40 protein-coding genes (2 of these 40 running past the window's edge) are annotated in these 57,671 nt (G+C 46.8%); 26 read left to right on the top strand and 14 right to left on the bottom strand.

What is annotated here, in order from left to right; genetic code table 11:
- Positions 1-651 carry the 5' portion of a molybdopterin-synthase adenylyltransferase MoeB gene (gene moeB / locus GO755_RS16580; RefSeq protein WP_157586278.1) on the bottom strand. The gene continues 489 nt to the left of window position 1, outside the view, so 651 of the gene's 1,140 nt are visible here — the first part of the coding sequence; it begins with the start codon at positions 649-651; its stop codon lies beyond the left edge, outside the window.
- Between the two features lie 165 nt (positions 652-816).
- Between moeB and GO755_RS16575 the strand changes: the two genes are divergently transcribed.
- Complete coding sequence (locus tag GO755_RS16575; RefSeq protein WP_157586277.1) at positions 817-1,581, top strand: 3-keto-disaccharide hydrolase; 765 nt, start codon at positions 817-819, stop codon at positions 1,579-1,581.
- 86 nt (positions 1,582-1,667) lie between these two features.
- The gene (locus GO755_RS16570) at positions 1,668-2,549 is read left to right on the top strand and encodes a hydroxypyruvate isomerase family protein (RefSeq protein ID WP_157586276.1); all 882 of its coding nucleotides are present in this window, start codon (positions 1,668-1,670) and stop codon (positions 2,547-2,549) included.
- Between the two features lie 103 nt (positions 2,550-2,652).
- Here GO755_RS16570 and GO755_RS16565 read toward each other — a convergent pair whose 3' ends face one another.
- The gene (locus GO755_RS16565) at positions 2,653-3,525 is read right to left on the bottom strand and encodes a glycosyltransferase family protein (protein WP_157586396.1); all 873 of its coding nucleotides are present in this window, start codon (positions 3,523-3,525) and stop codon (positions 2,653-2,655) included.
- 284 nt (positions 3,526-3,809) lie between these two features.
- On the opposite strand from GO755_RS16565, the gene GO755_RS16560 reads away from it, so the two are divergent.
- Complete coding sequence (locus GO755_RS16560) at positions 3,810-4,379, top strand: RNA polymerase sigma factor (protein WP_157586275.1); 570 nt, start codon at positions 3,810-3,812, stop codon at positions 4,377-4,379.
- Between the two features lie 61 nt (positions 4,380-4,440).
- Here GO755_RS16560 and GO755_RS16555 read toward each other — a convergent pair whose 3' ends face one another.
- From GO755_RS16555 to GO755_RS16525, 7 genes are all read right to left on the bottom strand, one after another.
- Positions 4,441-5,757 carry a TldD/PmbA family protein gene (locus GO755_RS16555; protein WP_157586274.1) on the bottom strand — a complete coding sequence of 439 codons (1,317 nt, stop codon included), beginning with the start codon at positions 5,755-5,757 and terminating at the stop codon, positions 4,441-4,443.
- Between the two features lie 62 nt (positions 5,758-5,819).
- Positions 5,820-7,451, bottom strand: coding sequence for a TldD/PmbA family protein (locus GO755_RS16550; RefSeq protein WP_157586273.1), 1,632 nt, complete (start codon positions 7,449-7,451; stop codon positions 5,820-5,822).
- Between the two features lie 81 nt (positions 7,452-7,532).
- The gene (locus GO755_RS16545) at positions 7,533-9,740 is read right to left on the bottom strand and encodes a penicillin acylase family protein (RefSeq protein ID WP_227686977.1); all 2,208 of its coding nucleotides are present in this window, start codon (positions 9,738-9,740) and stop codon (positions 7,533-7,535) included.
- A gap of 98 nt (positions 9,741-9,838) precedes the next feature.
- Complete coding sequence (locus GO755_RS16540; RefSeq protein ID WP_157586272.1) at positions 9,839-11,470, bottom strand: CotH kinase family protein; 1,632 nt, start codon at positions 11,468-11,470, stop codon at positions 9,839-9,841.
- Between the two features lie 159 nt (positions 11,471-11,629).
- On the bottom strand, positions 11,630-15,061 hold the full coding sequence (locus GO755_RS16535) for a ThuA domain-containing protein (RefSeq protein ID WP_157586271.1): 3,432 nt from the start codon (positions 15,059-15,061) through the stop codon (positions 11,630-11,632).
- Positions 15,062-15,218: 157 nt separating this feature from the next.
- Positions 15,219-15,998 (bottom strand): META domain-containing protein, encoded by a 780-nt coding sequence (locus tag GO755_RS16530; protein ID WP_157586270.1) that lies wholly within the window; start codon positions 15,996-15,998, stop codon positions 15,219-15,221.
- A gap of 207 nt (positions 15,999-16,205) precedes the next feature.
- On the bottom strand, positions 16,206-17,456 hold the full coding sequence (locus GO755_RS16525; protein ID WP_157586269.1) for an MFS transporter: 1,251 nt from the start codon (positions 17,454-17,456) through the stop codon (positions 16,206-16,208).
- A gap of 334 nt (positions 17,457-17,790) precedes the next feature.
- On the opposite strand from GO755_RS16525, the gene GO755_RS16520 reads away from it, so the two are divergent.
- The 11 genes from GO755_RS16520 (at position 17,791) to GO755_RS16470 (ending at position 27,834) form a co-directional block, all read left to right on the top strand.
- Positions 17,791-18,924: a Gfo/Idh/MocA family protein gene (locus GO755_RS16520; protein WP_157586394.1), complete on the top strand. Its 1,134-nt coding sequence runs from the start codon at positions 17,791-17,793 to the stop codon at positions 18,922-18,924.
- Between the two features lie 16 nt (positions 18,925-18,940).
- Positions 18,941-19,384 (top strand): four helix bundle protein, encoded by a 444-nt coding sequence (locus tag GO755_RS16515; protein WP_157586268.1) that lies wholly within the window; start codon positions 18,941-18,943, stop codon positions 19,382-19,384.
- Positions 19,385-19,493: 109 nt separating this feature from the next.
- Entirely contained in the window at positions 19,494-20,639 is a 1,146-nt protein-coding gene (locus GO755_RS16510) for a Gfo/Idh/MocA family protein (protein ID WP_157586267.1), read from the top strand.
- A 120-nt stretch (positions 20,640-20,759) separates the two neighbouring features.
- Positions 20,760-21,812, top strand: a complete 1,053-nt coding sequence (locus GO755_RS16505) for a sugar phosphate isomerase/epimerase family protein (RefSeq protein ID WP_157586266.1) — start codon at positions 20,760-20,762, stop codon at positions 21,810-21,812.
- A 92-nt stretch (positions 21,813-21,904) separates the two neighbouring features.
- A complete protein-coding gene (locus GO755_RS16500) occupies positions 21,905-22,108 on the top strand; it encodes a hypothetical protein (protein WP_157586265.1) in 204 nt (67 codons plus the stop codon).
- A gap of 62 nt (positions 22,109-22,170) precedes the next feature.
- On the top strand, positions 22,171-23,160 hold the full coding sequence (locus tag GO755_RS16495) for a phosphotransferase (RefSeq protein ID WP_157586264.1): 990 nt from the start codon (positions 22,171-22,173) through the stop codon (positions 23,158-23,160).
- Between the two features lie 23 nt (positions 23,161-23,183).
- Entirely contained in the window at positions 23,184-23,738 is a 555-nt protein-coding gene (locus GO755_RS16490) for a YdeI/OmpD-associated family protein (RefSeq protein ID WP_157586263.1), read from the top strand.
- Between the two features lie 116 nt (positions 23,739-23,854).
- Positions 23,855-25,381: a gliding motility-associated C-terminal domain-containing protein gene (locus GO755_RS16485; protein WP_157586262.1), complete on the top strand. Its 1,527-nt coding sequence runs from the start codon at positions 23,855-23,857 to the stop codon at positions 25,379-25,381.
- 36 nt (positions 25,382-25,417) lie between these two features.
- Positions 25,418-26,221, top strand: coding sequence for a ThuA domain-containing protein (locus tag GO755_RS16480; protein ID WP_157586261.1), 804 nt, complete (start codon positions 25,418-25,420; stop codon positions 26,219-26,221).
- Between the two features lie 7 nt (positions 26,222-26,228).
- Positions 26,229-26,789: a Crp/Fnr family transcriptional regulator gene (locus GO755_RS16475; protein WP_157586260.1), complete on the top strand. Its 561-nt coding sequence runs from the start codon at positions 26,229-26,231 to the stop codon at positions 26,787-26,789.
- Between the two features lie 73 nt (positions 26,790-26,862).
- A complete protein-coding gene (locus GO755_RS16470) occupies positions 26,863-27,834 on the top strand; it encodes a quinone oxidoreductase family protein (RefSeq protein WP_157586259.1) in 972 nt (323 codons plus the stop codon).
- Positions 27,835-27,921: 87 nt separating this feature from the next.
- Here the strand turns inward: GO755_RS16470 and GO755_RS16465 are convergent, their stop codons facing one another.
- Together GO755_RS16465 and GO755_RS16460 are read right to left on the bottom strand one after the other, a co-directional pair.
- Entirely contained in the window at positions 27,922-30,000 is a 2,079-nt protein-coding gene (locus tag GO755_RS16465) for an ATP-binding protein (protein ID WP_157586258.1), read from the bottom strand.
- 119 nt (positions 30,001-30,119) lie between these two features.
- A complete protein-coding gene (locus GO755_RS16460; protein WP_157586257.1) occupies positions 30,120-30,836 on the bottom strand; it encodes a LytR/AlgR family response regulator transcription factor in 717 nt (238 codons plus the stop codon).
- A gap of 375 nt (positions 30,837-31,211) precedes the next feature.
- On the opposite strand from GO755_RS16460, the gene GO755_RS16455 reads away from it, so the two are divergent.
- The 10 genes from GO755_RS16455 (at position 31,212) to GO755_RS16410 (ending at position 49,767) form a co-directional block, all read left to right on the top strand.
- Entirely contained in the window at positions 31,212-32,039 is an 828-nt protein-coding gene (locus GO755_RS16455) for a response regulator transcription factor (protein WP_157586256.1), read from the top strand.
- A 573-nt stretch (positions 32,040-32,612) separates the two neighbouring features.
- Positions 32,613-34,430, top strand: coding sequence for an RCC1 domain-containing protein (locus GO755_RS16450; RefSeq protein ID WP_157586255.1), 1,818 nt, complete (start codon positions 32,613-32,615; stop codon positions 34,428-34,430).
- A gap of 8 nt (positions 34,431-34,438) precedes the next feature.
- The gene (locus tag GO755_RS16445) at positions 34,439-35,752 is read left to right on the top strand and encodes a hypothetical protein (RefSeq protein WP_157586254.1); all 1,314 of its coding nucleotides are present in this window, start codon (positions 34,439-34,441) and stop codon (positions 35,750-35,752) included.
- A gap of 96 nt (positions 35,753-35,848) precedes the next feature.
- The gene (locus GO755_RS16440) at positions 35,849-36,073 is read left to right on the top strand and encodes a hypothetical protein (protein WP_157586253.1); all 225 of its coding nucleotides are present in this window, start codon (positions 35,849-35,851) and stop codon (positions 36,071-36,073) included.
- Positions 36,074-36,162: 89 nt separating this feature from the next.
- A complete protein-coding gene (locus GO755_RS16435; RefSeq protein WP_157586252.1) occupies positions 36,163-36,366 on the top strand; it encodes a hypothetical protein in 204 nt (67 codons plus the stop codon).
- Between the two features lie 153 nt (positions 36,367-36,519).
- Positions 36,520-42,507 (top strand): Ig-like domain-containing protein, encoded by a 5,988-nt coding sequence (locus GO755_RS16430; RefSeq protein WP_157586251.1) that lies wholly within the window; start codon positions 36,520-36,522, stop codon positions 42,505-42,507.
- Between the two features lie 91 nt (positions 42,508-42,598).
- Positions 42,599-46,810 carry an Ig-like domain-containing protein gene (locus GO755_RS16425; RefSeq protein ID WP_157586250.1) on the top strand — a complete coding sequence of 1,404 codons (4,212 nt, stop codon included), beginning with the start codon at positions 42,599-42,601 and terminating at the stop codon, positions 46,808-46,810.
- Between the two features lie 71 nt (positions 46,811-46,881).
- On the top strand, positions 46,882-47,445 hold the full coding sequence (locus tag GO755_RS16420; protein WP_198174847.1) for a hypothetical protein: 564 nt from the start codon (positions 46,882-46,884) through the stop codon (positions 47,443-47,445).
- Between the two features lie 10 nt (positions 47,446-47,455).
- Positions 47,456-48,919: a hypothetical protein gene (locus GO755_RS16415; RefSeq protein WP_157586249.1), complete on the top strand. Its 1,464-nt coding sequence runs from the start codon at positions 47,456-47,458 to the stop codon at positions 48,917-48,919.
- Positions 48,920-48,942: 23 nt separating this feature from the next.
- The gene (locus tag GO755_RS16410) at positions 48,943-49,767 is read left to right on the top strand and encodes a hypothetical protein (protein ID WP_157586248.1); all 825 of its coding nucleotides are present in this window, start codon (positions 48,943-48,945) and stop codon (positions 49,765-49,767) included.
- 835 nt (positions 49,768-50,602) lie between these two features.
- On the opposite strand, the gene GO755_RS16405 is transcribed toward GO755_RS16410, so the two are convergent.
- The 3 genes from GO755_RS16405 to GO755_RS16395 form a co-directional block, all read right to left on the bottom strand.
- On the bottom strand, positions 50,603-51,157 hold the full coding sequence (locus GO755_RS16405; RefSeq protein ID WP_157586247.1) for an RNA polymerase sigma factor: 555 nt from the start codon (positions 51,155-51,157) through the stop codon (positions 50,603-50,605).
- Between the two features lie 64 nt (positions 51,158-51,221).
- Complete coding sequence (locus GO755_RS16400; protein ID WP_157586246.1) at positions 51,222-51,491, bottom strand: hypothetical protein; 270 nt, start codon at positions 51,489-51,491, stop codon at positions 51,222-51,224.
- A gap of 114 nt (positions 51,492-51,605) precedes the next feature.
- Positions 51,606-52,385 (bottom strand): hypothetical protein, encoded by a 780-nt coding sequence (locus tag GO755_RS16395; RefSeq protein WP_157586245.1) that lies wholly within the window; start codon positions 52,383-52,385, stop codon positions 51,606-51,608.
- Between the two features lie 378 nt (positions 52,386-52,763).
- Between GO755_RS16395 and GO755_RS16390 the strand changes: the two genes are divergently transcribed.
- Together GO755_RS16390 and GO755_RS16385 are read left to right on the top strand one after the other, a co-directional pair.
- Complete coding sequence (locus tag GO755_RS16390) at positions 52,764-55,538, top strand: alpha-L-rhamnosidase (RefSeq protein WP_227686976.1); 2,775 nt, start codon at positions 52,764-52,766, stop codon at positions 55,536-55,538.
- Between the two features lie 24 nt (positions 55,539-55,562).
- A protein-coding gene (locus GO755_RS16385; protein WP_198174846.1) for a ligand-binding sensor domain-containing protein crosses the window boundary here: on the top strand, positions 55,563-57,671 show its 5' portion. 879 nt of this gene lie beyond the right edge of the window; the window shows 2,109 of its 2,988 coding nt (coding positions 1-2,109); the start codon lies at positions 55,563-55,565; the stop codon falls past the right edge of the window.

Genomic DNA, 57,671 nt, shown 5'->3' with positions numbered 1-57,671 from the left:
GATGACTTCGTTGGCTTGATAAGTACCAATCACACCTGGCAGTACGCCCAATACACCCGTATCATTGCAGTTCGGAATTTCAACTTCGTTGGGATATTCAGGGAACATACATCGATACGTTGGACCACGACGACCATCGCCCAGATCGGCATTCAAGACAGCTACCTGGCCTTCAAAGCGATGAATAGCACCGTATACGAAGGGTTTCCCCATCGTAACACAAATATCATTTACTAAGTACCGTACTTTGAAATTATCGGTACAGTCGACCACTATATCGTAGGCATTGATAATGGCGCGGGCATTACTAATGTCCAGCGACATGGTGTAGGTGTCGAAAGTAATATCGGGATTGAGCCGATTAAGGTGATTAACGGCAATTTTGGCTTTGGGCTTGCCAATCTCATCGGTCGTATAAAGTACCTGACGTTGCAGATTGCTCAGGTCGACTCTGTCAGGGTCAATGACGCCAATTGTACCAACGCCAGCGGCCGTCAGATAGAGCAGCACCGGGCATCCTAAACCACCTGCACCAACGACCAGTACACGGGAGTTCTTGAGCCTTAATTGACCTGCTGAGCCAATTTCGGGGAGGTTTAGATGCTTCTGATAGCGTTGCTTTTCGGAAGGTACCAGCGTTGTTGCTTCCATAGAATTTTATGATTGAGTTAGGTGAGGTTATAGCGCTATAAAAAAACAGATTTTATCCCACTAAAATTGCGTTAAATTAACATCCGTTGTAAATATTTCGTAAACGTTCTATATGTACTTTTTTTTAGTACTATTGCCCCGGCAAAATCCAAACGTTTCTTAAGTATGAACTATGCGCATTTTACAGTCAGCAAGCCTCTGACTATTGGTCTACTCGCTTTGGCTATGACCTTTATTGACAATCCTACTCAGGCATTTGGTACACCTAATCCTGGTATTACCCGAGGGCATGAGGTTATGCCGAAGAAAGGGAAATGGGAAACCCTGTTCGATGGTAAAACTTTGACAGGTTGGCATATCTATTTAAAAGCAGGGCAACCGATTCCAGAAAAATGGACTGTCGATGATGGCGCCATTCATCTGACTGCGGGCGGTGTTGGCGATCTGGTCACTGATAAAGAATACGGTGATTTTGAGTTAGAGTTGGAGTGGAAAATTGCCGAGGGAGGTAATAGCGGTATTATCTACCACGTCCACGAAGATCCCAAATACAAGGCTACCTATCAGACTGGACCAGAGATGCAGGTTCTTGACAATGAGCGGCATCCCGATGCTAAACAAGGTCGCGATAATAACCGAACAGCTGGTTCACTGTACGATTTGCAAAAGCCTGTTAACCTGGGTGCTGCCAAACCCGCTGGTGAATGGAACAAAGCTCGTTTAGTTATCAAAGATGGTAAAGCAGAGCAATTCCTGAACGGCAAGAAAACGGCTGAATACCCGACCAGTGGTCCTGAATGGGACAAAATGGTGTCAGAGAGTAAATTTAAGGGATGGGAAGGCTTTGGTAAATATTCGACTGGGCACATTGCCCTGCAAGACCACGGCAACAAAGTCTGGTATCGCAACATTCGAATTCGCGAACTCTAAATTTTGACTGGTGGAATGACTGAATGATAGACTGGTTCTGCCAACTAGCTATTCAGTCATTCTATCATTCTATCATTCAAAATTGTATGAAATCATCTTCCCGCCGAACGGCCCTCAAAACATTAACGGGCACTGCGCTAGCGCTGCCTGCCCTGACTAATTCCTTTGCTCGTTCTATGACTCAACCTGAACAGGCTGCCCCTATGCTTAAAGGGCGCATCAATCACGCGGTTTGCCGGTGGTGTTACAGTAAAATTTCGCTCGATGACCTCTGCAAATCAGCCAAGGAAATGGGCATCACAGGAATTGACCTGACCGGCCCTGCCGAGTGGCCTACCCTCAAAAAATATGGTCTGACCTGCTCGATGGCTCAGGGGGCAGGAAAAGGGATTCCTGATGGGTTTAACGACCCTAAGTTTCACGATGAACTGGTTGCCAGTTATGAAGCTATCTTTCCGAAAATGAAAGAAATAGGTCTGACACAAGTTATTTGTTTTTCGGGTAACCGGCGGGGAATGAGTAATGAGCAAGGTTTAGAAAACTGTGCTGTGGGCCTGAAACGCCTGATGCCAAGTGCCGAAAAACATGGTATTACGATGATTATGGAGCTACTCAACAGCAAAGTCGATCATAAAGATTACATGTGCGATCACTCGGCCTGGGGTGTTGAGCTTTGCAAAAAGGTAGGTTCTGAAAACTTCAAACTGCTGTACGATATCTATCACATGCAAATTATGGAAGGTGATATTATCCGTACGATCCGTGAGAATAATAAATACTTTGGCCACTACCACACGGGCGGTAATCCCGGTCGAAACGAAATCGACGAAACGCAGGAACTCTATTATCCAGCTATTATGAAAGCCATTGTCGACACAGGGTTTAAAGGCTTTGTTGCGCAGGAGTTCATTCCTAAACGTGACCCGCTGACTAGCTTGAAAGAAGCCGTGCTGGTGTGTGATGTGTAGGGAAAAGTGGTAAGTAGTAAGTTCTAAAGTAGTAAGTGGCTGGCGCATGAATACTGTTTTCGCGTTAGCCACTTATTACTATAGAACTTACTACTTACTACTTTTATATCTTTTTATAATTCTTATATTCTCCAATTCGCCAGCTGGTTAATTTTTCGATGAACGCTAGAAAACGCACTCGCGCCGAATAGCGCTTTTGACTGGTATCGAAGGTAAATGGCCAGTTCAGACGGTCAACGCGGGCTTGCATAACAGCGGGGTGTGTACCCGTGAAGTGCGCCAGTGAATCAATCTGGCCATAATCGAACGCATCGACACTCGCATCGGCTTTGGCAATGGTTTCGCTGGTGTTCCAGAAGTGATTGGCGTTGCGGAGCCGTTTTTTCTGCGTTTCGGGAGGCTTCACCCAACCGTAGTGATAGATGTACGCATCAATCAGTTTGACTTTCAGTTTTTGGTTATCGCGCGTCCGAAAGCCCTGCGCATCTTTATACGACACCACATTTCCCGTATTTCGAATTACCCGTATTTCGCGCCGATACCATCGCCGGGAATCGCCCACGTAGCTGTATGAGCCGTAGAAGTGGAGGTACTTAAATAAAAACCCTTCCACATGGTTGTCATTCAGATAACGTTGCATGGCTTCCTTCACAACTGGAATGGACTGTTCATGCAATACTTCGTCGCCCTGAATGTAAAATGCCCAGTCGGCATCTGGCGAAATAGCGGCTAATGCTTTATCGGTTTCCAGGGCAAGTACACGTCCACCTGCTTTGGCGCTGTCATCCCAGGTCGTTCGAATGATGCGGATTTTATCCGATGGAATGGCTTCAATCAATCCCAGCGTATCATCATCTGAATCGCCAACGGCGACGATAAACTCATCGCACAAGGGTAGGACAGAAGTGATAGCCTCAACAATAGGATAATCGAATTGAACGGCATTACGGATAAAACTGAATCCGGCTACTTTCATGAAAAACGGATTGGGTTGACTACGAGTCGGTAAAGATAAGGCCGTTTTCGTTAGCTGCCAGACAGACATATGCCGTCTATCCGTGTGATTCGACGTATCGAATTAACCTTGGGCTACTCAGCTAATACTAAAGGGTGAATGTAGGATTTGTTTCTTCTTAAAGATGGTATTTGGAATTATATTTTTATATTTAATTGTAAAACAAAATAAAATTTTAAATTAATGTGATTTTTTAGGCTTTCGGTAAGATTTGCTGTGATCTGACAACTAACTCACTTCAGTCAATGACTTTTTTAAATGAAAGGATTTTGCTTACCCAAATATCAACGGGAAACGAAAAAGCATTCAGCAAGCTATACGACTTTTATCGACCTGGTCTTTATCGCTTAGTCTATAAATTTATAAAATCCCCCGAACTCTCAGATGATATTTGCCAGGAAGTATTTATGAAAATATGGGAGGACCGGTTCACAATCCGAGAAATTAATTCCTTTAAATCCTATTTGTTTGCAATAACCAAAAATCACACGTTTAATTTCCTGAAACGCGCTGCTGTAGAAGATCGGATAAAGACCGATGTTTTAAGCAGGTATTGTATGTCAAAAAATTATACAGAAGAAGCGATTTTAGTGAACGAATACCAGCATTTTCTTCAGGCTATTCTTGATACATTACCTCCTCAAAGCCGTGCCGTATTTAAACTATGCAGGCAACAGGAAAAAAGTTATGCAGAAGCTGCTCAAATTTTGGGTGTATCCAATCATGCAATCAAGAAACACATGGTCAAATCGATGAAAGTGATCAAATATGCTGTTGAAAAAGACATGGGAATTACTCCTTTAGCCTATCTGTAGGAATAGTTGAATAGGTAGAGATTTCCTGATGGTTAGTTATGTAGCTCCGTGACGATTTTGGCTAGACCGCATCGGAAAGACTACTGAACGTGAAATCACGAATGCGCATTGGTGGAACTAAATTTCCACGGGTACGTACTGGAATACCCAGGGCTTCCAGATTGTTAAGCATAATGACCGGACTTTCGTTAAACCGGAAGTTTTTCACTGGGTATTTGATCTGGCCTTTGTCGATGTAAAACGTTCCATCGCGGGTTAATCCGGTATAGAGAAGTGTTTGAGGATCGAGCCAGCGAGTATACCAGAAGCGCGTGACCAGAATACCTTTTTCTGTGCCCTTAATCAATTCGGCTAAGGATTGCGTACCACCCTCCATAACAAAACCCGACGGTTGCAGCAGTGGTTTTACCCCTTTTTGCTGAGCCCAATAGGGAGAATAGGTCATATTTTTTACCACGCCTTTATCAAACCACGTCACCTTTTCATGGGCGTAGCCCTCGCTAGAAAACGGGGAACCAGGGATTTGAACGTTGGCAGGATCTGAGTAAATACTAACTCGTTCATCCAGTATTTTTTCACCTAATCGAGTACCTCCTCCTTTTTTGCTCAGAAAGCTTCGACCCTCGTCGGCCGTACGAGCATCCATTGCCCGTACCATGAATTGCACCAACTCGCCAGCAGCCAATGGTTCTAGGATGACGGTATACTTCCCCGGCTCCAGGGCGATGGCCTTTTGAGAAGCCTTTGCTTTTTGGATGGCTACGTCCGTTAAGGCACCTGTATTTAATTTGCTGACATCGTTAAAATCGCCTGCGGCATAACCAGAACCTGTGCCATCAGGCGTACGTATGGTTAGTGAAAAATCGACGCTTGTGCTTTTGTGATAGCCAACCAACCCTTTGTTGTTGCCAATGGCGTTGAAGTTGGCGGAGTCTTCCAGGAAACCGGCCCCGCTCAATTGACTTGCCATGATGGATTTAATACTGGCCCCTGCAAGTTTGGCTCGATCTGGCGCGCTCATGTTCGCAGTCGTGTCAACGAAAGCCTGAGACTGGGCATACGTTTGCGGCCCTGGCATTGGAACATATTCGGGATTTTCGGGGGCCAGACGTGCCATTTCCTCGGCCCGGCGAACGGCTTTTTCCAGCGAAGCATCATCAAATTCGTTGATGTCAGACGTACCCGTTTTTTTACCCAACACCGATGTTACAGATAATGAAAGCGTATTGGAGGCACCGGCAGTAGACACCGAGTTCCGGGCGAAGCGAATATTGCCGGCTCGCCCTCCGGTTAATTCGACCTTTATTTCGTCGGCTTTGGAATAACTCAAAACCTTATCTATAAGCTTTTTGGCGTCTTCCTGAGATAAAATGGCCATGGTTAGTTTGTAGTTAGGGAGTATGTTCCAGATTCTATCGATAAACACTATGGAACAGTAAACTATATTTTCCGACCCGTATTGATCACATTTACGCCATTGAATCGCGTGGTGGGGCAACCATGTGAGACCGCACTTACCTGCGCTGGCTGGCCTTTTCCGTCGAAGAAGGTACCGAATAAACGGTAGTCATCTTTGTCGCAAATTCGAGCGCAGGAATTCCAGAACTCCTGCGTATTGGATTGGTAGGCGACGTCATCAAGCATACCAACGATAGCTCCGTTTTTGATTTCGTAAAAGAGCTGACCGCTGAACTGAAAGTTATACCGTTGTTGATCAATGGACGACGAGCCTCGCCCCAGAATGTATATGCCTTTCTCGGTATCCTTGATCATATCGTGAATGCTGTACTTGTCGGGGCCTGGTTGCAGCGAAACGTTTGGCATCCGTTGAAACTGGACGCTATCCCAACTTTCGGCAAAGCTGCATCCCTGCGATTCTTTTTCACCCAGCAAATGAACTTGATCGCGGGTAGCCTGAAAGTTGACCAGGATTCCGTCTTTTACGAGATTCCACTGTTTAGCGGGAACTCCTTCGTCGTCGTAGCCGACTAAACCCATTGTATTCGGTTGAATTTTATCGGCTTTTAGGTTGACGATTTTACTACCATATTGAAAGTTTTTCGATTGCAACTTTTCCATCGTTGCAAAGCTGGTACCTGCCAGATTGGCTTCATAACCAAGTACGCGGTCGAGTTCCAGCGGGTGGCCGACAGATTCGTGAATTGTCAATCCTAGATTGGATGGGTCCAGAATCATGTCGTATTTTCCTGCCGGTACCGATTTTGCCGTGAGTTTTTCCTTGGCTTGCAAGGCCGCCAGGGTCGCATCTTCGATCATATTGTAAGAATACCGATAGATTGTAGGACCGTTAGGAACCACAATCTTCTCGGAATCCCTGCCATCCAGATATTCATAACCCATGCCGATAGGTGCACTCAGGGCATCGCGGGATTTGAAGCGCCCCGTCTGTTTATTGACAGCAGAAACCGTAAACGTTGGCCACATCCGGTGAAAATCCTGATCAATATACGACCCATCTGTAGAGGCAAAATATTTCTGCTCGTTGACAAAAAAGAGATTGGAGGTAACAAATGAAGCGCCGTTTTTCATTGCAGCTCCGTTTACTTCCATCAGCAGGTCTATCTTTTCTTTGACTGGAATCTCAAACGCATTTTTCAGAATAGGTGTTTTCCAGGTCTTTTCGCCGACGCCTTTTTGTGGAGCCAAAACGACGGGCTCCAACTGAATTTCTGCATTGGCTTTAGCCATCTCAACTGCCGATCCAGCACACTCGGCAATGCTTTCTGGCGACATTTCGTTTGTTGACATAAACCCCCAGGTGCCATTGGCAATGACTCGAATACCAATGCCATACGATTCCGAATTAACAATATTCTGAACCTTGTTTTCGCGGGTAAATAAGTACTGCCGCAGATACCGGCCAATGCGTACATCGGCATAGGTAGCCCCTTTGCTCTTAGCGGCATTTAACGCTACATCGGCCAGCCGTTTTTTTAAAGACACGTCTAACCACGGGTTAAGTAGATCCTCCGCCGAAACCCGACGGCCAGCAGAGAATAGAGCCACGCTCATTCCAAGGCCGGATAATTTCGCAAACTCACGTCTTTTCATAAGGGTGATGGGTATTAGGAATGGTATTTCAGGTTTCAAGTTCCAGCTATGAGCATGGAGCCTGTAACCCGGAACGTTTAATTACTTATCGCCAGGATGATAGATTTTTTCGGCATGCTTGTACACGTCGTCTTTGTAGAAATAAATTTCTTTGTATTGGCCGTTAATATAGCCCTTTACCTGATCAGTATAGTGCGGAGACGTTGGATCTGAACTGGCCCCACCCGTCAGAATCGTCTTGGCTCGAAGCTTATCGCCGAATTCAACCGCTGCGACGAAGGTATTGCCGGTAATACCGTAGCGTTTATGTGTTTTGGATGTCTTCCGGCTTACATAAGCATTGAGCGAACCCATAAAACCAGGGGTTGCCGGTACACCCCAGCTGAGTTTATCATCGCTGGGTTCGCTTTCTATTATCCGTTGAAAGCGATTATCCACTCCCCAGGCGACCTGCCAGGTTCCAAATTCCTTCTCGAGATCGGCTACTACCTGCGCCAGCGCTGTGACTTGCTCTATGGGCGAGAGAAATTCGGTGCTAACCGCTGCGCCATTTGTCAGCGAGTATTGTTCCTCTGTGGTAGCAGGTTTAGGTAGTCGGGCCATATCCAGGGCAATGACTTTTTCCAGCCAATGTACAGCTAGCGTAGTCGCTACAGAATTTGTATCCGTCTTAAAATCCCATTTTTGTAAAACGTCGATGGGTTGGCCCAGTTTAGCTCGCAGAGAATCATTGGTTACCGCATTATAAGCAGCAATCAGACTAGGAATAAACCGTTCGCCACTAGGGAGATATGTATCATAGGAAGCGGCAATGACATCGTCCATCGTCGCATTTTTCAAGGGTGTCAGTACGCGAACGGCATGAACAGCCCGAGGTGTGTGGCCATCAGGTAGCATATAGGCTGGTAGTTTCAGCATTTCGGTCGATAATTCACCCGCTCCGTACAAAGGTGTTGAATTACAGTTCTGTAGCCAGCCATTTGTCGGATTAATGTAGTGAGGAATTTCGGTCAATTCGTGCGTACCCTGCCATTCGGTAGCCGACGTGGTTCCATCCACAGGTCGTCTCCAATCGAGCAATGGATTTTTCTTTGGAACGAAATTGCCATGCCAATAGGCGATATTTCCAGCCTTATCGGCATACACAATATTACTCCCCACCATGGCACGGGCATTAATGGCTGTGGTGAATTCCTTCAGGTTACGGGCCTTCATTTTGAGCCAGTGCATACCCAGCAGCTCGATGTTGGGCTCGAAGGTTTTCAGAGTAATCCAGCGTGTAGCGGTGGCGTATACAACCGGGCCATGATGGGTGCGATAGGTGACGAATTTCTTGCTTGCCCAACTCGTTCCTTTCTTGTAGCGAAGCTCGATCAGGGTACTATCGACCGGTTTCCAGAGACCATCATAGCGATACATCCACGTTCCTTTTTTCTTCTCGACGTCTTCAGCGTATAAGTCTTTGGCATCCGACAGGGAAACGGGGTGCATCCAGCCACAGAATTCGTTGAAACCCTGGAAAATGTTGAACTGGCCCAGAAAAGGAGCACCATACGAATTTAACCCTTCGTTGCTAACCAGCTGAATTTCAATTCGCCCGTAGTATTCAGCGTGCGGATTAATGAAGAGCATCGCCTTTTTACTTTTCGTTCGGGATGGAGCCAGCGCCCAACCATTGGAGCCATCGTTTTTGGGCGGTTCGGCTGTAAAACTCCGGCTGCCCGTGGGGTTTTGAGCCACTTCTTTCAAGTAAAAAGCCTTGAAATCTGCTTCGCTGACGTTGCTACCAGCCATAGCGGGCACATTATTCATTAGAATCATCCAGGGCTCTATTCGGGTAAGCAGCTTGGGTTTCACCGCTGGGTGAGTAATTAGGTAATAATTGATTCCCGCAGCGTGAGCGTCACAGAGTTTTTTCAGCCAGTCCGGCGTTGTCTTATATAACTTAACAGCTTGAGCAGAGTCAATAAACATACGCGACCAGAGGTCTCTGTAAATAGCAGATTCGCCTTCAATTTCAGAAGTCCGACCCAGGCGACTGATCATTGAGGTTTCTACTTTGTCGAAAAACTCTTCGCACTGCACGTACATAAGGCCAAAAACGGCGTCGGCATCGGTTTTGGCGTATACATGAGGAACCCCATAGGTATCTTTAACAATTTCAATGCCTTTAGCCTGCTTTTCCAGCGCGCTGATTTCCTGGGTAGAAAATGGTGTCTGGGCAAACGTAAAATTGACCCACAAACCAAAGAAGAAGACGAGAAAGAAATAGGTTTTTATAGGCATCATCAATCAGGTGTTAAACTCATCCAGTTTACTGTTACCTGGAAGACAATCGAACAGAGAGAGAAGGTACCCCTATCGCGTTTATTTATCAAATGATTACCTTAAAGCCGAAGCAGCTTCCGACTAACCGGTTGTCCGTCGGCATCCAGTTGTAGGAAATAGGTGCCTTGCGAAGCGGGTAATGAACGAGCTGGTATCATTTCCTGATGCTCGCCCGCCGATTGATTAGGCCAGGTAATGGTATGTGTGACTCGCCCGGTGGCGTCGGTAATGGTTACGCGTACGTTGGCGCGTTGTTTCAGCTGATACTGAACCGTAACATCACCTGCCGATGGATTTGGACTCACCGTTAGTTTAAAGGAATCGGTTGATTCGGTGGCTAGTAAATCGGTACCAAAAGGCAGAATGGCACTATCTATCCATTCTAACCGGTTTTTTACCCAGGTTTTCAGATAATCAATTTCCTGCTGATAGGTTTGCCCAACATAGCCATTCGGCCAGACGTATACGCCAATAACTGGCCACCGCTGGAAATTCCGGGTGCGTGCTTCAGTGAGTTCTGTGGCTACCGAGTCGATGTAGGTTTGAATCCGTTCGGTTTTGAGTACATTCTTGCGAAGTGCCTGATACTTGATGCGTACCTTATTGGCAAACGCCTTGTCGGTTAGCAGGCGATCCCACCAGAATGGCATCTGAAAATCATCCGTTTGGCAGGTGCGGGTAAAATCATACGACCAACCCTGGTATGGGTTACCATTGCAGTAGTTGGCATTCCCATAGGTTAGGTTGTAATCCCAGATTGGTCCCATAACCAATTTCCCCCCTTTACTGTCGCGATCTTTGTAAAAAAATGAACTGAGCCGATAGCCATCTACATTTTTACAGACTTCCGTCAAGAGCAGATAATCGACGAACGAGTCGTCGTTAATGTACTTTCGATAGCCCACCAGTGAGTCCTGATAGTTCGCCCCTTTCAGTGTATTCTCGAAGTCGGTTATGAATTGTTTAGCATATTGAAATTGCTCTTCGGCGAGGTCTTCCGGCTTTGGGCGATCAATCTGAAGCAGGATATTTTTCCCGTTGGTTTTGTAGGCTGAATTCCATTCACGTGATGCCGATCCTGCGGTTTTATCGACCTTGAAAATATACCCCCCCGTCAATGCGTCGCCCGACACATCGGTTTTCTTAATACTGGTAACATTGACCCGGTTTTTGTCGCGCTTGATTTTCTCGAAAAGAATGTAAATTCCATTGTAACTCCCATTCAGAATTACCTCGCAGTATCGGTAGCGTGGCGTGTAATATTTGCTCAACTGCCGGTTAAGATCATAGGTAAGCGTTTCCCTAATCAGGGTTTTGTCGTTGTAGGTAGCGTTGAGTACCCAGTCCGATTCGGAGGGCATACCCAGCACAGAGGCATTTACTGAATTTAGGCCTGTAGTGTCACGCAATTCAAATCCATATGGCTTTTTGGGGAAATCCTGTGAAGTGGCTCCTCGTAATTCAATGCCAATCTTGCTGGTAAATGAAGGCTTGTCGGTTACGTTATTGCGCTTACCAGTGCCATTGTCGATAATCTGTAAATTGGCTACAATTTTTGGATCATCAATAATGGTCTGTCCGTTCGTATTGATGATCAGAATAGGGAGATTAGACGACGTAAGCGTTTGCGAAAAAGCCGAGAGATGAAGTAAACAGACGCTGAGAAGTAAAGCCAAACAGAAAATTCGCATAGGATTGGGATAGCAATTAGCGTATAAAAATACAGTTATTTTTTTGGATGAAAGAAGTTTTGAATTGTTGAATAATCATCCCCGTACTCAAGAACCTATACTAAAAGCGCCCCGGCCAATGATGACCGGGGCGCTTTGGTTGTCAAAAATGATACTAGGCTACATGCCCTGCGTGCTGAATTGTACTTTATCGATCGCGAACAATGCTTTTGGCCCAGCATTAGGATTTACGAAAACCAGATACAGTTTATGTACGCCCTGAACCGGCTGACGGAAGGGCAAACTGACAGGCCCCGTAGCGCCCTGTTTTACATCTGCTTCACCAAGCAATGTGCCGGTAGGCGAGTCGAGTCTGGCTTCGAGTTTGCCGCCAGCTACCTGATCATTTGACGCAAATACGGATGGCATAAGGGCATGAATACCGGTCAGGTCGATGTCGTTGAATTCCAGGAAACTACCGGATTTTGTACCGATAGCGGAAGGGCCTAATTTCGGTACATCGTACTCAAAAATATCCTGTTTTCCATCTGCAGAAACTGCTTTTACCGATGGCGAACGAAGTGCCAATGAGGTTGAACCAGTTAAGGGCCCGATAACGCCATTACCCCGATCGGTGTAGCTGGCGGTCAGAATGTACGAGCCATCTTTTTTCTGCTGTACCGGCACGTAATCGCCCGCAATCGGTTTGCGATTGGCAGGTTTCTCATCAGCCAGTGACAGAATGTAACGAACCATGTCTGTGACCTCACTTTCTTTCAACTGTGGGTGAGCACTCATGGCTTGTTCTCCCCAGACACCACCACCGCCTGAAATAATTTTCCGAACTAGTTTACTTTCAACCTGAGAACCTTTGTATTTCTTCGCTACTTCGATGTAGGCTGGTCCAATTGACTTTTGATCGATAGAATGGCAGGCTTTGCAGTCACTTAATTCCATCAACCGTTTGCCGGTCGAGTTACCCGTATTGGCCTGGTGACCCTGTGCCAACATCGTTTTGTCGAAGCCTTCAAGATAGTCAATCGTCATCGTTACGTCGTCGGGACTGATTCCTTTTTGCAAGGTACCATCTTCTTTATCAACGACTTTTACCGCGTATTTAACTGGCTTATCAGGGAAGTAAAACGTTTTATTGCCCGCTACAGCTACTTCAACTTTGGGTTCGTCGTTACCAACTTTAATCTCCATTGCCTTCGTTGCTACGTTTCCAGCGGCATCGGTCACTTTCAACGTTGCTGGATAAGTACCTGGTTTGCTAAAAGTAACGGTTGGGTTTGCCGTTGTTTGCGAAGGCGCTCCTTTCCCGAACGACCATTCATATTTCAGCGCATCACCATCATAATCCATCGAGCCTTTCGAATCGAACTTCACGACTAGTGGGGCTGCCCCAACCGTTTTGTTGGCATTGGCAACAGCAACCGGCTTTCGGTTACCTGCATTATACGTAATGTGCGACAGGCGAGCATCGGCATTAGCACCAAACCACTTCTGGCCGTATTCAATTGTATAAAGCGAACCATCATTGGCAAACTGCATGTCGATGATGTGCGAGAATTTCGTGCTTGGCATGAATGTCTCCATCTTCACGAAATCACCATTTTCTTTCATCGTAACCGGATGAATCCAGTCACGAATCCAGTCGTACGCAAAGAACTTGCCGTTATAATGACGGGGGAATTTTACAGACGTTTCTGGATAATCGTCGTAGTAATAAACCGGGCCACCCATAGCGTTCCGGCCACCCTTGCCTACGATTTCACCAAACTCGGGCGAGTCGGCGTATGGGTAATAGATGAACGCTTTTTGTGCTGGAGGCAATTCGGTTAGCCCGGTGTTATTCGGCGAATTGTTGATAGGCTTCATCGGGTCGAACAAAGGCCCTGTTGTGCTGTCGGCAAAGGTGCGCTGGTGGTAGGGGCGGTTGTCAGCAACGAACAACGGCCAGCCGAAATAACCGGCCTTCCGGGCCTGATTCATTTCATCATGACCACGTGGACCATATTTGTCGCTGTTGTTACCAGCATCAGGACCTACTTCGCCCCAATACAGAAATCCTGTGCGCTGGTCGACCGAAATGCGGTATGGGTTGCGGTTACCCATTACGTAAATTTCGGGCCGGGCTTTGGGGTTTCCTTTTGGAAATAGATTGCCTTCAGGAATGGTATAGGTACCATCGGCTTCGGGGTGAATCCGCATAATTTTGCCGCGCAAATCATTGGTGTTGCTCGACGTTAAGCGAGCGTCCCAGCCACTCCGGCCCGGACGCTCGTCAATCGGTGCATAGCCATCTGAGTTGAACGGATTTGTATCATCGCCAGCCGATAGATACAGGTTCCCTTTCCGGTCCCAGGCAATTGAACCGCCGGTATGGCAGCAACCATCACGTTTAACCGGAATTGTCAGAAGTACTTTTTCGGTATTGAGTAATACGGTATCCCGAACGTCGTCGTACACAAAACGCGACAGATGCTGAGCCGTGTCAACAGCAGTTGCGCCAGTTAAAGGCGAGTAATACACATAAATCCACTTGTTCTGCTTGAAGTTCGGGTCAATGTTCAGCCCCATCAGGCCATACTCGAACTTGGTGAAGACCGGGAAATTAGCGACTATTTTTGCCTTTTTTTTTTGCGGGTCATACACCGTCAATTCGCCTTTGCGTTGAGCGTATAACACCTTACCATTGTCCAGTACAGCCAATTCGGTCGGTTCATCCATTCCCTGAATCAATACCTGCTGGTCAAAGCGGTTTTCTTCTGGAAACGGTTGCGTTTTAACCTGGCCAAACTTCAGGCTGGTTGCCATAACTGATTTTATGCCGCCCAGAATATGCTGCAAAAAGAGCGGATCAGCGTAGGATTCGTCCGTATGACCACCACCTGTGTAAAACGCCTTACCACCATCGAAATCGTGATGCCAGATAAAGGGGTGATTATCGCCATTCTTACCACCTTCGTAGGTCTTTTCATCCAGTTTGCCCAGTACTTTCAGATCGGGCTGAATGCTCTTGTAACTATACCATTCATCCCAGCGTTTCCAAACGTCGGGCAGCATTTTCGTAGACGGATGACTTTTGTCTATGATATCAATTTCGGCGTTTTGCTGCTTCGGGTGGTTCAAGAAATAAGCACCCACCAGTTGGTTATACCACGGCCAGTCATATTCGGTATCGGCAGCTGCGTGAATACCAACAAAACCACCTCCTGCCTGAATGTATCGCTCAAAAGCGGCTTGCTGGCCTTCGTCGAGTATATTACCGGTGGTGCTCAGAAAGATGACAGCACTGTACCGTTTGAGGTTTGCCTCATTAATTTTTGTGGCATCTTCGGTTGTATCGACGGCGAAACCGTTTTCCTTGCCGAGTTTCATGATGGCTAGTTTTCCAACAGGAATAGAAGCATGCCGGAACCCTTTCGTTCTTGAAAAGACCAATACCCGGTTCAGCGCCACGGGCGTTTCGGCCCCGGTCATAGCCGGTTTATTGGTCGTACGCTTGGCCGTCGTTTGCGCCCATGCCGAATTAGTCGGGATAGACACGGCAGTTGCCAGCACGCCCACCAGCAATAGTGCCCGGGAGTGAAGCCGTAAGTTTTTCATAGGTTTGGGAATTTATGCAGATTGGTTTGTAAACAGTCAAAAGCCAGTTGTAGCTTAACTTATTTTCGGATTTGATTGACTTTTATTGAGAACAAAAGTAACAAAAAAGCGAACGTTACCATGTATGCGTTCGCTTAAAATAAAGGTTAAAATGACACTAATCTACTTTTTTAAAGACCATTATTACCTTGCCAGCACGTCGTAAGGTGAGCTTGCCTTCGCTAACCTGATAGTCCAGCGGTTCGACCAATTCGTGCAGGAACTTGGATTCAAACTGACCCGCTTCGCCCATACAAGCCATTTTAGTAGTAACCAATGGCCCAAATAGTATTTTGTGCGTATCGGCCTTAATGGTTCCACTAAGTCGGTTACAGCCGGTTGTTCCCGTTACACGACCTTCAGTCAGTGAAATTTCTAACCGGGGTACTTCGTTTCGTGAACTACCGGCAGGGACTGGGTTACCCTGAAAACTGGCGAGTACCCAGATATCCTGTAGTAACGCTAACTCTCGTAGTGATACACCACAACCTACATAATTTTTGCCCCGGTAGTCAACTTCTACGCGATAGTCGAAACGTTGGCCGGATAGCTTATCAACGCAGCTGTCGGGCCTGAATAAAATGTTTATCCGACCCGATTGGGTACTGTCAGCTACTGCATTGTATCGCAAAACCCCCTCGGAGTCTGTTTGTCGTTCAGGAGCGGCTATCGTAACGCTATCGCCATTTCGTGCATTGAATTTTAGAAACCCTTTAGACGGATTGAGGGTTAGCGACCAGCCAGGATCATTCCCCATAGCAATGAGTTCGTCACCCGCTTTCAGATTTCGACTGTAGTCAACGGGTTGATTGACGGGTGTCATCATAGCCGCAAACTGGGTTGATGGACGACGGCAGGCTACCACCAATAGTAAAAAACCAAACAGGAGTATTCGCATGAGTTCCAGAGCGAGTAAATTCTGTTTGTAAGACTCATTGCCGTCAGGAAAGTTTAATTACACTACGTTCTGATCTCCATTCAGAAACTGCCTTGCTGCGGTTTCTGAATGATTATTCCGATAGTAGAGCGCACAAAAAAGGCCCGAAGCTGCTCAGCTTCGGGCCTTTGGTAACGAGTTGAAAATGGCTAGGGATACCTCCGATTTTTACAATTGAGGCTGCTCCATCACTACACTTTCATCAACGGTGCCCGCTTTGCTGTTCCGCAACCAGAACCATAGAAGTGTGAAAGCAACGATGAGAATGATCGGAAACGTCATCATGGTCGAAAGGGTAGCTTGTCCGGCGGCTAATTCCAGCTCCGATCCAGTTAGACCTTTGGCTGCATTCTCGGCATGATCTGTATCAATCCATCGGCCAATGATGGGCTGGAAAATGGACGTTGATAACATCCCCACTCCACCAATAATAGACATACCCAATGCTCCGCTTAAGGGAACCCGCTGAGCGACAAAGCCGATCATGGTTGGCCAGTTAAAGCACACACCAAGACCAAATATAACAGCGGCTAAATAGGCTATCGGACCCGTAACGGTACTGAACATATAAATACCGATGGTGGCTAAAACGGCACCGCCCAATAAAACACCTGTCTGCCCAAACTGCCCTACAACCGGACCTGTGAAAAGCCGGCCGACAGTCATTACGCCAAATGTTAAGGCTAAAACCAACATGGCATCTGCTCCACTACTGCTCAAGACAACGGCTACCCACTGGTTAGGACCAAATTCGGTAATGGCTGTCAGGGCCATACAGCAGAACAGAGCGATGTATAAAGGGGTTAACATCGCCTGGAAGTTTTTCGCTAGTGATGTAACGCCTTCTACTTTTGGTTTTGGGAAAGCCTGGCCAAAAAATAGGAATGCATAAACTACTGTAGGCAGCATAAGAACCCAAATTTGAGCCTGCCAGGAGAAGCCTCCACTCGTCATAAATTTGGATATCAAACTACCAATCACGATGCCGCCAGGGAACCACATGTGAAACCGGCCTAACATTTTGTTAAGCTTGCTGCTGGTGTACATATCGGCGATCATTGGATTACAAGCAGCCTCTGTACAACCATTCCCAAAACCGATGAAGAATGTTGAAAGTAAGAGACCTGTATATCCGGTTGCATAAATAGTTAATAAAATGCCCAATGTGTGTGCGACAAGGGCCACCTGCATAATAATTTTGGGACCCACTGTATGGTAAACAATACCACCAATGACCATTGAAATTGGGAAACCGAAAAAGAACATCGAATTAATAAAGCCTAACTGCTCGGCAGTCAGCCCGAACTCAGTACCCAACTGAGGCAAAATACCTGCCCGAATACTGAACGAAAAGGCGGTAGTAATAATGGCAAGGCAACTGGCCAGGAATAGCCGCGAAGGATTGACGGTTTGATTCATTTTCTACAAGAGAGGGATTTAGTGAGTTTACAAATTTGATTAAAGTACAAAAGACGCAGTGCGGGATAAACTCCCTACTGACCCATCGTTTTTGTGCAAAATTTCCGAAAAATAAGAGAAAACAGCTAATTTCCAGCCGTAAAATAAGTGAGTAGGTTCAATGACAATCCGTCTTGGTGAAATAACCTTTCGATAAGACATTCGTAAGTTCGGCTCCCGTTGAGTTGATACCGTCAGCCCGATACAAACCGCTTATTGATAAAACGTTCATAATCAATCGTAAATTATTTCTTACTGACACTCAACTTTAACACCGATGCACAGAAAATTGCGAATGGGTATGGTTGGTGGAGGCCTTGATGCTTTCATTGGAGCCGTTCATCGTCGGGCCGCCAGTTTCGACGGCGAAATCGAACTGGTCTGTGGCTGTTTCAGCTCATCTCCCGACAAATCGAAGGCGACCGGTCATGCACTATACCTGCCTGAAGACCGGGTTTATACCTCGTTTGAGGAAATGATCTTAGCCGAAAAAGCCTTGCCGGAAGGCGAACGTATGGATTTTTTGTCCATCGTAACGCCCAATCACATGCACTTTCCACCTGCTAAAATGGCCCTCGAAAATGGGTTTCATGTGATGTGCGATAAGCCCATGACGCTGAATCTGGCTGAAGCGAAAGAACTGGCAGGCATCGTTGAAAAGTCAGGTTTAGTGTTTGGTTTGACCCACAACTATACCGGCTATCCAATGGTGAAAGAAGCCCGCGACATGGTTCGGAACGGAAAGCTGGGAAAAATCCGGAAAGTTGTTGTCGAGTATCCGCAGGGGTGGCTGTCGAAAGATGAGGAGCACAATGACTACAAACAGGCAATATGGCGTACAGATCCAACTAAATCGGGTGCTGCCGGTTGTATGGGTGACATTGGCACCCACGCCGAAAATCTGGCTGAGTATGTCACAGGTCTTCAAATCAGTGAACTCTGTGCCGATTTAACGGCATTCGTACCCGGTCGTCAACTCGACGATGATGGCAATGTGCTGCTACGCTTTGAGGGTGGTGCCAAAGGTGTTCTACACGCTAGTCAGGTTGCTAACGGTGAAGAAAATGCCCTGAAAATTTATGTCTGGGGTGAACTTGGTGGTCTGGAATGGCATCAAATGGAACCCAATACACTGAAATATAAAACGCAGGAAGGTCAGCGCATTATCCGCCCGAACGTAGGCACATTGTCAGCCTCGGCATCCGCCCATTGGCGATTGCCATCTGGCCACCCCGAAGGTTTCTTTGAAGCATTTGCCAATTTATACCGCAACTTCGCCTATGCCGTAAAAGCACATATGGAAGGCCGCGATCCTGACCCAATTTACGACTTTCCCAAAGCCGCCGACGGTGTTCGCGGTTTAGCGTTCATTGACACGGTCATTGCCTCGAATAATACGGAAACAAAGTGGACTAAGTTTGTAAGCTAAATGAGCGAAAGAGAGAATGAGTGAAAGAGCGATGTCTGAAAGCGAGAGTGTTGAGGAAGGTGGAAACTTAATTAGTGAGGCTTGGGCCGATTATTCGACTTACTCGAAAGGTCAATTTCTGGATAATCTTGAAAAGCGACTAAAGGTGTTTATGCTCCGTTGTGTAAAGGTTTGCCGTACGCTCCCAAAAGATTATGACGCTCAACATTTCGGACATCAACTCATTCGTTCATCGTCATCTGCTGCAGCTAACTTTAGAGCTGTTCGTAGAGGAAGAAGCCAGAAAGAATTTTTTGCCAAGCTTAGTATCACGCTTGAAGAGTTAGACGAATCTCTCTTTTGGCTCGAAACGCTTGTCTTTACCGATATTTTACCCGGACATCGTTTGCAGGATTTAACAGATGAAGGGTATCAGATTTTAAAAATTTTATCTAAATCTCGTAAAACAGTGAGCGACTGATTTAACGAGTGAAAGAGTGAAAGAATGAAAGAGTGTTTGCTGCGAAATGACTTCGCTCATTCACTCTTTCACTCTTTCGCTCATTCACTCTTTCGCTCTTTAAACCCTCATGCAAAAAATTAATGTTGGTGTCGTTGGCACCGGATTTATCGGCCCCGCACATATCGAAGCGCTGCGTCGCCTGCCTAATACAAACGTTCTCGCCCTTTGCGAGGTAACCCCCGAACTAGCTCGCCAGAAGGCCGACCAACTGGGCATCGAACGTGCCTGTACATTTGACGACTTACTGAAGATGGAAGACATCAAAGTGGTGCACATTTGTACGCCTAACTTCCTGCACTATTCGCAATCAAAAGCAGCTCTGGAAGCCGGTAAGCACGTTGTTTGCGAAAAACCATTAGCCAAAGATCTGCACGAAGCTGAAGAGCTGGTGAAGCTGGCGAAAGAAACCGGGCTTGTCAATGCCGTCCATTTTAACCTGCGCTATTATCCGCTGGTTCGGCAGATGAAAGTGATGCGCGAACAGGATGATCTGGGCGAAGTCTATTCCATTATCGGCTCCTATTTGCAGGATTGGCTTTTTTATGACACCGACTACAACTGGCGGCTGGAACCCGACAAATCAGGCGATTCCCGGGCTATTGCCGATATTGGTTCGCATTTGATGGATAGTCTGGAATACATTACAGGGCTGAAAACGGTAGCCGTTATGGCTGATTTCAATACAGTTCATAAAGTCCGGAAAAAGCCATTGAAGCCCGTTGAAACGTATTCGGGTAAAATGCTTCAGCCCGAAGACTACGCCGATGTTCCCATCAACACCGAAGATCACGCTAACGTATTGCTGAAGTTCGACAACGGCAATAGGGGAGTTATTACAGTATCGCAGGTATCGGCAGGTCGCAAAAACCAGATGAAGCTAGAGATTGCCGGGGCTAAGAAAACCTATGCCTGGAACTCCGAAGCGCCTAACGAAATGTGGATTGGTAACCGCGATGGTGCCAACCAATCGTTCATGCGCGACCCGTCGCTGGCACACCCCGAAGCACGTTCGGTAATTTCATTTCCTGGTGGTCACAACGAAGGATTTCCTGATACATCGAAGCAGTTATTCAAGGAGGTATACGACGCTGTTGCCGCCGGAAAACAACCCGAAAAGCCAACATTCCCAACCTTCGCCGATGGCTACCGCGAACTACTGATTTGCGAGAAGATTCTGGAGAGCAATCGCAAGCAAGCTTGGGTGGAGATTTAATGTAAATTTCAACGCGGAGTTTAAAGAAAAAACACAGAGATAGCAGATAGTTCTCTGCGTAACTCTGTGTTTATCTCTTTAAACTCTGCGTTTATTTTCTAACGTATAACCTACTTTAACATGAAGACAATGAAAGGGCCCGGAATCTTTTTGGCCCAATTCCTAGGAGATACCGAACCATTTAATAGCCTGGAGTCCATTGCTAAATACATGGCCGATTTAGGCTATAAGGGTGTTCAGATTCCAACCTGGGACCCCCGTCTAATTGATCTCAAAAAAGCCTCCGAGAGCCTGACGTACTGCGATGAACTGAAAGGGAAACTCTCCGATATCGGCGTCGAAATCACCGAGCTGGCTACTCACCTGCAAGGCCAATTAGTAGCCGTTCACCCGGCTTACGGTCCTATGTTTGATGGTTTTGGTCCCGCCGAACTGGCGGGTAAGCCGAAAGATCAGCAAGCATGGGCCGTTGACCAGTTGATAATGACTGCTAAAGCCAGTAAAAACCTTGGCCTTAAAGTGAGTCCTACCTTTTCGGGTGCTTTGCTGTGGCCATTTATTTATCCGTGGCCACAGCGTCCGGCTGGCCTTGTTGAGACAGGCTTTACCGAACTGGCTAACCGCTGGTTGCCTATTCTGAATGCCTACGACGAAGCGGGCGTCGATCTGGCCTACGAACTACACCCCGGCGAAGACTTGCATGACGGCATTACTTTCGAGATGTTCCTCGAAAAAGTAGGCAATCACCCTCGTGCAGGCATCAACTATGACCCTAGCCACTTCGTGTTACAACAACTTGATTACCTGCAATTCATCGACTTCTATCACGACCGTATCTATGCCTATCACGTGAAAGACGCCGAGTTCAATCCAACAGGTAAGCAGGGCGTGTATGGTGGGTATCAGGGTTGGGTCGAGCGGGCAGGCCGATTCCGGTCGCTGGGCGACGGTCAGGTTGATTTCTCAGGCATCTTCTCTAAACTGGCTCAGTACGATTATGACCGTTGGGCTGTTTTGGAATGGGAATGTGCGTTGAAACATCCAGAGCAAGGCGCTGCTGAAGGCGCACCATTCATCGAAAGCCACATCATTCGAGTCACTGAGCGTGCGTTTGATGACTTCGCAGGAACCGGTGCTGACGATGCGTTTAATAAGAAAGTATTGGGATTATAATTGGCTTGTAGTTGTGATTTTTTCGTGGTGTCGGGTTTGAAAACCCGACACCATATTTTTGTAAAATAGATGTACTCTAAAACAAAAACCATATGGCAGGTCAAGGTTCGGGCGGTAACGTGCTAGCTGCTCTTTGTAGTTTCTTTATTCCGGGTTTGGGCCAACTTTTACAAGGGCGACTGCTAATGGCTATTCTACAATTTGTATTAGCTGGTGCTCTCTGGTTTATCCTGATGGGGTGGGTCATTCATTTATGGTCTATTATTGATGCCGCTCGGTACGATCCCGCCAAGTAATCATAGGTACTAAATTTCTCATTGGGTGCCGAACTCGTCTGCGTCCTTTTAACCATGCATTCATGCAACCCTTCCCCGTTTCCAGTTCAATTCTCTCAAAAACACACCTTGCCCAATTTTTACAGAATCAGTACAGCCTGGGTCCAACTACTTCCTGTCAATTGTTGAAAGCGGGTGTTAATCATTCGTATTTAGTGACCGACGGTTCAGCAAAATCTATTTTTCGGGTATATAGTTTAGACTGGCGCACTAAAACTGAAATTGGCGAAGAAATTAAATTGCTGAACCTATTGCAGGAAAACGGTCTTCCAGTTTCATACCCAATTGCTGATGCCAGCGGGGTTTTCATTCAGGAGCTTAATGCGTCAGAGGGAAAGCGATTTGGCGTACTATTTTCATTTGCCGAGGGAGAAAAACTACTAACTTTCTCAGAAGAGTTGCATGGTAAACTCGGACAGATTATGGCGCAGTTTCATCAACTTACGCATAATCTTAAACTGGAACGAGAGACGTACACACCACAGGTTTTACTGGTCGATCCCATCGAAAAGCTAAAATCATTTCTGCCAGAAGAAACACCAGAGTTCCAGTTTATGCGAACGGCACAGCAGTATATGCTGGACGAATTTGTGCGTATTGATCAGTCTGAAATTCGTGAGGGTGGGGTACATTTAGACATCTGGTTCGATAACCTGAATATTGCCCGCGACGGTACGATTACGATCTTCGATTTTGATTTCTGCGGTAACGGCTTGTTGTGCCTTGATATCGCCTATTACATTTTACAAATTCACAGCACTGAAACCGATTTGGCGGAGTTTAATAAAAAGAAAGAAAGTTTTCTTCGTGGCTATGAGTCGATTACGAAAATAAGCGATGAAGAAAAACGACTCTTGCCCATGCTGGCCGAAAGCATTTATTTCTTTTATATCGGGGTTCAGTGCGAGCGATTTGACAACTGGTCCAATACGTTCCTGAATGAAATGTACTTAAAACGATTTATTAACCTTCGGGTAAAACGGTGGTTTGATTTTAATGAATTAGGGGAATAGAGCGATTATTACTCACAAGCTTAATGACACCAACCTTCTTTCCAACTCCGGCCGATTTTCGGACGTGGTTAGCAGCAAATCATGATAAAGAGACGGAGCTTCTCGTAGGTTTTTACAAAGTTGGATCGGGGAGACCGAGTATGACCTGGTCGCAATCGGTTGACGAAGCGCTGTGTTTTGGCTGGATAGACGGTGTCCGTAAATCAATTGATGGGGATAGCTATTGCATACGCTTTACACCGAGGAAACCCAAAAGTATCTGGAGTGCTGTGAATATAGCTAAAATCGAAGAGCTCACAACGCAAGGACAAATGCACCCGGCAGGTGTGGCTGCGTTTGCCAAACGCGAAGAAAACAAGTCGAAAATTTACGCCTACGAACAAAAAGATGTAAGCCTATCCGACGAATTTGAGACCTTGTTTAAGGCGAATGAAAACGCATGGATATTTTTTCAGAAACAGGCTCCCTGGTATAAAAAACAAATGATCAATTGGGTAATGTCGGCCAAACAATTGGCTACTCAGGTAAGCCGACTTGACAAACTAATACGTGAAAGTACAGAAGGTAGGAAATTATAGCGATATGATTAACTGGGTGTTACATCTATTTTGTATGAGTATTTCGTATATTCGATACCTTTTTTTTCGTAGTTACTGGAAACAACTCCTAAACCTATTCATAGTACAACAAAGCTATGCACAGAGGATTCATTTGGAGCGTATTTTGGCTCATAGTCGCCCTCCCTGGCATTGCTATGGGTCAGAATCTGGTTCCGAATGGAAGCTTTGAAACCTACCGAAACTGCCCTCAGCACGATAACCAATTAATAGAGGCAACGCCCTGGTATAACCCCAACAAAGCGACGCCCGATTTTTATCATCATTGTTTTGATTTCGGTCAGTTGATTTTGCCTCCTCATTCGGGGCAAGGCGTTGCCCATTTATACTTCGATCAGGGGTGGGAGGAGTATTTAGGCGTGCGCTTAACCAAGCCGCTCAATGCAGATGAGTGCTATTATTATGAAATGTACGTCGCTACCGATACACCGGCCAAGTATATTACAGAAACAATCGGTGCTTATTTTTCTAGGCAGCCTCTTACAGGTACCACCACCGATATGCTGGATGCCAGGCCACAAATTCTGGATATGACGTCTAAAGCGAGTATTCCTCATTTACAATGGCTTAAGATATCCGGTTTTGTGAATGCCAAAGGAGGGGAGGAGTATCTGACAATTGGGAGTTTCTATAAAACACCGCCGTTTCTGGGTTATTACTACCTCTTTATTGACGATGTGCTCCTGACGCCCATCAATCTTGAGTTGGGCGCCGATACAACCCTTTGCAGTCGCAGAAATACGCTTTTGCTGGACGCAACAACCCCCGGCGCTTCTGATTATAAGTGGAATGATGGAAGCATTAAGCCCACCCTGCAAGTCACAAAACCCGGCAAGTATTCGGTTACTGTGATTACAAGCTGTAAAACACTTCGGGATTCGATTAAAGTTGATTATGCCCTTGATTTTGACCTAGGTGCCGATACAACCCTTTGCAATGGGCAGGAAGTGACGCTAACTGTTCCTTCCATTCCCACCGCTTCTTATCGTTGGCAGGATGGCTCTCCACAAAATACCTATACGGTCAAACAATCTGGTGCGTATAGTATTAGTGTGACACAGGCGAGTTGTGTAGCTACAGATACCATTAAGGTGCGTTATATACCCCCGCCCAAGCTGGATTTAGGGCCAGATCAAGAGCTTTGTGGGGCTCAGACATTTACTATAAAACCTATAGTTACCGAGGGGAAATTTTCCTGGCTGGATCAGTACGCTACTACGGAACGGCTCGTGAGTACATCTGGCGTGTTCTGGGGAAGTGTTCGGAATGAATGTGCCACTGTAACCGACTCCATCGAGATCGACTATGGAGCCTGTGATTGTATTCTCTATGCACCCAATAGCTTTACCCCCAATGGAGATGGAGCGAACGATGTTTTCCTGACCTATGGTTGCGGTGATATTATCATAACATCGCTTACGATTTTCAATCGGTGGGGTGAGGTAATTTTTAAGACAACCAACCCGCCGTTTCAGTGGGATGGGTACTACCGGGGTAAGCTTTGTGAAATAGGTGTGTATGCCTGGAGCATTCAGTACCAGCTACATCACGGAAAGAAAGTTAAATTTGATCAAAAAGAAGGACCCCTCAGCCTGATTCGTTAAGTATAGACAACCCTATTTACCCAACCCTGAACCCGAATGAAAGTCCGCTTCGTGACCTGTTTCTCTACCCTAGTTTTTGTTAGTTTCTTTCTTCTTACTGTTAGCCAATCAGCATCAGGACAAGCCACAAAACCTAAATTTCGGGTTGTGGCTATTGCCGAAAAAGGCGGGGGCGTTCATGCCCCTTTTGTTGCAGAGGCCAAAAAGTGGCTCGCTCAGGTTGCCTCCGAAAATAACTTTGCGATTGATTATATTGAGAATACCGAGCCGATCAATGCGGCTTTCCTCGCAAACTATCAGTTAGTTATCCAGCTGAACTACCCACCTTACATGTGGACAGACACCGCTAAAGAAGCTTTCCGAAACTACATCGTTGAAGGAAAAGGCGGGGGCTGGGTTGGCTTTCACCATGCATCTTTACTGGGCGAATTTGATGGGTACGCGATGTGGCCCTGGTTTTCGGAGTTTATGGGCGGTATCCGCTACAAAAATTACATTGCTACGTTTGCCAAAGCAACGGTGCATGTGGAAGCGCAAAACCACCCCTGTATGAAAGACGTTCCAACAGCCTTTGAGGTAGAGAAAGAAGAATGGTACACTTATGACAAGAGTCCGCGCCCCAATGTCAAGGTGTTGGCCACTGTCGATGAATCGACCTATGAGCCTGACTCAAATCTGAAAATGGGTGGAGATCATCCGGTGATTTGGTCGAACGAACACATGAAAGCCCGAAATGTCTACATCTTTATGGGGCATCACCCCGATTTATTCAAGAACGATGCGTTTGTGACCATTTTTCGAAATGCCATTTTCTGGGGTGCAGGGCAGACTAAACAATAATAGCCGTATGCTCAACGACAACTCATCGGACTTTGGCATCAATTGGGGACAATACGGGCATTTGGTCGAGGAGCTAACTATACCCGCCAAAACAACATTGCTGCACGAAGGAGACGTCTCCAAAAATGCGTATTTCATTAAGAAAGGATGCCTGCGCCTTTGGTTTAACAACAATGGTAAAGACGTTACGTTTCAGTTTTTCTTTGAAAACTACGGCGTTTCGTCGATAGAGAGCTTCCAGTCGGGGCAGCCGAGTTTATTTAGTATCGAGAGTATTGAGCCATCTACATTACTGGTCATATCAAAAGCGAATATGGACCTGATTATAGCAGGACTTCCGGGCTATCAAGAGCTGATGCAGGCGCATATTTTGCAGCGGATGCACCACTATGCCAAGCTTTTCCTGTCTCGTATTAAGAACAACCCCCAGGAGCGTTATCTGGAACTCCTGGCCGATAGCCCACATATTGTTCAGCGCGTGCCGCAACATTACATTGCCTCCTATCTGGGCATCACACCCGTGTCGCTGAGTCGAATTCGTAATAAGGTGCTGGTTGATAAAAAGTAGAATTTCTTAACAATTGTTATCGTGTCGCGACACAGAGGGAGCGGACCTTTGTCGTAACAAAAACACGACTACTATGAAAGCCGCAGTGATTCATCAATTTGGCGAAACACCCCGTTACGAAGATGTCGCCGAGCCAGTTTTACAAACTGAAAACGAGCTATTAATGACGGTAAAAGCCGCATCCATCAAAAATATTGACAAGGCTCAGGCCAGCGGTTCGCACTATGATCGCACGAAGAAGCTACCCGCTATACTAGGCACCGATGGCGTTGGTCTATTGCCCGATGGCACGCGTGTATTTGCCTTTTACGCAGGGGCTGCGATGGCCGAGAAGGCATTGATTCGGAAAGGGGGGTATGTTGTATTACCCGATGCTATTGATGACGTAACGGCGGCTGCTTTGCCCAATCCGGGTTTATCGGCCTGGTTCTCATTGTATTATCGCGCTGGCCTGCAACCGGGCGACACCGTTCTGGTGAATGGAGCAACGGGCGTTACCGGCAAAATGGCCATTCAACTTGCCAAATACTTTGGAGCCGGGAAGGTGATTGCTATGGGTAGAAACCCGAAGGTACTGGCCACGCTGCCCGATTTAGGCGCAGATGTAGTTATTTCACTGGCTCAATCTGATGCCGATTTGCAGGCTTCCTTAAAAGCAGAGCAGATAAAAACACCCATTGATATCATTATCGATTATACCTGGGGGCATCCCGCCGAATTAATACTAAGTGTACTGACGGGTAACGACTTTATGGCCGAAGCGCATCGGACCCGGTACGTAACCGTCGGCGAAATGGCTGGGTCGACCATTCAATTGGCATCGGGAACCCTACGAAGTGCGGCCATTGAACTTTACGGTGTTGGCGGAGGAAGTATACCCAGAGAAGTCATGCAAAAAGTACCGACAGAAATTCTGCCGAAGCTTTTTGATTTAGTCGCAACCGGAAAGTTACGGCTAGAAACAGAAGCGATAGCGCTAAACCAGGTAGCACACGCCTGGAAACAGAGTGAAACGGGCGGCAAACGATTGGTTCTAGTACCGTGATTTAAACAGCTAGTTGACTTTACTCTCCCCTCTCCTGTTTTGGGAGAGGGGCCGGGGGTGAGGGGAATGAGCGGAAACAGGAGAACCTTATATCTTTACCTGTGCTATTGGCCAGTTAAGGGTTACGGTGGTGCCTTTGCCCGGCTCGCTTTTAATGGACAGTTGACCGTCGTTTCGGGCCATCAATTCATGGCATAGGAGCAGACCTAACCCGGTTCCTTTTTCGCCATTGGTGCCCAGACTCACCTGAATTGACTTCGCTGGATGATTCCAGCGATCAACATCCGCCATGCCAATACCATGATCCACAATCTGAACCTGGGCATAATGGTCGGTTTGCTCAATTGTGATATGAATAATGCCACCGATAGGCGTAAACTTGATGGCATTGTGGAGCACATTGCGAATCACAATCTGAACGAAATTCTCATCGGCTGTAGCAAAGGTCGATTGGCCTTTAAGCTCCAGCCGAATCTGTTTCTGGTGGGCCAGGCTTACATAAAGCTCGAGTATGTCATTGCCCACATCAAGGACGTTAACAGGGCGGACGATACCCGTCATATTTGACTCCTGTAGCCGTGACCAGTGCAACAGGTTGTCTAACGCCGTGTATAGTGAATCCGCAACGGCTGTCATCCGATAACGCCACTGGCTAAACGTAACCTCGGATTGGGGCAACGTATTGGTGAGATTAAGCTCATTTTTGAGGCTGATAACGGGACCTCGCAGATCGTGACCTATAATGGAAAACAGACTATTTTTGAGCTTATTTACCTGCTGGAGTTGCTCCGCTTTGTCTTCGATTTCAGCTTTCTGAGCCGCTAATAAACGAGCGCTGGCACGCTCGCGCCGAAAAACGATGACCATCCCGGCTACAACCCCCACCAACGATAGGGCAAACAGTGTCAGAAAAAGTTCTTGTTGTTGGCGAGCTTCCAATTCCTCCCGATTCTTGTCTAAGATGACTTTCCGGAGAGCAGCATCTTTTTGGAGTAATGTAATGGCCTGTTCTTTTTGAGTCAATTGGTATTTGGCCTCTACATCGGCAATGGCCTCGCTTTTTCGGCGAGTAAATACGCTATCGTTTATGGCTAGCAACTGTCGGGAGTGAACCAATGACTCATGATACATGCCCTGGCTTTCTTCAATGGCAATCAACGTATTCAGGGCCGATAGAATTTGCTTATACACATTTTTTTTTAAAACATGCGTATAGGAGGCATGGGCATACTGTAAAGCGATAGCACCATGACCCAGTTGTTGATGCGCCAGGGCGTAGATTTCATAATTGTTCAAAATCTCGCTCTGAGGAAGCAGTTTACGGCGCATCGCCTGATCAAGAAAATTTAAGGCTTCCTGTGAGCGCTTCTGGTATACTAAATTGTAGGCAACATGAAGCGTGGCTTCAGAAATCTGAATTAAGTCATTCCTGGCTACTACATAATCGAAAAATTTTTTCAAATAGGGATACGCCTTCGCATACTGTCCACGCGCTTCGTAGAATTCAGCAAGATTCTGTTCCGCAAAGAGCAACAGGTTTGGCTGTTCGGGGTGTCTGCGCCCTATTTGTTTCGCTAACTGGATGTTCTTTTGGATATATGAAAGGGCTACCGGCAGATTACGGGGGTCCCAGTCCCGATACGATAAGGCGAGTAACTGATAATTATGACACATCTGCACACTGTCTTTGACCTGCTCAGCCATTCGTAGACTAGACAAAGAGGCTTCAATTGATTTCTGGAACTTTCCCTGATCGCAATAAATGGCCGCCAACCGAAGTAAAATTTTGCCCCGAAACGAGGTAAGAGCAGGCCCACTTTTGTCCAGCAATTGAAGGGCTCGCAGGAGAGCGTCTTCAGCTTTGCTATATTGGGTTGTCCGTTTATAATAGTAGCTGATTGCCCAATAAAGCCGACTTTCATAAACAACCATATGATACCGCTGGGCCAGATCAATTCCCTTTAGGCCCATAATACGGGTACTGTCTGGAGCTGTACTCTCATTATATAGTTTTGCTAATTCACTGTATAAGCGTACCCGTACGGTATCATGCGGATTTTTCGCCAATTGACTGCGCAATTGTGAAATAGTAGGGGGCTGGCCGTTTACTGATTCTCGTGGCAGTAGCAGCGTGATTACTAAGAGTAGAGTAAGCCGAAAGTTCATATAAACTAGCGAGCAACAGCTTAAGTAAATGAACTAAAATAGGTAGCCCCTCCTCTGTTTTGGGAGAGGGGAGCAAATCGGGACAAAAATTTAGAACTTTATAACCCTATACCCATTTGTCACTGTTCTATCCGCAGTTCTTTAAGCACATCGTGTACGCGTTCACGATGCGTTACGCCCAGCGGGAGTTTATTTTTATCGACCCAGATTTGCCTGGATTCGATGCGGGTTATCTGGAGCAGATTGACGATGTACGATTTATGAATACGAATAAAGGAGTGAACAGGTAACCGTTTTTCGATTTCCGAAATCTGCTCGTTTACCACCACCATATTGGTTTTGGAAATCAGTTTGATGTAGATACCGTAGGCTTCGATGTATAAAATGTCAGATATGGGGAAACGCTCTGATTTACGGCCTACCTTCAGGTAAATATAGTCCGTCTGCGTTTTCGGCTTCGCTTCCTGAATCGGAGACTGGGGTTTAATGCAACGGATAATACCCCGTAGCAGTCGCTGATAGGTATAGGGTTTCTGAATAAAATCATTAATGCCCAGATCATAACAATCGACGGCGTATTCAGGATGGGCGGAGGTAACAATAACAGGTAAAGGCTTTGGGAGCAGATTGACAAAATCCAGCCCCGATAAACCTTGTACATTAATATCTAAAAACAGTACATCGACCGCTTGTTCGTTCAGGAGAAAAAATGCTTCCTGTAGATTGGTCGCTATCAAAGGCTCTTTACATAAATGCGACTGCCCTAAGTAATCAACTAATAGAGCCGCATCCACGGGGGTATCCTCGACAACGAGGGGTTGAAGTAGTTTTTTCATAGAAGTTACGGTAGGTATTTTAAGAGAAAAATGCGTACAAATTTGCTGACATTAACTAGTGAATTGGTTAGAAATTATGAAAATTCAATAGGCTTATTGGTGCCATTGAGCTTTATAAAAATCTTGTTCGTAGCATTTTGATAAACCTTTCATGCATTGGATCGTGGTAAGCCAATCTCTAGAAAGTAACTTATTCACTGGTTTAGTTAAAATGCACATTTGATTAAAAAAAGTGTACTGTTCGACCCAATTTGAAGTATCTACGACCAATGTCAGCTAGCTAATGGAATAAGTTGGCTCTTAATTGGCTTAGTAAATAGTACTTAGGAGTATGTATAATTACTCAACTATCTCATTCATAAATTAAACTTGCCTATGTTTAGTGATACGGATTCATTAAACAGTATTGTGGATGACTGGCGTGATAACGTACCGGCAGCGGTTTGGGCTAAATACGATCCTGCTAATGCCTTACACCTTCAGGCTGACACCCAAAAATTGCCTGAATGGCTGCAAATGGCGTTGAATCTCATTTGTTGCCCAGGCATTTATAGCTATTATCTCGTTGAGATAACCACCTCGCGCGTGTTTTACCTGGGTGGAGACGTAAAACATACCTTCGGCGTCACAGACGGCGAGCTGGCAACGCATTCTTTTTCTGAATTAGTCAATTTATATATACACCCCGACGACCAGATTGCCTTTAACCAGTTTGTACAGAAAGCGGTTGAATTTGGCCTGGCGCATAACCAGGGACGGACGCTGAAGCGAACCTATTTCTACAGGCAGGTTACGGCCGACGGCCGTAACCTACAGGTGATGCATCAGGGCCAGACCTTATTTTACGATCAGCAGAGAATCCCAACAGCGCAGTTAGAGGTAATTGTCGATGTATCGCACATTCGGCCGCCCGATGCTCTGCCTATGATGACCCTGATGGATATGGTCGATCCGGAAAATCCGGTGTTTTTCAGTATGACCCTGGAGAAGCCTGAAGTAACTCCGACGGCTTGCCCACTGGGCACCCGCGAACTGGAAATTATGCGGCTCCTTGCCGATGGAAAAACCAGTAAGCAAATTGCCTATCTACTCAACATTAGCCCGAATACGGTGAATAATCACCGACAACATATTCTTGAAAAAATGAATGCGCAAAGCACGGTCGAAGCTATTAACCTGGCCGTTCGTAATGGATGCTTGTAAAGATGCAATGATGAATAATCACTATTGACGGGCATTTTATAATACCCTGACCTTTGCGAACCCTTTTTCATAACCGGGTAAAGTTGATAGCATAACTACATGAAAATAACATATACGGTTATTTTCATGTAAACAACGTACTAAAAAAACGATTGCCTGAAAATTTTTTCTGTTCAGGTAAGTGCCGAAAAAGTCACTTTTTTCTGGGATAGGGAAGGTACGTATATAGATAATCGTTAGAGAGATTCAGTCGCTTAAAAAATTTAATGGATGCGTAAAAAAGTTGATACTTCCTGTTACCAACGGCGTCTACAAAGCTAGTCAATCCAGTATCATTCGATTTACAGGCCGAAGAGGATGCATGACCAATAATACGTACCCGCTTTACCCTACCGAATTAACTGTATAAACCAAGTAAACTAAATGGAGCTAACGATACCTTCATGCGTTCTAAACACCTCCCGAAGGCCTCGGCCAACCGGGCGGTTGTTTGTTCCTATCCTCCACCTCCAACCTGATGACCCAAACCAAGAGCGATTACGATATAAAAACGAATTGAAACCAATAAGCACCATGACTATACGTATACAAACACTACTTCGCCAGGCTACAGGTTTGCTGCTCATACTAATGGCCTTCACTCAACTCGCTCAGGCCCAGGATGGCTTTGTGGGCGACGGCTTTGGCGGCCGAAGCTGGTATAAACGCAGTGCCAAGTTAAATATTGGTAATGGATTTTCGGTAGGGGTCATCAATGGGCAATTGTATATGTGGGGAGGGCTGGGCTCTTCTTTTATCTATCCGGTCTATGTTGAGACAGATCCCTCGGCTCCCTATCCGGTTAAGGGAGCAGCAGGTACTGATTATTCTTTACTTCTCCCTGCTAGCTCTGCTGCCTATGTTAATTCTCCTGGTAGTTATGGCGTTTACCCCTATGCGGTACCGGGTTTTGCAGACGTTAAACTCATATCATTGGGTTATTCTGCCGGTGCGCTCATCAGAACGGACGGAACGGGCTGGGTATTCGGACTCATAGGCAATAGTGCCCAATATACCTACGGCAGCACGTCCACCCAACACACGCCTATTCAGGTCATTAGCAATGCTAAATTTGTATCGCAGGGTCCTAGTCATACCGTCTTTGTGAAAAATGATGGCACGGTCTGGAGCCTGGGCAGCAATAAAGAGGGTGCCTTTGGCGACGGTACCAACACGTCTGCATATGGGACGACACCGGTTCAGATGACGGGAATCACCAATGCGGTTCGGGTCGCTACGTTTGGAGAGAGTGAATCTAATAACACTAGCGGAACCGTAATTCTCAAAAGTGATAAGACGGTTTGGGCCACGGGAGGGGGAACGTATTTAATGAGTGCGAGCGTCAGAAACCTCCCGGTTAAGGTGCCCTCGTTGTCGAATGTGGTGGACATTAAAGCTACTTATCAAGCGGCAGCTGCCCTGACCACAACGGGGGATGTGTATACCTGGGGGCGACTGGTCCTAGCTGGAGTGGGGGCGACTACAATATCGACTCCGGTAAAAATAAATTTCCCCGATGGTACGCCCCCGATGGTAGCCATCGAAGCCAAAGGTGATGACATTTTTTCCCTAGACGAAAACCATACTCTCTGGGTGTGGGGAACTAGTTCTGGCTCGGCAAGGGGAAATAACCCTAGCACTTATCAGAACTACAGTGCCGCTGATAGCGACTTTTTGACGCCGTTTATAGCGGCCAAGAATGTCGAGGATATTGTGGCTGGTTCTTTGAGGTCATCTATGGCCTATCTCGTTAGAACGCCGAATTATCCGGCTAATGAGCGGCTATGGTTTGCTTCAGCGAATAATGCAGGTAATGCAACCCAGGCCCAGACACTTAATCCAGACTATTTTTTTGTTCAACGCTATAGTACAGACACGCACGGCAGTTACTGGTATACAAGTCCGGGTAGTGGCTTCACTTCTCTCGGCTGGTATCCCGCCAATCCGGGCGCGTGGGGATTAGACTTTTTTCAGACACCGACCACGATCGCGGGTACGGTCGATTGCGCGTCTACGGCCATTGTGGGCAATCTGGTTGCCGGCACGGCTTCCAATGTGCTGCTCAAAGTAACGGCTACCGTCAGCACCACGGGCACGGGTACCTTTTCGGTCAGCGGCTCAGGGCTAACGGCTGGCACGCCAGCTACCTATACGGCCACTGCCACCGGGCCCCAGACGTTCTACCTGCCCATGACCTACGATGGCACGGCTCTGGGAGCCACCACCTTTACGTTCAGCGGGCTGGGAGCCTGCTCGGCCGATTTGTCGGGGATTACCAAACGCCCAGTACTCACACCCATTACACCACTGTCCAACTGCGTAGCCATCACGCCGGGCACCCTAACTAAATAAATCAGGCTATGAAGAATAGGATTATCTACATGGCGGGGCCTATCGGATGGGTATGGGCGCTGGCGCTACTGCTTTGCCATACATTGGCTTTTGCCGATGTCCCTACGCCACCAACAACCCTGCCCATTACCTGCGATTACGCTACCGCCCCGGCTAATGTCGTACTGACCAGTACGCCCGTAGCGGCCAGTGTAACAGCCAGCTACCTGCTGGTAGATATGACGTCGGGCCGGATCGTGAGCGTCAATCCGGCAACGGCTTCGTTTAGTAACACCCCGGCGGGAGTATATTATGCGGTTGCTGCCTATACCTCCACTACCCTTGTGAATGCTACGGTAGGCAAACTCGTTAGCGAAGTGAGCGATGCTACCGGCTGCGTGATGTGGTCACAGTCCGTTGGGATTCGGGTCTGTTCAACCACCTGCGATGCAACGACGGCACCAACCTCGTTCACATTTACGGCCAGTACGCCCCCGGCCAGTGCCACCACGACCTATGTATTGATCAATCTGGCCACCAATACCATTGCCGCCATTAGCAGCACACCTACGTTCTCCGGTGTAGCGGCAGGCGATTATGAAGCGATGGCCGTTTATACGCCGGGTTCGTTTACGGCGGGAGTAGGGGCCAGTTTGTATGCGTATCTAAACAACATAACAGTAAATGCCTGTGGAACAGGAGCGGTTGTCTCCAATGGACTGTTTTTTAAGGTCTGTGCCTCAGTTCCCCCCACAATAGCCATCACCAGTCCTGCGAATACAACAACCACCAGTACCAATCCGCCCATTTCGGGAACGGCTACCCCGCTGGCGTCGGTCACGGTTAACGCGCCAGGTGGTCAGCAGTGCATAACCACGGCGAGTGCGGCCGGTTCATGGACTTGTACGAGTCTGACTTTCACGGTAGGTTCGCAGACGGTGACTGCCGTTGCCAGCAATACGGCAGGCGTGAGCACTACGGCTACGACGACCTTCACGGTGGTGTCGAGCTGTGCCAATCCCTCTGTGGGTGGTCTGGTGGCCTTTCTGGGTACATTACCGCTCTGTAATACCACAAATGCGGGTAACGTCACGCTCTCGGGTAACACGGGTGCAGTGGTCAAATGGCAAACTTCCACCGATGGAGGCACCACCTTCACCGACATAACGAGTACGGCTACTGGGCTGTCGTTTACCAATGCGGCCAATAATCAGCAATACCGGGCAGTCGTCAATAATGGAGTGGGTTGCGCCAATGCCAATTCAACACCGGTTACCATTACGACGAGTGCAGCCAATTGTACCGTCAATTGTCTGGTGACGCCGGGAGTGATTACGAAGTAAGGTTTGACTTCACTAGAACAATAAAACAGTGCTTACCATGAAAACAACTACGTTTCTACGTACCCCCTCACGCTGTCGGGCAATACAGGTAACGTAATGAAATGGCAAACCTCCACCGATGGGGGTACTACGTTTACTGACATCGCCAGCACGGCCACAGGTTTATCCTTTAGCAATGCGGCCAATAATCAACAATACCGGGCGGTGGTCAACAATGGATTGGGTTGCGGGAATGCCAACTCGGCTCCGGCTACGATCACAACCAGTGCTGCAGCCTGTACCGTAAACTGTACAGTGCTGCCGGGAACGTTGGCGAAGTAATTCCCAAGCCCCTAAAGAGATTTAGACCGGGCAGCCGGTGCCGGTAAAACACAACACCAACACGCATACCAACCATAACAGTGCTTACTATGCAAACAACTATACGATTACATAACACCGTTTGGCGGGTGCGTTGGGCTCTGGTACTGCTGCTGGCTTATTTCACCCTGAGCTATGTCCAGAATAGCCTAATTGACCGAGTCTGGTGGACACCAGTAAGTACAGACGTTGGCAATGGTGTCCATGAGCCCATCCTGCGAGTGGGATCGCACTACTGGCGGTACTACACCTAATTCCCCTGGACTTAGGAGCGTAAGGTCAACCCAGCTCCCTTTGGGGATTTCGGGGCAGCTGTATCGTAGGGGTAGTAGGGGTACTATCACCCAAGTCTAAGCACCTGGTTTATCGACATTCCACAGCTCGTATAGCTATAAGTTAAAGTGTATATGAATAATAAATACGTTCACAATTTCAGGTATCTGGTTTTCCACACAAAGGAGAAACCAATTGATGGCTTCGAGCTCAGCCTTAACTCACCCACGGAACCGGGTGGGCTCCCGTCCTGGCTAAGTAGGCTCTATGCTATTTTTCAGGTAATGCTAACGATGGCCTATCGCAAGGGAAATGCCTTCAGTAGCTTTTATCTCAAAGTTACCCTACTGCTGCGCTTTGCCTTTGGCGGGGGGCTAAACGACCTGTTCGCCCTATCGTCCAGCCGCTACCGGCAATCTATAAAGGGGGACATTACGCTGGGAAGAAGGCTTGGGCAACCTATTTTTTTAGGTTTAGCTATAAGTCTGTTTTCGTTTCATTATACACAGGCTCAGGTCTATCCATCCTATACCGGTGTTGGAGCGATTGACTGGCAAACTGTCACGGCCACTACTACCTCAACGGGGTATACGTTTACCAATGCACTTTTAGGTACCGTCACCGTTGTTGATAATCCCAATACATTTACTGGGAGTAATAGAGGTATTGGGAATTATAATAACGGTGGCGTCTATCTCAATTTTAAGAATAGCGCACATACGCTTATCCTGTCATGGACCAATCCTGTTAGCTCAATGGTTTTGCCGATTGGGGATATGGATTTTGATGAAGTACTCACTCTTAGTGCTTCAGGTGCTACGTTTACCCCTCTATTACTGGGGCCAACAGATTCGTGGACTGCCCCAAATATACTTTCTGGCACCGGCGATGATCTTAACACTGACGTTAACAATTATTCGACGGTATTACTGAATGCCCCTTCAGGTGTCACCAGTGTTACATTGGCTTTCGATAATGTCCAATTAAATGGCACCAATTCGCTTCTTGACGTTACCATTGTCAGTATGTTCTGTAACGCAGGCACTACTGCTCCCATCTTATCCGCGACCAACAAGACTAACACCTGCCCAGCCACAACTGTCGATCTGAGTACCATCACCGCCAGTAACACACCTGCCAACACCACACTGACCTGGCATAGCAGTGCAACGGCTACGGGTGCCAATAAACTCAGTAACATTACATCCCTAGCCGCCGGTACCTATTACGCGGCTTTTTATGATGCGACCAGTCAATGTTACAGTACAGCAACCACTCCGGTGACGGCTGTGGTGAATTCTACCCTTGCTACACCCACCTTGGGTAGCCCCACACAGCCGACCTGTTCGGTGGCTACGGGCACGTTCAGTATCAGCAACTATAATGCATCGGCCACGTATACGATCAGTCCTTCGGCGGGAGTGACCCAGAGCGGTGCTACGATAACAGCTCCAGCGGGTACCTACACGGTTCAGGCGACAATAGGCGGTTGTAGTTCATCGGCTTCGTCGGGCGTCACCCTGAATGCAGCTCCGGCCACACCGGCCACGCCCACCTTGGGTGGGGTAATCCAGCCGGTTTGTGGCAGTACAGCGGGCACATTCACCATCAGCAACTATAATGCATCGGCTACCTATACGATCAGTCCTTCGGCGGGAGTGACCCAGAGCGGAGCCACCATCGCGGCTCCAGCAGGTACCTATACCGTTCAGGCCAACGTAGCGGGCTGTCTTTCAGTAGCCTCATCGGGCATAACCATCAATGCGGCTGCCTGTGCACCCACCATTGCCATCACCACGCCGAACAACGTCACTATCACCAGCACCAATCCGCCAGTTTCGGGTACAGCCACGGCCCTGGCTTCGGTAACGGTGAGTGGCCCCAATGGGCAATCCTGCGTTACCATGGCCAACGCATCGGGGAGTTGGACTTGTACGAGCCTGACCTTTACAGTGGGTTCGCAACTAGTGACAGCGGTGGCCAGCAATACGGCTGGGGTGAGTCCGACCGCTACGGCCAACTTCACGGTGGTTTCCTCCTGTGCCAATCCTTCGGTGGGTGGCACGGCAGCCTATGCGGGTGGCACACTCTGTAACACCACCAACGCAGGTACGGTCACACTCTCAGGCAATACGGGGGGCGTCGTGAAATGGCAAACTTCCACTGATGGGGGCACCACCTGGACAGATGTTGCTGGCACGTCTGGTAAGAATTATTACAGCTTTATCAATGCCACCAATGGGCAGCAATACCGGGCCGTAGTCAATAGTGGTGGTGTGGGCTGCGTGGATGCCAATTCGGCACCAGCCATCATCAGCACGAATGCCAGTGTTTGTACGCCCGCTACCTGCGATAAAACCGTTGGAAATCTGACGTTTACCGCTACGCCAGTGGTGTTGGGAAGCAATTTCACGCATGTCATTATCCTGACCAATGGATCAGGCGTTATTCAGTACGTTTCAGCAGCCGGTAGCAATACAGTATCGGGCGTAGCGGCTGGTAACTACCTGGGGTATCTGGTTAGTTATGATAATACCGTAACACCCTTGCCAACCTTAACCGTCGGTACGAGTTTGTCGGGCATTGGCGGAAGTTGCATTGCCTATTCCGGTCAATTGCCCCTCAAGGTTTGTGCAGTCAATTTACCGCCCATTGCTACCCCCGATATCGCCAACACCAATATCAATACGCCCGTCTCGGGTAACGTACTGACCAACGATATCGATCCACAAGGACTTCCCCTAACGGTATCCCTAACGACTCCGCCTACGACAGGTACGGTGACGATGACACCCACAGGCAGCTACACCTACACCCCGCCAACCGGCTTTACGGGCGTAGTAAGCTTCTGCTATACGGCCACCAACACGGTGGGCCTGAGTGCAAGCACCTGCGTCACAATCAACGTCAACCCGCTGCCAACATCGGGCAATAACCCGCCCGTTCCAGCCAACGATGCGACTCAGACAACCCAGGGTGTGCCTGTCATCGTAGCGGTGCTGGCGAACGATACCGATCCAGATAGCAATACCAGCGGTAACGGTTTATTGAATAACCCAACTCTGATTTCCCAACCGAATGTGGGAACGGCCGTGGTGAATGCCAATGGCACGGTGACCTATACACCACCAGCCAGCTTCACGGGCGTCGTTACGTTCCCCTATCAGGTGTGTGATCAAGCCACAACCCCCTTGTGCGCAACAGCGTTGGTAACGGTCAACGTCCAACCAACTCCACCTGTAGGCACTACGTTGTCGCCAGTCGCGGTGGACGATGCCTTGCTGACTCGGGTCAACACACCTAAATCGGGTAATGTATCCACCAACGACAGTGATCCAAATAGCCCGGCTCTGCCGCTAACCTTCACCACGGGGCAACCCAGCAGCGGTACAGTCGTGATGAGTCCAACGGGTTCCTACACCTACACTCCACCCACGGGTTTTGTGGGGCCAACCAGCTTCACGTACACGGTTTGTAATACGGCTAGCAAGTGTGATGTGGCCACCGTCAGTGTGGATGTGCAACCTGATGCGCCAGTGATTCCTTGTATTGCCCTGGTTCCGGGGCAGGTTATACCGGGTGTCGGCAGTGTTCAGACCGGCGGAGCTACGTCGTTCAGTTATGTAGGCGCAACAGCAGGCAGCAGCGTTCGTTGGTTTGTAGCACCATCGAGCACTGCTTCGCCTAACAACGGTACGGGTACGGTAACCCCGGCCATTACATTCCTCAATGCCGGATCGTATCAGATTATTTTTGAGGAAACCAACAGCAGCCAGCCTGTAGGATGTAACGTTCCAAATACGGTTCAGTCCACCCTCGACTATCTGGTTAAAGCACCGATTGCTCCTTGTGATAGCCCTGGCTCCAGTACGGTCGTGGTATCGCCATCAACAGCCGCTATCGCTATCAATCAGGCAGGTAGCTTCACTCTGGTAGGTGGACAGCCTTACCAAAACGTACAGTGGCAGATCATTTCCCCTGCGGGCGCTTCACCAAATACAGGCACGGGTGCTATCACATCGGCCATTACGTTTAGCCAGGAAGGACTCTATCGGATCGTCTATACGATGACCAACGCGGGCGATCTGACCTGTACGCCAGTTCAGAAAGTAAGTTCAGGGCTGATTGCGGTTGGCTTGAATCCCTGTGCGGCCCCCTCGCCCATTGCTGTCATCAATGCGGGTGGTCTGGATACGGCACCAATCGGTACCACCACAATCTTCAACGCGATTGGTGGTATCCCGGGACAAATGACCTGGAAAGTTTTTCCAACCACCGGCGTATCGAGTGTGAGTGGCACAGGTAGTTCTGCCACGCTCACCTTTAGCCAGGCAGGCAATTATGTCGTGACATTTATGTCGACCAATAGTGCATTGCCATTGGGCTGTACGAAGCCAGTTGCCATAGCCGGAAACACCAACATCACGATTACGGTCCAATCGCCAATTGCCACGCCAGACATTGCCAATACCAACATCAATACACCGGTATCTGGCAACGTATTGACCAACGACAACGATCCACAAGGTTTACCCTTGACAACCAGCCTGATCAACCAGCCCACGAGCGGTACGGTGACCTTGACACCAACGGGTAGCTATACCTACACCCCGCCCACGGGCTTCACAGGTGTGGTAAGCTTCTGCTACTCAGCTTCCAATACAGCCGGTCTGAGTGCCAGTACCTGTGTAACGATCAATGTTAACCCAGATCCCTCGCCGACGACTAACGATAAGCCGATTGCCAATAACGATGCCACCCAAACCACCCAGGGTGTGCCAGTGGTGATCGCCGTATTGGCTAACGATACCGACCCCGATAATGCCACTAGCACCAACGGGCAGTTGAGTAATCCAACCCTGCTGGGCCAACCTTCATCGGGTACGGCCGTGGTGAATGCCAACGGAACGGTGAGCTATACGCCACCAGCCAACTTTACGGGTGTGGTTACATTCCCCTACCAGGTGTGTGACCAGGCGACAACGCCTTTGTGTGCTACGGCTTTGGTGACGGTAAATGTGCAGCCAACTCCACCCGTGGGTACTACGTTGTCGCCGGTGGCGGTGGATGATGCCTTAGTGACGAGTGTGAATACACCGAAGTCAGGTAATGTGTCGACCAATGACAGTGATCCTCAGGGTTTACCCTTAACCTTTACCACGGGTCAACCCACGAGTGGGACGGTGGTGATGAGTCCGACAGGCAGTTACACCTACACGCCCCCAACGGGTTTTGTGGGGCCAACGAGCTTCACCTACTCAGTGTGTAACTCGGCTGGCAAGTGTGATGTGGCTACTGTGAGTGTGGATGTGCAATCTCCGATTGTGGTTACACTATTACCAAAGGTGTATCTGCAAGGCGCTCTGTTCGGAGTCAATCTGCCTGATCCGCTGATGCGCGATGACCTGCGAAGCAAAGGCTATCTGCCTGCCAATAGCCCCTACGCTAGTCTGAGTGCCATCACCCCAACAGGAACTATGGCCGCTAGTGTCACCACTGTCACCGGTGCCAACGCCATCGTTGACTGGGTCTTTGTCGAACTGCGCAGCCCGTCGAACTTCTCCGTAGTTGTCGATAGCCGGTCAGCTTTGGTTCAGCGCGATGGTGATATCGTGGACACCGACGGAGTCAGCTCGCTGACCTTTGCCTCGGCGCTTCCGGGCAGCTATTATGTAGCAGTTCGTCATCGCAACCACTTAGGTGTGATGAGTGCCTCGACTCTGGCCCTGAGCAGTACACCTACTGTAATTGACTTCCGCCAGGCAAGCACCCCCACATATCGCATCGCAACCAATGCCATCAACCAGGCTCAGGTGACTGTGGCTCAGGGTGTGGCACTATGGGCAGGTAATGTCTTGTATGATAAGTCAGTGATTTATCAGGGAAGTACTAACGATGTGTCAGCTATTTCTCTACAAGTGAAAGGAGCCACCAACAACATTACTGGCTCAGCCAGCTATGTCTTGCAAGGCTATACGACGGCGGATGTGAATCTGGATGGCCGGGCGATTTACCAGGGTACGGGCAACGATGTGAACTACATCTACCAGAACGTGACCAAAAATCACCCAGGCAACGTATCGGGCCAAAACTTCTATATAATCAGAGAACAACTGCCGTAACATAGGCTGTCGCCCACCACCCCATAGGGCTGTGGGCGACAGCAAACTGACTTGCTGTGAATCGATTTAACTAATCTGTAAAACTGTATCAATGAAACATTATCTACTCTGGGGCTTGTTTTGGATGCTGAGTGCCGTGGGCGCTCTAGCCCAGCAATCCCCCAACACGGTCAAATACAAGGTGACCTATGATGCGACCACCCAGACCTACACAGCCTGGGTGGTGCCCGACTATGCAACGCCCAATACAAACAATATAGGGGCTATTGAACTGGCGTCGACCGCTCAGTTTACGCTCAAAGTGCCGGTCGGTTTTGTCATCAGCAATATTACTGATGCAACTGGTGCACAGGTCTGGGATAAAAATCCGGCGAAATTAGGTCCCGGTTTATCATTGACAGCAGTCAACGGCACAGTCTTTACTCAGGATTATAGTCCGGTGGTACTGGACCCTACGTATGGGTACTATGTGATTGGTAAAGCACCTACGGAGTCGAACTTAGGGGCTTTTGTGGTGGGTGTGCCAGTGGCTTTATTCACCTTCAAGGGCAATGGTTGTTTCGGTCCTATTTCACCGTTGGCGCCCAGTTATCCTTTTATTCAAGCTGCTGTGAATGCGTATTCCTTTAACGTAGGCAACAGCTTTTATTCGTTCTCTGGCCAGCCAGCGGGTGGTAATCAGGACCCTCTTGAACAGTTCATCAATATTACTGGATCAGCAGCCAGTTGTACTCAGAGCCAGCCACCGATTGCTAAGCCGGATATTGCCAACACACGTCCTGCCACACCAGTAAGTGGTAATGTACTGATCAACGATGTGGATCCCCAGGGCCTTCCCCTGACGGTGAGCACCACCCCAGTCTGTCAGCCTGCTCATGGTAGTGTAACCTTAACCGCCAGTGGGTCTTATACCTACACGCCCGCTAGTAGTTACACCGGCGTGGATGGCTTCTGTTATCAGGTCTGCAACAGTGCTGGTCAGTGCGCCACCACTACAGTAGGTGTCAATGTAATCCCAGATCCTTACATTAATCCAGCGATCGACAATCCACCGGTTGCTAACAACGATGCGACCCAGACTACCCAGAATAACCCTGTTATAGTGGTTGTGCTAGCCAATGATACTGACCCTGACAAGGCTAGCAGCGGCAATGGTCAATTGAGCAATCCAGTATTACTGGGACAGCCTTCGTCAGGTACGGCGGTGGTGAATGCCAACGGGACGGTGACTTATACCCCAACGACCAGCTTCACGGGTGTAGTGACGTTTCCTTACCAAGTCTGCGACAAAGCTAGTTCGCCTTTATGCGCTACCGCTTTGGTAACCATCACGGTGCTACCTACTCCACCAAACAACACAACGCTGTCGCCGGTGGCAGTGGACGATGCGTTGATTACGAGCATCAATACACCTAAAACGGGCAGCGTAGCATCTAACGACAGTGACCCCAATACACCAGCTTTATCGCTGACCTTCACGACGGGCCAACCTCTAAGTGGAACAGTGGTGATGAGTCCAACGGGTAGCTACACCTACACGCCACCGACGGGCTTTTCGGGTCCGACTAGCTTCACCTATACGGTCTGTAACAGCGCTGGTAAGTGTAATGTAGCAACCGTGAGTGTGATTGTACAAAAAACAGCGGATCTGCCACCGATTGTGACACCAGATATTGCCAACACCAATATTAATACACCAGTAAGCGGAAATTTGCTGACCAATGATGTAGATCCACAAGGATTACCGTTAACCACGAGCCTAATTAACTCGCCCACATCGGGTACGGTGACCTTGAGCCCCACAGGTAGCTATACGTATACCCCACCCACGGGCTTCACAGGTGTAGCAAGCTTCTGCTACTTAGCCAGTAATACAGCGGGGCTGAGTGCGAGTACTTGTGTAACGATTAATGTCATACCGGCACCAGTGCAGGGTAATAACCCCCCGGTTCCCAATGCAGATGCTACCCAAACTACTCAGGATACTCCAGTGCCAATCGCTGTGCTAGCGAACGATACGGACCCAGATTTGGAAACGAGCCTGAATGGTCAGCTGAAGAGTCCGCCAACCTTAGTATCTCAGCCCAGTTTCGGGACAGCAGTAGTGAACGGTAACGGGACAATTACATACACGCCACCGGCTAATTTTACAGGTGTGGTAACCTTTCCGTATAGAGTTTGTGACCTTGCAACCTTACCCTTGTGTGCCACCGCTTTGGTAACTGTTAATGTACTACCGACTCCACCAGCTGGTACTATACTGGCCCCCGTAGCCGGGGATGATGCCTTACTGACCCGGATCAACACGCCTAAATCGGGCGACGTTGCACCCAATGACCTGGACCCGAATAGCCCGGCTCTTCCTCTGACTTTCTCGGCAGGTCAACCTACAAGTGGTACGGTGGTGATGAGTTCAATAGGTATTTACACGTATACGCCACAACTGGGTTTTGTAGGTCCCACCAGCTTTACTTATACAGCTTGTAACAGTGCAGGCAAGTGTGATGTGGCTACGGTTAGCATCAGCGTGGAGCCCAACCCAGGTCAATTACCTCCATCGGTTACACCTGACATTGCCAATACCAATATAGGCACGCCGGTACGAGGTAATGTGTTAACCAACGATTCGGACCCCAACACACCTACGCTTCCGCTGACAGCTTCGGTGACTACGTTACCTACGGTAGGTACGGTGGTGATGACACCCGCAGGCAGTTACACGTACACCCCTCCCGCCAATTTTACGGGTGTGGTGAGCTTCTGCTACACGGCCAGTAATACGGCTGGGCTGAGTGCGAGCACATGTGTAACGATCAATGTCATCCCTGATTTGTTGCCGAATGACAATAACCGCCCAGTTGCCAACAACGATGCTACTCGGACTAGTACAGGTCTGCCTGTTACGGTGGCTGTATTGGCCAATGATACCGACCCTGATAGCAATACCAGCGGTAACGGCCAGTTGAGCAATCCAACGTTAATTTCACTTACTCAACCCTCGGTTGGCACGGTGGTAGTGAACGCCAACGGCACGGTGACCTACACCCCACCGGCCAATTTCACGGGAGTCGTTACCTTCCCGTATCAGGTCTGCGATCAAGCGACAACGCCGTTATGCGCCACAGCTTTGGTAACGGTGACCGTTCAGCCAACTCCGCCGGATAACACGACGCTGGCCCCAGTGGCGGTGGACGATGCGTTACTGACGCGCTTGAACACACCTGCAACTGGCAACGTATCGACCAACGACCGTGATCCTCAAGGTTTACCGCTGACGTTCACGACGGGGCAGCCCGGTAGTGGAACGGTGGTGATGTCGCCAACGGGTTCGTACACCTACACGCCCGCTCCTGGTTTTGTGGGTCCTACCAGCTTCACCTACAGTGTCTGCAATAGTGCCAGCAAGTGTATTGTGGCAACCGTGAGTGTGGATGTACAGCAATCAAGCGTAAAAATAGGTTTTTCATTGCGGTTGAAAGTGATGCTTCAAGGGGCTCTGATTGGTGGTAGCAACGGTCTAATGCGTGATGACTTACGATCAAAAGGATTCCTGCCGCTGACCGAGCCTTATTCCGCCATTGGAGGAAGTCGATTCACTCAGGTGAATGGGGGCGGAGGGGAAACCATGCCTGCCTCTGCGACAATCGTCAATGCTGGAACAGCTAATGCCATTGTGGACTGGGTATTTGTTGAGTTGCGTAGTCCGTCTAACCTATCGCTTGTTGTGGCTACTCATTCTGCTTTAGTACAACGAGATGGTGATGTAGTGATGGCCAGCGATGGAGTTAGCTCGCTAAGCTTCACAAGCCTGACGGCAGGTAATTACTATGTGAGTGTTAAACACCGCAATCACTTGGGAGCTATGACGGCCACTGCTATTCCGCTGTCCGTTACCGGCACTGTGGTCGACTTCACCTCCATGACCAATACTGAGTTGTGGAATACGACCATCGGAATTTATAACTATGATGGCTGGGAGCAGACTACGGTGAGTGGCAAACAAGCTCTCTGGGCAGGCAATTCCAATCGCGACGGTAAGGTGAAATATCAGGGCGTAATCAACGATCTGATCCCAATCTTCACCGAAGTCATTGGCGCTCAGAGCAATTCTGCTAGCCCAGTCTATAACTATGACAATGCGTTTGGTTACTATTTCGGTGATGTTAACATGGATGGAAAGGTTAAATACCAGGGTACATCCAACGATACCTCATTGATCTTTACCAATGTATTGACCAATTATCAAACGCTCAATACTGGTCAGCTGTACAATTTTGACTTCATGCTTGAGCAAATTCCTTAGACCAATCAGAGGGGGCAGATTATTTCTGCTCCCTCATTTATCCTTATAAATTCATCTTAAATCGTATGCCAATGAAACCATTCTATTTTCTACTATTTCTGTTAAGCGTTGGATTAACAAGTTTTGCCCAGAATGTGGATTACACATTACGGTACAACACAGGATTGAGTCGGTATGAAGTTTATACCAGACCGAGTTTTACTCAGGCACAGTATAATTGGGGTAGTACGCAAGTATCAGTGGTGACGCCCTCGTCGGTCACCGATTCTCCGTTCACTATCAATAGCGTAGCGGCTGGTGGCTGGACGGATAATTCGGAGGTGTATAATGTACAGGGGTCTGATTTTCATGGCATTGGCTCAAATGGATTGAAAGTGGATTTGACGTCTGGTCAGGAGACATTGTTGTTCTCCTTCACCTTACCTGGTGGACAGTGTGTACCAGGCCTGCGGTTATACATCAATGGTAGTGATCCGAATTCAAGTGCGGCAGGTATGCAAGGAGGAGACTTTGCGAATACGATGTACTCATCGAATGATATTCTTGGAGCCACTAATCTTTATCGGCAGAACTACGCTAACACGGGAACTGTTTGTACCGCCTGTAATCTGGTAGCTCCTACATTGAGTAAATAAATCCCTTTCTATGATACATAAACGACATGTTTTGCTAAGTGTAGTCTGTTTATGGCTTACCATTATTCAGGAAGTAACAGCCATGTCAGGTAGATATAAGGCTGAATTTACTAAACACTGGTTGGCCGATAGTGACTCAGATGGGGTAGTCGATTCTCAGGATTTATGTCCAGGGACCCTCCCTGGTGTAGCTGTAAACGCTTATGGTTGCCCTGTTACGGTAGCCCAATGCGAATATAACACGGCTACTGTAACGCTGGCGAGTGCAGGAGGTAGCAGTGGTGGCAGTACAAAATATGTGCTAGCCGACAATACGGGCAAGATTCTACAGATCAGTAACACGCCTACCTTTACCGGTTTGACAGGTGCTGCTACTTACATGGCGCTGGCCTTGACGTATGATGGTAGTGTAAGTAATCTATCGATAGGTCAATCATTAAGTGGCGTATCAGCTACTTGTCTGGACTGGTCAGATGCCCTGGTGTTCAAAGCTTGCATCACTCCATCAACTTGTGATTATCAGGTTGGTCAGACCATTACGCTAAAAACTACTGGGGGTAGTTCAGGAACTGGCCTTAAGACCAGTTATGTATTGACTGATGCAAATGGCAAGCTATTGCAAATTTCCACGACGCCCTCGTTTTCCACCTCGGGGTTGACGGCTGGTACATATCAGGCTTACGCATTGACTTACAACAATGACAATACAGTTACCCATCTGGCCGCCAACGGTACCAACAATCTAAACCAGGTTACGGCAAGCTGTCTGGACTGGTCAGATGCGTTGCTGATTAACGTCTGCGCACCTACTCCGCCAGCTTGTGATTATCAGGTTGGTCAGACCATTACACTAAAAACTAGTGGGGGTAGCTCAGGGACTGGCATAAAAACCAGCTATGTATTGACTGATGCAAGTGGTAAACTAGTGCAGGTCTCTACAACACCATCGTTTTCCACCTCGGGGTTGACGACTGGTACATATCAGGCTTATGCACTGACCTACAACAATGACAACACAATCACTCATCTGGCCGCCAATGGCACTAATAATTTAAGTCAGGTTACGGCAAGCTGCCTGGACTGGTCGGATGCTCTGGTGATTACTATCTGTGCACCTACTCCGCCAGCTTGTGATTATCAGATTGGTCAGACTATTACACTAAAAACTACTGGGGGTAGTTCAGGGGCTGGCCTTAAGACCAGTTATGTATTGACTGATGCAAATGGCAAGCTATTGGTGGTCTCCACAACGCCATCATTTTTCACCTCAGGATTGACGGCTGGTACATATCAGGCTTATGCATTGATCTATACCAATGACAACACAATCACTCATCTGGTCGCCAACGGTACCAATAAGCTAAGCCAGGTTACGGCAAGTTGCCTAGCCCAATCCTCGGTTCAGGTGCTAACGCTTTGCGGTAATTGTAAGCCGATTTGTATGCCGATTTTGATTGCTCGGAAAAATCGTTGATCGCTAATAAAATGACTATGTTTATGAAAACAGTTTATCTCATTATCAGTATTGCGTTGTGCTTGCCCGCTTTGGCACAGTCTAAAGTTGCGCTAAGGATGGGTTTTAATGCCGAGCAAAACCGGTATGAAGTCTTTGCTCAACCCAACTTTTCTGCCAAGAATTTTATATGGGGACCCTCGCAGATATCAGTCGTTTTGCCTGCTAATCAATCGAAAGATCGCTTGTCAATTCGGAGTACCAGTGCTGGTACCTGGTCTGATAATTCGGTTGTCAATCACCCCCAGGCAGATCCAAATTCCCTCTTTCATGGGATTACTGGTTCGGGAGGAAAGTTGGATATGATAGCTGGAAATGAGTACCTTTTGTTTGATTTTACACTGCCGTCGGGTTACGTTGAAAATGTTCGATTGTTTCGTAACGGCATAGATCCGAATTCAGCACAGCCTGGTATGAACGGAGGTGACTTTAGCAATTATATGTCTGATCAGAATGGCGTGGATTATCTTGCCGTTGATAGTCGTCCGGTGGTTTTATCTGTACGTCAAGATGATTCTGCTCTCAGCGTCACTGATGAAGGGACTAAGGTACAGTTGATTGCCTATCCAAATCCTGCCCCTGCTGGCTCGTTTCGATTATATCTCAAAGGGTTCTCTCCCAATGAAACCGTGACGGTCGTTCTATATACGCTAACAGGTATGGAACAAAAGCGGCTAACAGACAAAGTAATCAACTTAAGTGGTCGGCAAATGTCTGTTCCCGCTACCGATGCTGCGTATTGGCTCTTATCGCTCGAGCGACCCACTGCCAACCAACGATTTGTTCAGCGGATTTGGGTAAAAGATTAAATTCTATGGTTTCTGTTGGTTCTATAGCTTGTAATTATTACAAGCTATAGAACCAACAGAATTTGAAATCCTTATAAACTAATAGATTATATTGTTTTTTGTATTGAAAAATTAGGGCAAATTTACGCTTGCTCAACTCCTATTATTGGCTTAGTAATATTATTTGAATTATTATCTATAATCATTTTATAAGGCATCGGATCACTCTGGTGCAACGTGTCAGACTACGGCATTTCTATAAGAAAGATTTGATTACATGAGCTAATGGAGGATTAATGAGTTAATTGTGCAAGTAATCCATAGAATACTTACTTACTCTATACCCATTTCCTTATCTACTAAAGCCTAAATAACGCCAGCAATGGATCGTTGATAATAAAATTAGAAATTAATCACGACTCAATCATTTGCATGTTTTTTAGCTTGTATTTTAGTCTTTGATTTATTGTGATCTGAGTATTCTTGAATTTGCTATAAATAATTAACGACTTTCAATAGCTAATTTCTTTAATTAATTCTTTTGTATAACAAGTAAATAAGAAAAACTAAGCTATTAATTACTATATTACTTTGTTGTTTGGGTAATAATAAGATTTTAGTATTGATCTAATAATTGAGTAAAATTAAAGTGCATTTTTTTTGTCGTATAAGATAGTCTCAAAAGTTACTCTAGTAGTGTTTATTTTCAATAACTTCAGTAGGAGTTTCTTATGAAAAGAATGACGCTCCTAAGATTTACTCCTAAAAGATTGTTCTTTTTGTGCGAAAATCCTAATAACTTTAGTTAGCAATTAATGAAAATTGTGAACTGGTAGAATGAAAATTATGTAAACCGTTAATCCTCTTTTTCTAGAATCTTATCGTATAAGCTGCGTGCATATTCCCGAGCACGTTTAAGCTGCATTTTAACCGCGCTTGGTGTCAGATCTCGGTTCAACGCAATATCATTGATTTGGATGCCGGCCTTATATTTAGCCATCAGGAGATCTCGTTGTTTCGGTGGAAGTTGATTGATTACCTGTTCAAAAGCCTGAAAATAAACCTCGTCAGTTACGGTGGGCCGGTTGCTGGTATATGAAGAATCGAGTATATAACTTTGTTGAAGAGTCCTGAGCTGCTTTTGCTTCCGAAGCTGGTCAATGCAGTAATTGACCGTGATAGCGTGTAACCAGGTCGTAAACTTTGCTTCGCGTCTGTAGTTTTTTAATTTTAGTGCCAGCGTTACAAAGATATCCTGCGTAAAATCCTCGGCATCAGCGGTGTTACCAGCGTAAAACAGGCATTTTCTATATACATCTTGATGATGCCGGGTATAAATTTGGGCAAAGTAATAGTTGCTACCAGTATTGATGTAGTGAGCAACCAGGTCTTGGTCAGAGAGATTCGCCATTGGGGATAGGAAGTTGTTTAATAGCTACTAGGTCGGTGTAAGGCATAGAATGAGGCTAACCTCTTCATGCGTACTTGTTGAGGTTCTTTAGAAAAGGAAAATAAACCGTGTGTACCTTTTTTATCATTAATGATCTTGTAGACAGGAGCCGACAGGCTCTTTGTTCTTGCTGCAAATTGTACACTTGTATTTCCCATTGAACAATAGAAGCTAGATCTGGAAACGGTTGCTTCTTTTCTTGTTCGCATAAACCAGTATAATGGGCAATAACTTGACCAATCAGTTCAATAGCTGTTTCATGTGTAATGGGAACTAATTCGGTTTTACTGATCATGGCAGTAAGTTTTTTGCTAAAAAATCATTAAAATAATACCAGGTAATAATGCAACACTTGAAATTTTTCTAAATTTCAGAAAATCAATTATAAAACTTTCGATATGAAAATATGCTAGTGCTTATCTTTATCAAAAAATTCTTTCATTTTAGCTATAAAAGCAATTAGACCTAAAATATTTTCTGAATATTCATTTTGAAATAATATATAATTTAATGATAAACTAAAATCAGAAAGATTATCATAGAAATCAAGATTATTGGTTTGCGCTTTTAGTCCATCTTTTACATCTAAAAGCTTAGAAAATAACGATTGAATTTGTTCTTCTTTATTTTTTAGCTGTCCATAATTCAGTTCGTTTTCTAATGTCCATGTACTGATTAAATAGTTGATATAAGGGTCTGTATGTTCTACTACATTTTTTGGTAGTAGTATTGCCGATTCAGTATTAGTGTCAAGATATTCGGGCCAGGATTTTGTTTCTTCTAATGTTAATCTGATACCGAAGGATCTATCGTCTAGGGTTATTAATTCACTAATAAATGAATACTGAAATCGCTTGTAGTTTAAATTAAGTTTGCTCAACAAAGTATCGAGTGCCAATATTGCGCCATATTTGAACCGATAAATAGTAATGCGCTCAGCTTGAGGTTCTATAACTGGTTGAATAATCAGTCCGCAGAGTTGTCCATTTTTCTCAATCTGCTCCACAACTTTCAAGTTGGTCTTAGGGAAATTAATCCCTAAAACTGCATTGACCAACCGACGGTGTAACACAAGTTGTCCTTTTCGACTTGTGTTACACCGACCATCTTCGTCCGGATTAAAGCGATATCGTTTAGAATAATCTATAGAATCTCGCTCAATGAAAGTATTAAGAATTTCGTGGCTCATTTTTAAAGTTATTGCAAAAATCAGCGCATAAAATCAGAAGTAGGATTGAAAACCTGAAGGTTGGATATGCTTAATTGTCTAACTGATTTAATAATATGTTTGAGTGGTTCTATTTTACTATATAGCTCATTCGTTTTACATGTTGACACTATTTGTATGTAGAAAGTATCATTTGGTGTAGATGAGCCTACTAACCTTTTCCGTGGAGTAGTTTTGGCAATTGACTTCCCTTTGCAGAACTATACCATCTGCCTATAACGAACGGATTTGCTTCCCAAAGAAGCCGCTATCTAATCCATGAAATTTGCTCAGTCTACTACTCAAACCATAGTTTTGATCGCTTTTTTCGCTGCTGTACTATGTCCTAAATTGTTTGCAATGACAACTGATTTAAAGCCGCTTAACCTTCGGACTGAATACAAAATAACCCCCGTAACAGATGTCGTAAAACCTCGTTTAAGCTGGGAGTTAACAGCTACAGGTAGGGGGCAGGTGCAAACGGCCTACCAGCTACTGGTAGCGTCATCATCGGAATTACTAGCTTCCGACAAAGCCGATCTTTGGAATTCAAACAAAGTGATTGGGAATACCACCAATCAGGTAGAATATGGCGGAAAGCCCTTGGCATCAAGAACCGTTTGCTTTTGGAAGGTTCGTAGTTGGGACAAAACCGGGCAGCCTGGCCCATGGAGTGCAACTGCCAAATGGGAAATGGGTTTGCTGAACAAAGCTGACTGGAAAGCAGAATGGATAGGAAATGATTTAACTGCACTAGGAAAAGGAAAGACGTATCAGTTGCCACCTGCTCCTTTTTTTAGGAAAGAAACTCAATTAAAAGGATCAGTTAAACGAGCAAGACTGTACGTTACGTCACTTGGTTTGTATGAATTTCAACTTAATGGCAAACGGATTGGTAAAGACTATTTTACGCCAGGATGGACCGATTATAACAAGCGGGTTTATTACCAAACGTATGATGTTACCTCCGATGTAAAGGCTGGTAAGAATGCGCTGGGAGCTGTTATTGCAGACGGTTGGTATGCTGGCTATCTTGGCTATGCACTACTAGTTGGGAATCCGGTTGTGAGAAATTTCTATGGCAATGTTCCACTTTTGAAAGCACAGTTGGAGGTAGAGTATACCAGTGGTGAGAAAGAAACGATTGCTTCTGATCAAACTTGGAAAACAAATCATGGACCAATCGTTGAAGCCGATTTATTGAACGGGGAGACGTATAACGCCAATTTAGAATTTGATAATTGGAGTAAAGCAGGCTATGATGATTCGAAATGGAAAAATAGCGCCATTTATCCAGATAAGCCAGAGCGGAAAATAGAGGCTTACCCAGGAAATACAATTCAGGTTTTTCAGGAACTGAAAGCAAAAACAGTTACACCAAAAGCCGGAGGGAGGTATCTTTTTGATTTAGGGCAAAATTTTGCGGGACTTGTCCGACTTAATGTAAAAGGAAATAAAGGCGATACAATCACCTTGAAATTTGGTGAAGTGCTATTTCCGAATGGGGAAATAATGACCGAGAACTTACGGAAAGCGCGGGCAACGGATACGTATATACTTAAAGGTAAGAAGGAAGGAGAAACGTGGACACCTAAATTTACGTATCATGGATTTCAATATGTAGAAGTGTCTGGGTTTAGAACAGCCCCCGGATTGGAGGCTATAACGGGCATTGTCCTAAGTTCAGCAACGCCATCAGCTGGTTCGTTTGAAACAGACAATAAGCTGATTAATAAGCTCTATGAAAACATTGTCTGGACACAGCGTTCCAACTATTTTGACGTTCCTACAGATTGCCCTCAACGCGATGAACGACTTGGCTGGACGGGTGATGCACAGGCGTATATTCAATCAGCGACCTTTAATAATGATATATCAGCTTTTTTTACAAAATGGCTCGTTGATCTGAATGATGCCCAGCGCGCCGATCATACGTATCCGATTTATGCGCCTGCACCCAATGTTCGCAAAACTGACACGTATTCTCCGGGCTGGTCAGAAGCTGGCATTATTTGCCCCTATACGATTTACAAAACCTATGGCGATACAAAGGTGATTCGTGAATTCTGGCCAAATATGGTGGCCTATCTCAAGTTTATGGAAGCGAAGAGTAAAGGCGAATACGTATATAAAGAAGCAAGTTTCGAAGATATTTCTCCTAAAGGTGGGTTTGGTGACTGGCTTTCGGTCGGTAAAAAAACACCCCCTGATTTGTTGGCAACGATGTATTATGGCTATGTAGCTTCTATGATGGCCGAAATGGCAAAGGCTATTGGCAAGCTCGATGAGTCAGCTTATTATGATGCCATTTTTACTAAAATTAAGCAGGCGCTTTTGACCCATTATACCGACAAAACGGGAAAATTTAAAACAAACAGCGCAGCGTATGGGGATGGAAACGGCTATGTAGATGGCGAAATGGGTTTTGATGGACATACGCAAACCGCCTATGCCAATGCGATTTATATGCACATGCTCATGCCCGAATTGAATCAAAAAGCAGGTAATTGGCTGGTCGATCTTATAAAGGCAAATAATAACAAACTCTCCACCGGATTTTTAGGTGTAAAGCCCTTATTACCAGCGCTGTCGAGTACAGGACATAGCAACGAAGCCTACAAATTGTTATTGAGTACAGAGTATCCTTCCTGGGGTTTTGAAGTAAAAAATGGAGCCAATACAATTTGGGAGCGTTGGAATAGCTATATTAAAGGCAAAGGGTTTGAAAATAATGCCGGAATGAATTCATTCAACCACTATGCCTTTGGCTCGGTAAACGAATGGTTATTTGACTATGCCGCCGGACTTAAGGTTGGTGAAGCGGGCTATAGAACATTCACAATTAAACCCGAAATTGCCAAAGAGGGAATCAACGAGGTGAAAGCTACTTATCGGTCAATTAATGGAATGATTGAAACAGGCTGGAAAAAAACTGGCTCAGCAATCAGTTTGACAATTACTGTTCCCGTAAATACTATTGCAACGGTATTTATTCCAACAACAAATCCAGCTACGGTATTGGAAGCGAAGAAAGCAATTAAAACGAATCCGGCTATAAACATTAAGGGGTTTAAAGAGGGCTATTTACAGGTAGAAATTGGTTCTGGTACGTATCAATTCACGTCCCAAAACTAAATGCCCAATCGTTCATTAATGAACATGATACATGAATGCCAGCCTACTAGATCAGGCATAAAAGGCTGTAAATTACTGCAAATCATACTGCTGATTTATGTTGAGTTGGTTGCTGCCTTAGGGGTAGAAGCCCAGCCGTTTATGTGTCGGCAGTTTTCGGCCAATGATGGGCTGCCATCGTCTTATTGTTTTACATCACTTCAGGATAGTGATGGTTACTTGTGGGTGGGTACCTACGGAGGAGTAGGTCGTTTTGATGGGGCAACCTTCAGGAATTTTACCGTTAACGACGGATTAGTCAACAATCAGGCGCTCACCTTTTGTCAGGATAAAGACCAGAATATCTGGATTGGTACCTTCAATGGCATTAGCATTTGGAAACACGGACGCTTTCGAAATATAACGAAAGCAGGCAACACGCCTATTGAACGTGTATTTGGGCTTACCAAAACCCATGATGGACGTATTTGGGCTACCTGTGAGCAAGGACTGCTGGTTTTCGATAATGCCGAAGCAACACCCAGACTTTTTCAACTCGATACGCAACAACAACCCGTCACTCATCTTTGGGGTGTCTGTCAAACGCCTTCGGGACAGCTGCTGGTTAGTAATACATATCACCTCTTTCTGCTCGATAAAGACCGGTTTGCCGAAATAAAATACCCTGATGGCCAGCCAATTAAAGCTCGCTGTCTTGTGCGCTTAGGAAATCAGATGCTGATTGGCACCTACGAGCAGGGACTACTCGAATACAAAGCGGGAACAGTTAAGCCAATGTATTCGTCGATTTTGCCCAGTAAACTGCGTGTATTTGATATACTGACCGACAAGCGACAGCGGTTGTGGCTGGCGACTAATCAGGGAGCCATTTGCATTGATAAGGGCAACGCCACGATACTGAGCACGAAAAACTACCTGCCCAGCGACAAGTGTCTGGGTATCAGCAAGGACACAGAAGAGAATATCTGGCTCACATCGCCCGAAGGGTTAGTGCAATGTAAAGAGCGATTTATTGATGTTTTTACCAAATCAGACGGCCTGCTGAACGATGAAATTTATTCGCTTGGTAAAGATAAAAATGGTGTGATTTATTTTGGCGGTTGCAATGGAGCCTTTACTGCCTACCGTCAGGGTACTTTGTTTCAGCCTTTTCAGGCCTTTAATGGAACGAAAACCAGCGGTCTGCCCATTCACTTTACCCGGTTCGACCACAAAGGTAATTTATGGATTTCCTGCGACGCAGAAGGAGTTTATAAACTCAGCGGTAATCAAATTGGAAAGATTACAACCACCGGAAAGTTTTGCTCATCTTTTCTTGAAGATACCCTAAACGACGCCATTTGGATGGGTAATCGGGAGCAATTATTCCGATACCAGCATGACCAGTGGACGTCCTTCAGTCCGCCACCGGCAATGGCCGTCGATGATATTCTGGCGCTCTACCAGGATAAACAAAATCGATTGTGGCTGGGCACGTATGGTTTGCGAATTTTTGACGGTAAAACGTGGACGAACCTGTCTAAAAAAACCAATACCGAAAACGTATTTATTCAGTCGATCAAAACAGATGCCACTGGTGCAATCTGGGTAGGGACGATTGGTAAGGGTATTCGGAAAATCCAACTGGATGAGAAAGGGGCTATTGTTTCGGTAGAGACGATCACCAGCCGTCAGGGCCTTCAGAACGACAGTGTACTCGATATTGAATTTGATAATGAGGGTCAGCTTTGGGTGGGCTCATTTGGTGGCATCATGCGTATTGACCTGAAGCGACCTAAAGAAAAAGGACAGTACGTATCCCGCATTTTCAATCGTACGAGTGGCATGCTGGATAATACCTGGCAAATAGTGTCGCTCTTAAAAGACAATGCAGGCGACATATGGGCGGGCACTTCGACTGGCGCTATGCGGTTTTCTATACGAGATATTCCGACCAACGCAACCAGCCCTCCGGTTCATATCGTGTCAGCTCAATTGTTGCAAAATGCCCATGAATTGCCCACTAGTGTCCAAACGATTCCTGTTAATGGCGTGCTACCCTACTACCAGAATGCACTCAATTTTCAGTTTACCGGTATTAGTTTAAGCGATCCAGCGGGCATTCGGTATACGTATAAACTGGCTGGTTTGCCC

The organism is Spirosoma arboris (genome assembly GCF_009754945.1).
Lineage (GTDB): Bacteria > Bacteroidota > Bacteroidia > Cytophagales > Spirosomataceae > Spirosoma > Spirosoma arboris.
Note: the sequence above shows the minus strand (reverse complement) of the source record. Positions and strands in the feature narration are given on the sequence as shown.

Coding starts and splice junctions, on each gene's coding strand:
- GO755_RS16575 (WP_157586277.1), top strand. CDS start 817: ATGAACTATGCGCATTTTACAGTCAGCAAGCCTCTGACTATTGGTCTA.
- GO755_RS16570 (WP_157586276.1), top strand. CDS start 1,668: ATGAAATCATCTTCCCGCCGAACGGCCCTCAAAACATTAACGGGCACT.
- GO755_RS16565 (WP_157586396.1), bottom strand. CDS start 3,525: ATGAAAGTAGCCGGATTCAGTTTTATCCGTAATGCCGTTCAATTCGAT.
- GO755_RS16560 (WP_157586275.1), top strand. CDS start 3,810: ATGACTTTTTTAAATGAAAGGATTTTGCTTACCCAAATATCAACGGGA.
- GO755_RS16555 (WP_157586274.1), bottom strand. CDS start 5,757: ATGGCCATTTTATCTCAGGAAGACGCCAAAAAGCTTATAGATAAGGTT.
- GO755_RS16550 (WP_157586273.1), bottom strand. CDS start 7,451: ATGAAAAGACGTGAGTTTGCGAAATTATCCGGCCTTGGAATGAGCGTG.
- GO755_RS16545 (WP_227686977.1), bottom strand. CDS start 9,740: ATGATGCCTATAAAAACCTATTTCTTTCTCGTCTTCTTCTTTGGTTTG.
- GO755_RS16540 (WP_157586272.1), bottom strand. CDS start 11,470: ATGCGAATTTTCTGTTTGGCTTTACTTCTCAGCGTCTGTTTACTTCAT.
- GO755_RS16535 (WP_157586271.1), bottom strand. CDS start 15,061: ATGAAAAACTTACGGCTTCACTCCCGGGCACTATTGCTGGTGGGCGTG.
- GO755_RS16530 (WP_157586270.1), bottom strand. CDS start 15,998: ATGCGAATACTCCTGTTTGGTTTTTTACTATTGGTGGTAGCCTGCCGT.
- GO755_RS16525 (WP_157586269.1), bottom strand. CDS start 17,456: ATGAATCAAACCGTCAATCCTTCGCGGCTATTCCTGGCCAGTTGCCTT.
- GO755_RS16520 (WP_157586394.1), top strand. CDS start 17,791: ATGGGTATGGTTGGTGGAGGCCTTGATGCTTTCATTGGAGCCGTTCAT.
- GO755_RS16515 (WP_157586268.1), top strand. CDS start 18,941: ATGAGTGAAAGAGCGATGTCTGAAAGCGAGAGTGTTGAGGAAGGTGGA.
- GO755_RS16510 (WP_157586267.1), top strand. CDS start 19,494: ATGCAAAAAATTAATGTTGGTGTCGTTGGCACCGGATTTATCGGCCCC.
- GO755_RS16505 (WP_157586266.1), top strand. CDS start 20,760: ATGAAGACAATGAAAGGGCCCGGAATCTTTTTGGCCCAATTCCTAGGA.
- GO755_RS16500 (WP_157586265.1), top strand. CDS start 21,905: ATGGCAGGTCAAGGTTCGGGCGGTAACGTGCTAGCTGCTCTTTGTAGT.
- GO755_RS16495 (WP_157586264.1), top strand. CDS start 22,171: ATGCAACCCTTCCCCGTTTCCAGTTCAATTCTCTCAAAAACACACCTT.
- GO755_RS16490 (WP_157586263.1), top strand. CDS start 23,184: ATGACACCAACCTTCTTTCCAACTCCGGCCGATTTTCGGACGTGGTTA.
- GO755_RS16485 (WP_157586262.1), top strand. CDS start 23,855: ATGCACAGAGGATTCATTTGGAGCGTATTTTGGCTCATAGTCGCCCTC.
- GO755_RS16480 (WP_157586261.1), top strand. CDS start 25,418: ATGAAAGTCCGCTTCGTGACCTGTTTCTCTACCCTAGTTTTTGTTAGT.
- GO755_RS16475 (WP_157586260.1), top strand. CDS start 26,229: ATGCTCAACGACAACTCATCGGACTTTGGCATCAATTGGGGACAATAC.
- GO755_RS16470 (WP_157586259.1), top strand. CDS start 26,863: ATGAAAGCCGCAGTGATTCATCAATTTGGCGAAACACCCCGTTACGAA.
- GO755_RS16465 (WP_157586258.1), bottom strand. CDS start 30,000: ATGAACTTTCGGCTTACTCTACTCTTAGTAATCACGCTGCTACTGCCA.
- GO755_RS16460 (WP_157586257.1), bottom strand. CDS start 30,836: ATGAAAAAACTACTTCAACCCCTCGTTGTCGAGGATACCCCCGTGGAT.
- GO755_RS16455 (WP_157586256.1), top strand. CDS start 31,212: ATGTTTAGTGATACGGATTCATTAAACAGTATTGTGGATGACTGGCGT.
- GO755_RS16450 (WP_157586255.1), top strand. CDS start 32,613: ATGACTATACGTATACAAACACTACTTCGCCAGGCTACAGGTTTGCTG.
- GO755_RS16445 (WP_157586254.1), top strand. CDS start 34,439: ATGAAGAATAGGATTATCTACATGGCGGGGCCTATCGGATGGGTATGG.
- GO755_RS16440 (WP_157586253.1), top strand. CDS start 35,849: ATGAAATGGCAAACCTCCACCGATGGGGGTACTACGTTTACTGACATC.
- GO755_RS16435 (WP_157586252.1), top strand. CDS start 36,163: ATGCAAACAACTATACGATTACATAACACCGTTTGGCGGGTGCGTTGG.
- GO755_RS16430 (WP_157586251.1), top strand. CDS start 36,520: ATGAATAATAAATACGTTCACAATTTCAGGTATCTGGTTTTCCACACA.
- GO755_RS16425 (WP_157586250.1), top strand. CDS start 42,599: ATGAAACATTATCTACTCTGGGGCTTGTTTTGGATGCTGAGTGCCGTG.
- GO755_RS16420 (WP_198174847.1), top strand. CDS start 46,882: ATGAAACCATTCTATTTTCTACTATTTCTGTTAAGCGTTGGATTAACA.
- GO755_RS16415 (WP_157586249.1), top strand. CDS start 47,456: ATGATACATAAACGACATGTTTTGCTAAGTGTAGTCTGTTTATGGCTT.
- GO755_RS16410 (WP_157586248.1), top strand. CDS start 48,943: ATGAAAACAGTTTATCTCATTATCAGTATTGCGTTGTGCTTGCCCGCT.
- GO755_RS16405 (WP_157586247.1), bottom strand. CDS start 51,157: ATGGCGAATCTCTCTGACCAAGACCTGGTTGCTCACTACATCAATACT.
- GO755_RS16400 (WP_157586246.1), bottom strand. CDS start 51,491: ATGATCAGTAAAACCGAATTAGTTCCCATTACACATGAAACAGCTATT.
- GO755_RS16395 (WP_157586245.1), bottom strand. CDS start 52,385: ATGAGCCACGAAATTCTTAATACTTTCATTGAGCGAGATTCTATAGAT.
- GO755_RS16390 (WP_227686976.1), top strand. CDS start 52,764: ATGACAACTGATTTAAAGCCGCTTAACCTTCGGACTGAATACAAAATA.